Source organism: Mucilaginibacter sp. UR6-11 (assembly GCF_020880695.1).
GTDB lineage: Bacteria > Bacteroidota > Bacteroidia > Sphingobacteriales > Sphingobacteriaceae > Mucilaginibacter.
The window spans coordinates 173,015-230,685 of sequence record NZ_JAJIWO010000004.1 but is presented as its reverse complement, the minus strand read 5'-3'; the positions used below and the strand labels follow the sequence as shown (position 1 = coordinate 230,685).

The window sequence follows — 57,671 nt, the reverse complement described above, 5'->3', positions numbered from 1 at the left end:
ATGTTACAGGCACAAGAAGCCTGTGCTAACTAAACCTATGAAAGTTGAAAATGTTTCCGGCCCGAACCGTGATTTCTAAGTATTTTAAAGATCACAGGATTTTAAATCCCATAATCTTTAAAATTAGTTCTTATTCGCTTTCTTAATACTGTCAGCCTTAGCTTTTGCCCGGTCTTTAAAGAAACCTTTCAGGAAAAAGTTATGTTGCGCAGCTTCCAGGTCATCATTTAATTTAATAGAGCTTTCATGTAAATTTTGAATGGTATTTTGTAACTGTGCCGCAGCTTTAGGGTCGTTCAATAATACGCCAACAGCATTATCGGTACGGTCGAATTTATCACTGGCTTTTTTTAGGTTATTGGTAGCCTCGGTAGTATTTGCTACTGATTGTTTAAGCTGTTTAGCTGCTGCTTTTATGTCGGCAAAAGTTGTGGTATCGGTCAACAGTTTGTCGGCAAGGCCTCCTCTGGTGTTCATTTTGGTGCTAAAGCGTTCCAGCTGCGCGGCCAAACGTGCTGATGTTGCGCTGGTTTTTTCAAAATTGCTCATCGCGTTCCTGAACTGTATACCTACGGCGCTGTCGGCCATTAACGTACCCACGGTACCTTTGCCCTGTAATATTTTACGGCTAAGCATTTTAAAATCGCCGGTTATTGATAACAGGTTTTGGTTGTTTTGTTGCAATACCTTTAACATATCATCAGTTGACGTTAGTTTTTCGGTTTGCAAAACGTCACCGTCCTGCACGATAGGGGCCTGGGGGCTGCCGCCGTCAATTACAATAATCTTGTTGCCTATCAACCCGTCTGAGCCGATGTGAACGCCGGCATTACGGTGCACGTATTGTTGTGTTGCCTCGTCAATACTCATGCGCACGTCAACCTGGCCCGGGCCAATAAAATGTATTTTGCTGATGCTACCCACTTTAACGCCCGAGAACCAAACGCTGTTACCGGTTTTTAAGCCCGACACGTCATCAAACACCGCGCTGATATGTATGCTTTTTGAGAAACTTTTTGACTGGTTCCCCAATGTAAAAACGCCAACAATAAATACAATTAAGCCGACAGCTAAAAATAAGCCTACCGTTATTGCGCGTTTGTTTTCTGCTTTATCCATTATATGTAATACTGTGTGAATCTACTTTATAAAATTGTAATCAAAAAATGGTTTTACCCTTTCATCTATGGTATCAAAAACTTCGTCAAAAGTGCCCTGGCGCTGAAACTGGCCGTCAAGCAGCATAGCTATCCGGTCGCCGGTTTGTTTGGCGCAGGTTAAATCATGCGTAATAATGATGGATGACGTTTTATATTTCTGCTGAACTTCATTTATCAGCTCGTTAATTTCAATACAGGTAATAGGGTCAAGGCCCGCTGTTGGTTCATCGTACAGCATGATCTCGGGGTTTAGTATCAGTGTACGCGCGATACCTATACGCTTGCGCTGACCGCCCGAAAGTTCGGAAGGCATCTGGTTAATAGTTTGGCTTAACCCTACGGCATCAAGTACACTTTCAACCGCGTCGTCAATTTCTTTACGGGTGATGCCCTTACGGTTACGAACCAACGGAAATTCAAGGTTTTTACGCACGGTCATGCTATCATACAAGGCGCTGTTCTGGAAAGAGAACCCCATCCGGATGCGCAACTGCTGTAATTCATGGTCGGATATCTTATTGATATACTGGCCCAGAACTTCAATACTGCCACTATCAGCCTGTAGCAGGCCCGCGATGATCTTTATCAATACAGACTTACCAGTGCCCGAGCGGCCGAGCACAACCAGGTTCTCGCCCTGGAAAAGCTCCAGATCAATACCGCGTAATACATGATAATCATCAAAAGATTTTTCTAATCCTTTAATGGTTATAACCGCGTTATTGTAATCAATAGGTGCCTTCGGCTTATGCATAATTTATTTTTAACGGAACCAGCTGGTTATCTGTACTATAACAATTTCTTCAATAAATATTAAAAACATGGCTGTTACCACCGCGCCGTTAGCAGCTTTGCCTACGCCCTCGGTACCTTTGGTTGAATTATAACCCTGGTAACTGCCAACAATACCAATCGTAAATCCAAAAACTATTGATTTTATAAGCGATGCCGTAAAATCAATAAAGGTTAACGGATCAAATACCTGTTGCATGTAGGTGCTGTAGCTGGTGCCTTCGTTTGTTGCCACGTTTACATAGCCACCTAATATGGCTATAAAACCGGTGTAGGTGGCCAAAATAGGTATGGTAAGCGTAGTGGCCAAAACCCGGGTACATACCAAAAATTTAAAGGGTTTGGTGCCCGATACTTCCATAGCGTCTATCTGTTCGGTAACGCGCATTGACCCCAGTTCGGCGCCGATGCTTGAACCAACTTTACCGGCCGCTATCAGTGCGGTTACCAGTGGCGCCAGTGCACGCATTATGGCTATAGATACCAGCGACGGCAGCCAGGACGTTGCACCAAACTGACCCAACGACGGGCGCGACTGCTTGGTGAAGATTAAACCAACTATAAAACCGGTTAATGAGATCAGCGTAAATGAGCGTACGCCCACCTCATAACATTGCCTTACAATTTCTTTAAATTCAAAAGGTGGTACAAACGCCTCCTTAAAAAAACGGAGAATAAATTTATGTATATCGTAAAGACTTATAAAAAAAGTGGTAATCCTGCCTTTGGGTTTTGGGGCCTTTTTTTTAAATTGAATAGGTGTGCTTATTTCAGTATCCATTAATGCTGGCAAAGGTATTACTTATACAAGATATTTTCTTGACTATTTTCTACAAAAAGTTAATAAACTTGTTGTTAGCTGTTTAATTAATCAAATGATTAACGCCGCAAATGTACATTTGTTTGTGTTACCGTAAAGTCAAAAAATTATGAGGATACAATAAATCATTGGCCTGTTTATTGTATTGCAAAATTAAAGACCACCGCTATGAACATTTATCAACAAAAATGGCTGGATATATTGCACAATGCTAACCTGCCGGGCTGGGAAATTAAACCTTTAGATAATGATATTTATGTTGAAATGCCTCATGTTACCGATCTGAAACTGATACGGGATATCCTGCCCGAAACGTTGGCCGCGTTATCATTGGATATCGAGGTACCTAAATCGCGCCTTAAGTTTCATTTCCATAACGGGTATGAAAACTTCGAGTATATCTTAAATCCCAATGACGGCGATTTGAATAGGGAGTAACCGGGTTAACAATCCCCGCCAATTTCGCAGCTATCGCCTTCAATAACATCCAATTTAGGCTGTTTATTAGCGGGTGCCCATTCGCTGTAGGCTTTTTCCAGGGTTTGTAAAAAGGTGGGCACCGCCTGCGCGCCCGATACTGCATATTTATTATCCATCACAAAAAACGGAACGCCGCGCACGCCCAGTTGCTGTGCCTGTACAATATCCTGCTGCACATTAATAGCGTATTTATTACCGGCTAAGGTGTGATGAACTTCAGCTTTGTCTAAACCGATCTCTTCGCCCAGGTCGGCCAAAGTATCATGGTCGGCAATGTTTTTGCCCCGGGTAAAATAGGCGTTAAATAAGGCTTCTTCAGCTTCGTCGCCCAATCCGTTTTGTTTGGCCAGATGCGCAAAGCGGTGCGCGTCAAAACTATTAGCTACTATGGCGCTGTCAAAATCATAAGTTAAGCCAACTTCAGCAGCCATTTGGGTTACCTGGTTGTTAAGTTGTTTGGCATGATCAATAGTTATGCCTTTAATATCAGCCAGGTATTGGTTAATATTTATGGCCGGATCAGTAACCAGGTCAGGATTAAGCTGAAAGCTTTTCCATTCAATCTCCACGTCATCCTTATGCTCAAATTGCTGTAAAGCCTGTTCAAACCTGCGCTTGCCAATGTAGCAAAACGGGCACATTACGTCACTCCAAATCTGTATTTTCATCGGTACCTGATTTTTTTTATGGTGATGAAGCAATCCTGGTCATTTTATTGACCATGCTCAATTCATGCAGCAAATCTACAACAAGGCTATTACAGCAACGTAAGCATAAAGTAAAATAAAAGTTATTTGGTGGTGTCGCGTTCAACCAGTTGCATCCCGCATTTAGAGCAGATCCCGGGTTTATCTGCCCCAATATCGGGGTGCATAACGCAATAGTATTTGTATTGCTTTTTATTAGCGGTTTGCTCTTTGGCGGTGTTACTGCAGGCCTCCAAACTCAAACCAATAAACGCCAATGCTATTAATGCCGATCTCATCTTACTTATTTTTGATAAATGCCGTAAATCCCAATAACGAAACAACCAATATGGTTAATGCCGCTAACATACTCACTATATCGCGGATATCCTTACCCGCCCAGGTCATCCAGAAAAACTTATGCAGGAAAATAAAGCTCAGCCCCTCGGCACGGTCAATGCCCGTTATTTTTGCCGCCAGTTTTGCCGATGTGGTTTCAATATACCAGCTGGTGCCGTCAGGGTAACTTATTTTTTGCACCGGCAGGCGCTTATTGATAAAACCGTATTCGTTATCAAACTGGCCTATGCGGGTAATTGTTGGTGACCCCGTTGTTTTAACACCATAATAATTGCTCAGGAAAGCGGCATATTGCTGATCTCCGTTAACCAACTCACTGCCGGTAACTGCATCAAAGTACAAAACCTGTTTTTTGTTGTTGGTAACCTGGTAATAAGTGCGACCGTTAAAACTTGCCAGCCCTACGCGTTTGATTTGTTGATCAGCCAACGGTAATTGCAAATTGGATAGGGCCAGATCGTTGCGATTGATGAGCTGCGCATATTGCTGTTTTTCGGCCCCGTTGCTGCGTAACCCGGCGATAATATGAAAGCCACCGCTGATTATAAACATCAACAGGATAAAAGAAATAATTAACCCCAGCTGGCGATGATAACGGTGCACAAAGCGTCTGTCCCCGGTTTGCTTATCCTTAAGCTTTTGGGCGACGGTCTTGAAATTGTTCCAGAACAAACCATAAACCGTCAACCCGCTCAACAGCGCCAAAAACACAGTGCTTACTAAAACTAAAAGAACAATCAGGCGAAATGTATCGCCGCCAATAGCCGCCAAAAAATCCCAGGTATGGAACTGTTCAAATATCCATAGCAAAACCTTACGGGTGTTGTTATTGAACGTACCCATACGGCTTTGCGCGGTTTCGACGTAGACATCCATGCCATCGGCACGGTTAAAAGCTACTTTCCAAACCGGCAACAGGTGATTAATGGGTTGGTAGCGCCCGTCGAACTTTTTTTGTAAAGTGATGTTTTTTATGGCAGATACCGAATCCTGTGTAAAATACCGGGCCAAATAAATAGCATATTGCTTATCGCCATCAGGCAATGGCCGGCCGGTAGCCGCCGAATAATAGTTATAAGTGCTGTCGGCGGCTATAACCTGGTAGTAAGCCGTCTTATTAAAGCTCACCAGGCCAAAGTTTCGGAGCTGATTAATATGGTTTTGATCCAGTACCTGCTGAATGGACAAAGCAGGCCTTAACTCGCTTTGCACCGGCTGTTGGTAAACCTCGACCGGGATATAGGGCCTGAACCAGTTGGACATAAACGGATGTGATAAGCCGCTGATGGTCCAGAATATAACCGGCACCAGTGCTGTAAGGCCTAATATCCGGTGACATTTATAAAACCCGCGTTTCGCGGCCAGCCGGGTTTGTTCTGTGGATTTTTTCATGGTCAGTTTTTTGCGAATGAATAGCTGATACCCAATGTTATGGTACGTGGCGGCGCGGCATTGTAGGTATCGCCGTATTGATTGCTGGTTACGGTGGTTGCGTAAAGCTTATCGGTAAGGTTCAATACATTAAACCAAATGCCGGCGCCTTTGATCAGGCTGCTTTTAAAATCATAGCCCAGGCGCAGGTTGTAAATATCATAACCCTGATAGGTTTTGGTATTTGCCGGATTGGTATAATATTGTGCAATATGCTGCCATTCCCCGGCAATCCTAAATCCCGGCAGGTAAACAGGTTTATAAGTAAGCTCGGCGTTTGCTATCCAGGCCGGCGCGTTGTTCATCCGTTTGCCGTTATAGCCTATGCTATAGCTGGTATTGGTGCTATAGTTAGTCGCCACTTCGTTATAGTCAATATAAGTATGTTTGGCGTTAGTGCCATTAAACCTGAAATTCAATTCATTAACAGGCGCATAAGTAATTGCATACTCTATCCCCCGGTGGCGCGTGGCGCCCGCGTTTTGATTTTGGGTGGTATTATCCGGCAATAGCTGGTTGATGATCTCATTATGTCCTTCCAGGTCATATAGGCTAACCTCGATATACATTTTCTTGTCAAATGCCGATACCCAGCCGCCTGCTTCGTAGTTGTTAAATGTCGCCTGCTTTAACGGGGTTAATTGTCTCGCGCTATACAGGTCGCCGGTTTCGGGCGGCTGAAAGCCCACGCTGTAATTAGCGTAAAATCCCTTGTTGGCGCCCAGGTCATAAGTTAAACCTAGCTTTGGGGCAACAATATTAAAATCATTGCTTTGCTGTTGTTTGTATTTGCTGCCGCTGGTTAGGGCGTTGGTAAAGTTATAATGTACACGGTCAAAGCGTAAGCCCATTACCACGCGCAACGGCTCAACTGGGTTAATTTCATATTGGGTATAGGCGGCGGTATTAAATAACCTTATTCGATAATTGTCAATATAAGTGCCCGTGTTGGTAAAAGATGTATAGTAATTATTGGCTACATCCTTAGTGATATTTAAAAACTGTGCGTAATATGAACTCGGACTGTCATCCAGATAACCCCCCGCTATTAAACGCGAATGCAGGAAATCAAAATTACTGCGGTGCTGCACCAAAAACCCATAGCTTTGAAACTTTTGATCATTAACCTGCCCGTTTGAGCTTTGATATGCGCCTAAGTTATTCCTGAGGTCGGCAATATAATAGCTGGGTAGTTGAGCTGTAGAGTTATCCCTGAAAAAGGCGGTAAAAAATGTAGCGTTTGTTTCGTTCCAGATATGTTCCAGTTTTGCGCCGGCCCTTAAAGCTTCAACTTTACGGTAGGTAAAACGCTGGTTGCTGCCATAGCTTTTGTTGTAAAAATGTGCACTGTCTAAACTGCCGGGTGTTTGGGTATTCAGGTAGTTATAAGCTGCTGTCGCGGTTAGTTTGGTGCGATCATCAACCGCGTACGTTGTTTTAAAATTAACCGAATATTTATCAAAATCCGAGTAATCCTGCCAGCTGTTTTTTTGATGGGCGATATAGCCGCCGGCATACAAGCCAAACCTGCCCGATGTAAAACCACCGTCAGCATCAATCCGGCGGTAATTGTAATTGTCGCCTTGCAGGGCAATATTGGCTGCATAACCCGCCGGAGGGCCCTGGGTGATAAAATTAACCGCGCCGCCTATGGCGTTACTGCCATATAATGACGATGCCGGGCCTTTAATTACTTCGATATCCTTTATCCCGCTCATGTTAATCTCATACAACGAGTTGTGGTTAAATATCCCGGTAGGGCGTATCGGCAATCCGTCTTCCATATACAGATACAGTGCGTTGTAAGTAATAGGCTGACGGATGGCCATGGTGTGCTGCTCATTGCCCAAATTAACCATGTATACCCCGGCTACTTTATTTAACAGCTGGTATAGCGCTGTAGCTTTGGTGTCCTTAATTTGTGTTGAATTGATCTTGCTGATGGCGATAGGGGCGTCCTGCCTGGCTTCGCCTTCGCGGCTGGCAGAGACCACCACGGGCTGCAGATCAACAGCCGATGGTTCTAACCTGACATCCAGTTTGGTTGCGCCATTAATAGTGATTAGCCGGGCGCTGTAACCCACCATGGCAATACGGATGGTTTGAAGATCCTCAGTGATCTTGAATTGACCCGCAGCATTGGTATGGGCCAGGGTAATGTTGTTATTGCTGATGGTTACGCCGGGTAATGGTTCATGGGTGATGGCATCGGTTACGGTACCGGTTATATTTTGGCTAAAAGCCGCGGTTGTAAACAGGCTCAGCACAAAAAATAAATAATATTTCTTCATGTTAGTGTGTAAGGGAAGTTGCCTTCCGGTTAAGAAAGATGATGGATGTAAAACAGTATTATGCGTATAGCGCCATCAGCATACCCGTCGGGCAGGATGAACGTTATCAATAAACTGTAAACAGAAGGGGAGGCTTAACCTAATTGCGGCGGGCGGAAAACAGCGCCGCTAAACATTACACCCAACAGACGGTGATAGGGTGTTGATATCACATGCAATAACTTTGTATGGAATTTTATGTTGGTAGATGAAAGGAAAAATACTTCCTGAAAAAGATTTTTTTGTGATTGGCGGGTTTCATTCTTCTCGTCGTCCTGCGCGGCTTTGATCTTTTTCATGAAATAGCAGCGCCCGTTGCAATGTAGCCAGGGTTTGTCGCGGTTCTCGCAAAGTTTGGCGGCGATATAGTTTCTGTTCAGCTCAAATCCCGCGTAAACAAAATACCGCGAGAAATTGGTCGAAACCAATGCAACTAATAATACGATAGCCGTAAACCTGTTGAGCATGCCGCTGCAAAGGTAAGTGCGGCACAGGGTAAAAGCAAGAACGAATTGCTTTTATAAAAAGGGTGTCACGCCGGGTTCGGCGGAAGCAGTATTTATGCTTCTTTCAGCTCCCTGCAGTGTGACACCCGGGAATGTGTTATCTATCAGTCCGTTTAAGTGTAGCGTGCAGGGTTTTACCTGCCACATCGGCCGAAACCACTACCGAGTCGCCACAGTATTTACCAGTGTGGAAAACGGTGTACTTACCGGCTTTAACTTTAAAGGCAAACTCATTGCCAGACATTACACCATCGGCAATGGGCAGTTCGCCATCAGGAGTTTGCACAACACCGGTCAGTTTTTCATTGCTGACTTTAAAATTGTAGGTAAGCGCAAGCTCGTCATCTTCAGAGATTTTTACGGTTCCGGCCCATTTGCCGTTTAACCCGGTTATTGCTGCAAGGCAGACAACAAAACTACATAATACTAACAGTGCGGTTGTTAAGATTACTTTTTTCATGATCGTGGTAGTTTTATTTAAAGGTACAGCGACCGTGTAAATAGAAAATTACCTGACGATTAAATGAACAACAAATTAAGTTTAAGTTATCTGTTAATATTAAATGGAGGTTTTGTTAATGCTAAATCAACTATTTATCAACAACCCGCTTTAATTTAGACCGTAATTTATCGCCTGCTAAATTGGCTACGACTATTACTGAATCGCCATAAAATTTGCCGGTGCTTAATACAGCGTCGCCATTAACGTCAACTTTAAAACTGAAATCTTTGTCGCTGGTTATTTTACCATCATAAATGGTTAGCTGATCCTGCGGGGTTAGTACAGTACCGGTTAGTTTCTCGCCGTCAACTTTAAAAGTATAGGTAAGCGGTATTTCGTTACCATCGGCCATTAATATAGCACCTTTCCATTTGCCGGTTAAATCAGTTATAGCTGCAAAGCAAATCAACGCCGCGCAAAGCATTAAGGTTGTAGTCAGGATTATTCTTTTCATGATTTTTGTTTATGTTCCTCTAAATTTAGAATTTTTATTTCAATAAATCCAATCACTTTATTATCACGGGGTTTTATAGTAATAAATGGGGGCAAAAACGCCTTCGCTGGTGGTATAAAAGCCTTTCCCATCGGGCGTAAAGCCTATGGCTTCGCCCTGTTTCTCCTGCTGATAGTTTAATTCGTCCGGCTGCCTGGCCATAGTTTTCCAAATGGGCTCGCTGGCATTACGTTTCCAGTAATAAACCTTTTCGTAACTTTTTAGTAATATCTGGCGGCCATCTTTTGATATATCACCGGCGGTTATCCACTTAAACGGCTTGTAGCCCTTAAAAAACAACTTGCCCCGGCGGGTTAGTACAACCGTATCATTGGCTTTAAACGCCAGTGGCGTGGTATAAATGCCAACTGTATCGTGTCTTTTTGAAACTATATACAGCAATTTTTGCAGCGGATCTACCATCAATGCCTCTGCATCTTTGGGGCCGTCGGGATATTTTAAGTGTAGCGGTGTGGCAGTGGCGTTTGCCCTGGCTCCTTTAAACCATGCGGCCTGTTCGGCTATGCGGTAGATAGTTATGTATTTGCGGGTGGCGTAATTGTCGCCAATGTCTCCCAGGTAAACATAGCTTTTCTTAAGATCAGGGCCGGGGCCCACCGCAATGTCCTCGCAATCAAAAACTCCCTGCGGAGCGGCGCCCGATCCGTTGTAATAGATGGTTGTATTCAATTTGCCATCGGTGGTTATCGCGAAAAAACGGCTGGTGTCGCCGCTGTCATTATGCACATAGTAAAAATTATTGTTAAGGCCCGAGGCTGATATGCCGGATATTTCGTCCAGCTGCCTGTCCTGCAAATTTCCGGACAGGACGATCTCATGGCTGATATATTTATGACGGGCATATGCGCCTAAAAACAGCAGGAAGATAACCGGGACAAGTACATTTATTTTTTTAGCTCTGCTCATTAGGGTGCTGAGAAGTTTTTGTAAAGTTACCATAGCGTAACGTATTTAAGCTTAAATTATTGGCCTTTATTTTCGTCGCGATTTTTTTTGATCTTTTTTACCGGTTACAAAACCACCAATTATAACGATATATCCCTAAAATGATTATTGATGAATGATTTTTGCTTTTTAAACGGCATCGGTGCTAAACAGGCGATCCGTTTTGGAGGTAACGCCATGATAACCTGAATTTTAATGCAAGATAAGAAAATACTTTATGGTAATAATAAAGGCCCCTTGCGGAGCCTCTTATTTAAATAGTTATGCAGTCATTTCCGCATCAGGTTTTGAAACATCTGTAAGGGCCACCTTACCTCTTTCGCGCCTTAAAATGCGGTTAAACAGTGAAATTTCTTTATCAAACAAAAAGCGGAAGAATAATTTGGTCCATGATTTATGATAGTATAAAGTATCATAATACTCGGGCGCAGTTTTCTTGATCTCGGGCAATTTGTTCCAGGGTATTGACGGGAAGTCATGATGCTCGTTATGGAAACCCACGTTAAAGGCAACTACATTTAAGCCACCATAGTAGCTATAAGTTTCCTGTTCAACACTGTGGGTTAAATAATGCTCCTGTACCCAACGGGCGCCAAGCGGGTGCAGCCCGACGGAGAATGAAAAGCTTAGCAGCAAGAATGCTAAAGAATGCCATCCCAAAAAATAATAAATGGCGCCGGTAAAAACTACCTGTACCAATATATTCATTACTATCCAGATATCAAATGTCTGGATCTCTCTTAATCTTGATAAACGGAAAATCTGGAAAACCGGGTAAAACAACAACCACAATGCTTTACCCAAAAACGAGTTATTGATAAGCTTTGCTTCCCATCTGTTGGGTAAATCGGCATCCAGCTCATGCACACCCTGAAACGAGTGGTGTTTGATATGATACCGTTCAAAAGAAATAGAGCTTGGGAAAATTTGCGGCATATTAGCCAGTATACCCGCCCAGCGGTTAGCCGACCGATTTTTAAAAAGTAACTGATGCGCACATTCGTGGATCATTACAAACAATGCATGGTCTGCAAAGGCACCCAATAAATAAGCCGCGCCAAATACCAGCCACCATGATTGGTCGCGCAGGAACCAGGCTAATATCAGCTGAAATGCTACCAGGCCAATTATCGCAAATATGGTATTAGGATTTTTTCCGATCAGGTTGCGTAAACCCGGGAATTGCTTTAAAATTTGTTTGGTACGAATGCGGTGCGGTTCTGCAATCTCCGAATAAACAAAATCAGTTTTTTTTATCATAAACTTTATAAGAATCTTTAATTTAAGTTAACGGGGATACTTTATCATATAACTCAATTCTTCAAAAATAATTATAAAAATTTAAATATCGGTTATGAAACAGTTATTGTTGTTTATAAACAAGCACTTTAAATGAGTTTGGCATCGGCTTGCGCGTGCCGGGCTCAAATGAGGACACACTTAAATAAATTTTATGTGTTTTTGTATCCAGCGCCAGGGTTTTAGCGCGGTTTTGGGTGGTTAAAGTTTGTATAACGCTATATTTATCAGCGGTTTCCTGCCTGATGATTGTTGTTGTTCCGTCTCCGTTTGAGCAAAATATCAGTCTGGTTTCAGGGTCATACGCTACTGCATCAACACCGCCGCCTATGGGCAGTGTTGCCATTATTTTACCGGTGTGAATATCTAATACGCTCATGATGTTATTTCCACGCGCTACAGAAAACGTGCGTTTATTTTTTTGATCCAGGGCGATACCGGTAGGCGCGCCTTTTGGTGCCAGCGGATAGTTTTTTATAGCCTTTAAAGTTTTGGTATCGATCACGTTCATACTGTTCTTATCTTCCAGATTATTATAGATCTTACCCTTACCGTCGCTAACCGCAAACTCAGGGGCGCCGCCCAGGTCAACCGTACCCACCTGCCTGAGTGTATTAGGATTAATTACGGACGAATTATTGCTTTCGCCGTTGAAAGTGTAGATACGGTCCGAGTAAGGATCATATATGATAGCATCCGGGCCTTTGGCATCAAGCGCAACTGATCCAACCTTTTTCAAGGTTTTCAAATCAAATGCAACTGCCTCATCTGCGCGTCCGTCACTTATAAAACCCAGGTTGGCTTTATTGTCTATAGCTATACCATGGATGCCTTTCAGGTTTTCAATTGTGCCAATCTGTTTTTCGGTTCCCAGGTCAACAACGTTAACCATTGTGCCGTGCGATACATATAAACGGTTATTTACCTGGTCAATAGACAGGTAATCATAACCACTGTCACCAGTTAAAGCAATTGTTTTATCTAATACATAGGTTTGTGCAAAAGTTAAGCCGCCCATTAGCAATGCGGCGGTAGTCAGCAGGAACTTTTTCATGACGAGTTTTTGATTTAAATATCGGCTGCAATTCTGTTTAAAACTTGTATTTAAATGTTTTGATGATTCTCCAGCTGGGGGTTTACGCCGCCGTTACGGTAAACGATGCGCAACATGCTGGGCAACACAATAAGTAACAACGGCAAAGCCACCAAAAACCCGCCAATAACGGCTATGGCTAACGGCTGGTGCAGTTGCGCGCCGGCGCCAATGCCCAGGGCCAGCGGCATTAAAGCTATTATAGCGCCCAGGGCCGTCATTAACTTGGGGCGGAGGCGGGTAGAGATAGAGTAGATGATAGCTTCGTCGACGCTTTTTTCAAGCGCGCTTTCTTTAAATTGTAAAAAGGTGAAAATAGCGTTTTCGCCAATAATACCCACTATCATGATGAGGCCGGTATAGCTGCCGACATTTAATGGCGTATTGGTAATAAACAGCGCTAAAAAGCTGCCCGAAATACCTAAAACGGCTATAATTAATATCAAAAACGCTATCCTGAACTGTTTGAACAAGAAAAGTATGACCACAAAAACCAATAAGCTTGATGTGATCAAGATGATCAGCAATTCTTTAAATGATTGTTGCTGCTCGGCATAGGCGCCGCCATATTCAACATGATATCCGGGCGGTAAATTAACCTTTTCGGCGATGTTTTTTTGAATGGACGGGATCACTGTCCCCAGGTCGCTATTCTCTAACCGGGCGGTAACTACACCCATCGACTGCAGGTCCTGCCGGCTGATCTCGGCATCGCCAGCCTGCACTGATACCGTAGCAAGCTGGCTGATAGGAATCAGTTTGCCGTTGCCTAAAAATACATTCAGGTTTTTTATGGCTGCTATATTTAAACTGCGGTTTCCCGGGTACACCATACGGATGGGGGCCAGCTGTTGTGTTTCATATAAACTGCCTACCACGTTGCCGTCAAGCGCGGTTTGCGCCTGAAACTGCAGGCTGGCAGGGGTGATGCGGTATTGTGCCAGCTTTGTATAATTTGGCAGGATGCTTACAGAAGGGCCCGCTATAACAATACCGTCAAAAACATCGGCGGTACCTTTAACGGCGGTAACCTGCGCCGCAATTTTTTTAGACAGGTCCTGCAAAATATGCTGGTCATCACCAAAAACTTTTATTTCAATAGGTTGGGTAGAGCTCATCAGATCGCCCAGCATATCGGTAATCACCTGTCCAAAATCTACCCGGAGCGCGGGCTGTGTTTTTTCTATTTCGCTGCGGATATCACTGGTAACTTCTTCAGTGGTTTTTTTATGATCTTTTTTAAGCTGGATCAGGTAATCGCCGGTATTTGGCTCCGTGATAAAGAACCCCATTTGCGTCCCTGTTCTGCGCGAATATGCTGCTACATCAGGCTGTCGGGTTATGATTTTTTCAACTTCACGCAGCATCCTGTCGGTTTCGTCTAACGAGGTCCCCGGCGGCGAACTATAATCCATTACGATACTGCCCTCGTCCATATCAGGTAAAAAACCCGTTTGCAGCCGGCCAGGGATGAATATGATAACAGCTACCAGCACCAGGATAACAATAATGCTCATTACCGGGCGCAGGATAAAGAAAGATACCCATGGCTGTCTTTTTACCTCGTGCGTTTCTTCTTTTTTAGTTGCTGTATGGGGCTTATTCCCGGTTAAAAGCAAGTAGATAACGGGCAAACCAATCCAGGTCACAAAGAAAGAGCAAACCAGTGTAATGATCATGGTATTGGTCATTACTTTAAAATAAGCGCCGGCCACCCCGGTCATCAGTAAAAACGGAACAAAAATTACTATGGTGCTGATAGACGAACCCAACATTGCCGGGAACAGATAGTCAATAGCTTTCTTTAACAATTTACGGGTGGGCTCTTCGGGGTGTTCCTCGTGTGTGCGGTGTATTTGCTCAACCACCACGATGGCATCATCAATAATTAGCCCTATGGCAGCGGCTATGGCGCCCAGCGTCATGATATTAAAGCTATAGCCAATTATATACAGTACAATTAAGGTGAGCCCCAGTGTAACGGGGATGGTAATTAAAATAGTGGCGCTGGCCTTAATTGACCTTAAGAAAATAATGGCAACTATTATAGCCAGCAATAAACCTATCCAAACACTATCGGTAACACTTTTAACAGACTCGTTTACAAAATCTGCCTGTACATAATAAGGTTTTATAGTTACATCCTTAGGTAATATTTTTTGCAGGGCAGCAACCTTCCGGGCCATTTCTGTGGACAGCGAAATCAGGTTGGCGTTGGGCTGTTTAATTACCGCAACCAATACCCCGTCATGGCCGTTTGCGTTGATCTTGGTATACTCAATCCCCTCGCTTATTTGCACGGATGCAATATCTTTAAGTTGGATAACCCGTTTGCTGTCATTGCTGATCACCATGTTCTCTAACTGGTCCTTGCCGGTTACGGTGGCGTCGGTAACTGTTAGATACAGCATTTTATAGTCAGATAAATAGCCTTCTGATTTGATAAAATTGGTTTGGCTTAATGCCGTGCTTATCATATCCGGCGTTAGCGACAGGGATGTCATTTTTTCGAGGTTAAGCACCAGCCAGTACTCTTTGGTTTTACCTCCAATTATCCGGATCTCTGACACACCGGCAACCTGCGATAAAAAAGGTTTTACGGTAAATGTTGCCAGTTGCTTTAATTCAATGGGCGAACGGTTATGGCTCTCTAACGTATACCCGCTTACCGGTAAAATAGAGGGGTTCATTTTTTCAACCGATATATTAACATCGGGTGGCAGGGTGTTTTGTATTTTACTTATTTGTGCCTCTATCTGTTGCTTGCTCAGATCAATATCGGCGCTCCAATCCATATAGGCAGATATTTCTGCGCTGCCACGGCTGGTGGTACTCCTTACCATTTGCAGGTTGGGTATTTGTTTGATGGCGTTCTCTAACGGCTTGGTTATCGTGATCATCATTTTGTTTACGGGTTGTAAACCCGCGTCGGCGATGATCTTTATTTTTGGAAAGGTAATTTCTGGGAAAAGCGAAGTTTGCAACCTGGTATAGGCAAAAACGCCGCCCATTAAAATAAGCGACAGCACCAGTAACAGTGGTTTCCTGTAAAAAACAAAAAAGTTCTCTGCCTTGCCTACTCTTGTTTCTGTTATTTTAGGTGTCATTTTATCACTTTAACTTTAGCCGTATCTGCTAAACCGTAATTGCCGGTAACAACTATCTTATCCTGCGGAGAGAACTTTGGCGACAGCACTTCTATCTGGTCGCCGCTTTCCATTCCTTTCTTTATAGGTGTTTTAACTGCGGTTGTCGGGTTAATCAATTTCATCACCCAAAATTCCGTCTGGGTTTCGTTAGCCAGTACCGCACCTTTTGGCAGCGATTGTGTATTTTGTTTTAATGATTTAACTATACGCGCCTTGGCTACCAAATTTTCAGGGATTGAGCTATCTGCATTAACCCGGATAACCACGCCCTGGGTTTGCGATGCGGTATCAACCGCGGGCATAAATGAGGCTATGTTGCCATTGATCAGCCGCCCGTCAGGCAGGGTGAGTTGTACCGTTTGGTTGGTTTTTACAGATTGGCGCATCTCATAAGGCAACTGCATGATAAATACAAAGCTCGACCGGTCGCTTATTACTGCCAGCTGCTCGCCATCTTGCACATAGTCGCCGGTTTGGTGGTTTAGCTGGGTTATATAACCGTGGTCTGCCGCTTTAATATGGTTGATGCCCGAGAATTTAAACGACGTATCTAAAATATTGATAGTATTGCCAATGCTCTGGGCCTCTTTGGTTTTAATAGAGAATATTACCGCACCTTTATTTATATATTGGCCTATCTGCGCCCTTACAGTTTGGAGATACCCGTTGGCGTTGGCCTTAATTACACTTCTTTTTTGAAAGGTTGAGGTGGCGTTTAAAGTAGTATAGTCAACCAGGGTGCTGTCATTTACGGTGGTTACACTTACCGGAGTTTGCACTTCGGGGGTGGCAGTTTCATCCGCGGGGGTGGTACTACCTTTGCACGATGCCAGTAAGATAACCAAGCTCAATACCGACGCTACTGACAGCAATTTGACAGTGTTCCACTTTGAATGAGCGGAACAAAGCGGAACACCCCGGAACAAAGCGGAACACCCGGTTATACTTATAAGCGCTAGGAGGATTTTTTTCATACTATTTGTTCCAGTAATTTAACTGATTGATCAATTGCAGCCTGCTTATGGTAGTTTGTGTAAGCAGGTTCTTTGCTGTAAGGTAATTGTTTACCGCCAGTATCAGGTCGGCAATTTTGAGGTCGCCGGTTTGTAAAAGCTGGGTATCAACTTTGATCAGGCTCTCGGTGAATTTTATCTGCTCGTTCACTTTTTCAAGTATCTTATCGCTTTCAAGGATCTGCTGATTTAACTGCGCAATTTGCTGCCGGTACTGAACCTCAAAAAACGTTTTATAGTTTTGCCTTGAGTTTTCTTCAAACTCCAGCCGGCGGTGTTGTAATTTACGCTGGCCGCCGTCATAAATAGGCACTATGATATTGAAACCCACGCTGGTGCCGAAATTTTTATATTCCTGCCCGGTAAAATCAGTATTAAAGCCGGCATCGCCAAAAACGTTTACTTTGGGCTTATAGGCATAATCAATTAAACGGCTGCTGTTGGTCAGCCTTAAGCTATCCAGCCTGAATTTTTGATAATAAATGCTGTTGGCTATCGGCGGTGCATAAGTTTTTTCAATCATCGGCTCGCTTAGCCGGGCCATACTGGTATCTGCTATGCCTGCTAAATAGTTAAGGGTGGCATAATCATTTTTAAATTGTAAGGATGCCTGTAACAGTTGCAGCTGTTGTTGTTTCAGCGTTACCAAAAAAGCCAGGTAATCTGTTTGGCGGTATACATTGGCGCGTGTCAGCTTTTTAAGCAGCACTTCTTCCTGATTTAATAAATCGATAGTTTCCTGGTTGAATTTTAGCTGTTGCGAGCTTCCGTAAGCGGTAATGTATTGTGCTATAATAGATTTGCGCAGATCCTGCTCAGAAATACGTGCCGCCGCTATTAATGAATCGCGCTGCAACTGTATAGCTGCATACTGGCTGTTTAAATTGCCACGGCCAATTATAGTTTTACTTACGCCTAATAAAGCGTTAAACGTTTGAACATTGGTAATTGCGCCTGCGTAGCCGTAGCCGTTTGTAACCGGTGCGAATAAACCTGCGCTTGACGCGTTTACCTGGAAATTATTACCCGCCCTTAATCTTAAGCTGTCCAGCTTGCTCATGCCAACCTGGTTGCGCATGTCTTTTAAAAGCGGACTGTTTTTTTGCGCAACTTCAAGATAATGATCCAGCGAATAGGTTTGGGCCAGCGAGGCGGTATTAATACTAATTACAAAAAAAACACTTAGAAATAATTTCATCCGGTGGCAGCGCTATGGGTATTAATCAGCTAAAATACTTTATAATTCTGTATTAAATTTGTACACGGTCAACAAGTTTGGTACAGATTTGTTATGGATATTTACCAATACAATTAACTAAAATAAGTATTATGTGGTGGATATACGCCTTACTATCAGCACTTTTCGCGGCCCTTACGGCCATATTTGCAAAAATTGGCATTAAAGGGGTTGATACCGACCTGGCCACTGCTATCCGTACGGTAGTTATTATCATAATTGCCTGGGCAATTGTATTTGTTAAAGGCAGTAACAGCACCATTGCAAGCCTGACCCGCCAAAACTGGACATTTTTGATCCTTTCGGGATGTGCTACAGGCTTATCATGGATCTGTTATTTTAAGGCCCTGCAGTTGGGCAAAGTATCGCAGGTTGCGCCTGTTGATAAGCTAAGCGTTGCACTGGCAATAATTCTAGCGGCAGTTTTTTTAGGCGAGACACTTACCCTGAAAACCGGGATAGCGGCGGCGCTGATCATCAGCGGAACATTGGTGTTGATATTTTAATATCAAGAGTAATGTTACAGCCAGTTCAGATTTTAATCGATATTGGCCTGAATTTTTTCTCAATATTAAACCGTCGGTTTTCTGACGAGGTATAGAAACACTGCAACCAACTTTAGACACGGCTATGAAAGGGGGGCAGCTTAATACCTGGTTAACGTGCTGTTGGGCGGCTATCCGTACCACTGCTAATTAAACTGCCGCAGGCAGGCTCAGGAAGAATGTGGTACCCTTACCGGCTTCGGTTTCAAACCAAACTTTTCCGCCTGCATTTTCGATAGAGTTTTTTACAAAGGCAAGCCCAAGCCCGGTGCCCGAACTTTTGGTGGTAAAGTTAGGCTCGAATATCTTTTCGCGCATGTTTTGAGGAATGCCATTGCCGTTGTCTTTAACCGTGAGCAATATATTTTTCCCGGTTATCTGATGATCGATCTCTAATTGTCCAAATCTATCGGGCGGGGTAGCTTCAATGGCATTTTTTAACAGGTTGTTAAAGCAGCGCAGCAACTGGTCCTTATCTGCATTAACATAAAACGGGATTTTTGGCGCATTATAAGTAATGGCGAAATTATCCATCTGTTTAAAAATGACGACCGCCTGGCTTATCACTTCAAACACATTAAAACGCTCCATGCGGGTATCAGGCATTTTTGCAAATGCCGAGAACTCGGACGCTATTTGCGATAAGCTCTCAATCTGTTCCACAAATGATTTGCTGAAACGTTCAAACTTCTGGTCGAATTTGGGGTCTTTTTCACGCCATGATTTTTCCAGCAACTGCAAGCCAAGTTTTAGCGGAGTAAGCGGATTCTTGATTTCATGTGCTACTTGCTTGGCCATTTCGCGCCATGCACTTTCTCTTTCTGACTGCGCAAGTCGTACGGCGCTGGCCTCCAAGGCGGCGATCATGTTATTATATTCTTTTACCAGAGCGCCAATTTCATCGTCTCTGTCCCACTTTATAGGCTTATTTTTTTTGCCGTAGATAGTTTTACTCAGGCTTTGCTGTATGAAACTTAACGGATTGGTAATCTGGCGGGCAATAATTACAGCAAATAAGCCTATGGAAATAAATATCAGCGCGTAAATATTGATCATAATATTAAGCAGTGATCCTATGCGCTCCTTGTAATCAGCTTCGTTTGAGAAATAGGGGAGCTGCAAAAATGCAATGGTTTCTCCTTTTGTATTTCTTATGGGCGCATAAACGGTTTTGTAGCTCAGCCCGCCTATCATTTCATCGTTTACGTATTCAGACCGCTGCCCGTTATGCAACGTGATAAAAGCTCTGGCATTCATGCGTTTGGCAATTAAGCCATACTCATAAATGCGTGGTTGGGTAGTGATGAGTAACCGGCCATGACTGTCAAACAGCACCAGGTCTGAGGAGTAGGAGGCAGCCAGTGCATCAAATTTTATCTGGCTTTGTTCATTGATATTAACCATGTATTTATCAAACAGGCCGTTCTCAAAGGCATCGGTGATTTTTGTCAGCTTATCACGTATCATTTTATCCTGCTGCATTTGGTACTGCGAGCTTATGGATATATAAGTTATTATACCCACCAATACCAGCGTAACCACCACGGCAAACACCATCGAAAACTGAATGCGGGTTTTATACAGTATCTTATCAAGCGTAATTTTCAGGCCCCACTTAATTTTGTTATTGGTAATGGTTAATATTTTAATACGCAGCCACGCCCAGCTGCCCGCTATGACGAAAACACTAAAGGCTAGCAGTATTACAAAGAAGAAAGTGATAGATGTAATGTTGTAAAATACCGTGTTCTCTTCTTTGCTGATGACGATAAGGTTACGCTCAGTGGGCTTGTAGATGAGATGGCTGTAGGACGTAAATGGCTGGTACCACAGCGGATTTTCTACAGCCAGCGATTTAAAGACAAAAGTTTTGGGCTTGTAAATGATATTTTTATTGCGCACCAGTTTATAAACATAGTCGCCGCTTTGTGCCAGCAGCTTATTGTCTGAATAAAAAGCGTACGAGTAATTTTTAAAATTATCCTCGTCTTTTGATTGCCCGTCAATTAAAAGCTCGGGGAAATAGTTAGACGTTTGCAGCGCTTTTGATTTTAATTCGATAACGATGGACCCAAGCGTTTTGTCTTTATCAATAACAGGCAGTATAGCAAAGTAATTCTGAAAGCCGAAGGATTCGTTTTCGCGATAGAAATAGTTTGATACTTTAAGCGAGCTATAAAGAACCATGTCTTTAAAAACATCCAGCTGGTAATTTTTATCGGCAGACACGGATTGTCCCGCAGCATTAAACTCATGGATCTTGAAATCATATTTTGACAGGTATCCATCAAAATAAAGCTTTTGAAACCGGTTTTGCAGATAATCGGTATTGTGTATAGTATCATTAAAATAACGAATGATAAACGGATCCTTAACTATCTGTTTTTCTATCTTCTTAAACAGGTAATCGGCCGTGGCATCCGTGGGGTTCTCCAGCTTTTTTACAAGCTCCTTACGGAACTGTTTTTCCTTTATCGACTCAAAATGGTTGAGGTTGGTTGATGAGATGACCGAGCAGACTAAAAGTACGCCGGCAAACATAAAGGTGGTGGTCTTGCCGTTTTTATAGTAATAAGCATAGCCCCTTATCATTACCAAAAACGACCAAAGTATATAGAATACTATCAGCTCATGCCGCAAAATGCTGTAATAACAGGTAGCCAGCAAAACACCTGCTATTAAAATTAAAAGCTGGTGGCGTGCTGGTATATGCAGCCGGTTGCAAACTGTTAAAAAAACCTCGGCAAGTAAATAAAATATAAAAAAGCTGAAGCACAGCATCAATATACCGCACAAACTATATACCGATAAGCTCAGTACATTATTTACATCAAAATTTATCTCGGATTTGACAACGAGACCATAAAATACGTTTAATAAAACAGTTGATACCACAATAAGTATAAGTGTGCATCCTGTTACCAGTGGATACGCCCCGGTTTTGCCCGGAAGATATTTTAATAGTTTAAAACGCTGCCTGTAAATAAAGGCGGTTAGCCAGCTACACATTAATATATTTATACAGAGATCACCTAACGATGGGAAAACCTTGCCCGAACTGTATAAATGCGGATTAAAAATATCAAGCTTGTAAGTAAAGTTGGGCCAGTTATATTGCAGATTGATAAACCTGATACCCACAATAAACAGCGTCAGGAAAACAAAGGACAGCAGCAAACGCCCTGTGTTGGCGAGGTAGTTGCAAATATTTTGAACCAACGTGCATATCACAATAAATGTTAATACCCATATAACCAGCTCGAAGTAGAAGAAACGGTAATTAACCTCGTTATCCAATACCTTAACAGAGAACAGGTAGGTGTCGGTAATGCTGTGTATGGCATAGGTGTTTTTATCGGTAAAATCTGCAATATCGATGTTGTTGTCTTTAAGCAGATCTTTTGAAAAGCCATTTCGCAGATATTGGTTCTGTACTACAAAATTTACTTTTACGGGGATAAAGAATATCACCGAAAAGTTGCCGTCGTTTTTTTTAATGGCTTCGTAATACCCGTTAGGCTCTTTAATAAAGGAGTATCCTTCTTTTATTAAAGAAGGATTTTCGGGAATAAAAGTGATGTCGCTCCAATATTTCAGGATGCCGTCTTTTACGGTTACTACTTTTATATTACGCCCGGTAGTAAATTCCTGTAAACACTTTAAACCGTTTTCATAATTATTGGCCAGGCCTTTAAAGCGGTTAATGCCGCCTGGAGCGCCAAGCGCCTTAATAATATAATCTTCTTTTTTTTGAAGATTATCCTCCAGCATCCTGGCTGTCTGACTTAAATTAACAGCAGAAGTATACGTAGAACGGACGATGATTGCCGTTAATAATAAACTGGCGCCAAGCAGCGCCAGCATTAAACGTATTTTTCCGGAGTAACTCAAATGCTTTAAATAGACTTATGTAAACTTACAATAAAAAAAAGCCGCTTTGGTTTGCGGCTATAAAATTATTGTTGAAAAGCGGCGCTTGCGGTTGGCATTGCCCGGTCTACTTTTTTAACCAGGCCCTGTAATACATTGCCCGGGCCTACCTCTGTAAATGAGGTTGCGCCGTCTTCCAGCATGTGCATTACGGTTTGGGTCCACCTAACCGGGCCGGTAAGCTGTGCAATTAAGTTATGTTTTATTTGTTGCGGATCTGTATACGGTTTGGCATCAATATTTTGATAGATGCGGCAAACGGGCTCGTTAATAACTGTGTTTACAATGGCATGCTCCAGCTCAACCCTTGCTGCTTCCATTAACGGCGAATGAAACGCACCACCGACATTTAACTTTAGGGCTCTTTTGGCCCCTGCCGCTGTCATGAGCTCGCAGGCTTTATCAATACCGGATATGGTGCCTGATATAACCAGCTGGCCCGGGCAGTTATAGTTAGCCGGAACCACTACATCGCTTATGCGATGACAAATATCTTCAACCGTAAAATCATCCAGCCCTAAAATAGCTGCCATGGTTGATGGTTGTATCTCGCAGGCTTTTTGCATAGCATTTGCACGTGCGGCAACCAAACGTAAACCATCTTCGAACGATAAAGCGCCCGCGGCTGTTAATGCAGAAAACTCTCCTAATGAGTGGCCCGCAGCCATATCGGGTGCAAAATCAGTTAATACTTTGGCCAGTATAACCGAGTGTAAAAATATTGCCGGCTGGGTAACGTTAGTTTGTTTCAGGTCCTCATCGGTTCCGTTAAACATGATATCTGTAATGCGGAAACCTAAAATGTCATTAGCGTGCTCAAATAGTTTGCGTGCTTTGCCTGATTGTTCGTAAAGGTCCTTACCCATACCTGCAAACTGTGCGCCTTGTCCTGGAAAAATATATGCTTTCATAAGAAAGATTAGTGATTGAAGATTAGAGATTAGTTTATGTTGTTAATTATTGGTGCGATTAGTTGATAACCAAAGATCAAAGATTTCGTTTGCGATTCATCCCAATCTTTAATCTTCAATCACCAATCTTTCCCAACCCTAGCTTAATTTCGACGATATCAGGTGCAGAAACTCCGCCCTGGTTTTTTCCTGGTAAAATCCGCCCGAAAAAGCCGAAGTCGTAGTAACTGAGTTTTGTTTTTGTACCCCACGCATACACATACAAAGGTGGCGGCACTCCATCACAACGCCTACGCCCACGGGCTGCAGGGCCTCTTGGATACAGTCGCGTATTTCATTGGTTAGCCGTTCCTGCACCTGCAAGCGGCGCGCATAAGCGTCAACCACACGTGGTATTTTACTTAGCCCTACAACATGCCCGTTAGGGATATAGGCGATATGAGCCTTGCCAAAAAACGGCAGCATATGGTGCTCGCACATAGAGTATACCTCTATGTCCTTAACTATAACCATCTGGCTGTACTCTTCTCTAAATAAAGCCGAGTTTAAAATCTCTTTAGGATCAAGATCATATCCATGGGTTAAATACAGCATGGCTTTGGCAATACGCTCAGGCGTTTTTAATAAACCCTCGCGTTCAGGATTCTCGCCTAATTGCTTTAATACTTGTTTGTAGTGGCCCGATAAGCTTTCAATCAGCTCAGGGTTATAACGGTCAATTTTTTCGTAGCCGTTAATGTCGTCATCCCTGTCGGGGATATTGTTGTCGTTAATCATTGTGCAGGTTTAATCACCAAAATACTCTGCCGAGTTATTTTCTGTTTCATGTAATCTTACCGAATGTAAAAATACACCCTCGTAAGCTTCAATCGGGCCTTTTAACTGGTTAAATATTTCAATACAAAGTAATTCGGTCGATGCCATTTTGCCTTTCATAAAATCAACATCCAAATTGATGTTTTTATGGTCAAGCTTTTCAATCACGTAATCGTTAATAATTACTTTGAGCTCTTTCAGGTCTATTAAGTAGCCGGTTGCATGCGTAATTTCGCCTTTAACAGTCACATATAAATTGTAGTTGTGCCCATGCCAGTTTGGGTTGGCACATTTGCCAAATACTTCCGCGTTTTTCTCTGCGCTCCATTCATCGCGGTACATTTTGTGTGCTGCATTAAAATGTTCTCTGCGCGTAATATGTATCATCATAATATTTAGTGGGTGCAAATATACAAAACAATTATAAGGGCGTTTGTTTATCTTAGGGGAATAAATAACGGTTATGCGGATATTAATTGTGGCTGCCACACAGCCGGAAGTCGACCCTTTAATGCAAACCCTGGGTATGCAAAAGTCGGACGAAGAAGAAAACCTGTTTGTTACCCGTCATCCATCGGTAGCCAACTGCTCAGTACTGGTTACCGGCGCAGGCATGGTGCCTACCGCCTTTGCTTTGGGCAGGCATTTGCCGCACAATGTTTATAACCTGGTTGTTAACCTGGGTGTCGCCGGCAGTTTTGACCGAAATATTAAACTGGGCGAGGTATTGGAAATAACTAAAGATACCTTTGCCGAGCTTGGCGCCGAGGATGATACCCGCTTTATTAATATTGAACAGTTGGGTTTAGGAGCAAGCATATTTAATCCTACCAGCAGCCTCGGTCATTTTACCGGCAAAATTAATCTGCCTAAGGCCACCGCTATTACCGTAAATACGGTGCATGGTAATGACAATACCATAGCCGGTGTAGTTAGCCGGGTAAACCCGCAACTGGAAAGCATGGAAGGCGCCGCGTTTTTTTTTGCCTGCCGCCAGTTGAAGGTCCCTTGCGTACAAATCAGGGCAGTGTCAAATTATGTTGAAAAACGTAACCGCGATAACTGGCAGATAGGGCTTGCTGTTAAAAATCTGAATACATTTGCGCTGGATTTGATCAGAGAGTTGTAAGTTGTGTGTTATCGGTTGTATGACACGCAGAACTAACAACTCATAACTTACAACGCAATGAAACTAACTCTTGGCTTTTCGCCCTGCCCTAATGATACTTTTATTTTTGACGCGCTGATCCACCATAAAATTGATACCGAAGGGTTAGATTTTGAGGTGTTTTATGATGATGTGGAAACGCTTAATCAAAAGGCCTTTCGCGGCGAGCTGGATATCACCAAACTAAGTTATCATGCTTTTGCTTACGTAGCAAACCAGTATGTTTTACTGGATGCCGGCAGCGCCCTGGGTTACGGCGTTGGCCCCATGCTGATCTGTAAAGGGGATCCTGAAAAATTACATGCACAACTCACAACGGACAACCCACAACTTAAAATTGGTATCCCCGGCAAATACACTACCGCTAATTTTTTGTTGGGACTAGCGTTTCCCAAAGCTGTAAATAAAGTAGAGTTGGTTTTTTCTGACATAGAAAACGCTGTTTTAGAGGGAAGGGTAGATGCCGGCCTCATTATCCACGAAAACCGTTTTACCTACCAGGACAGAGGTTTAAAAAAAATAATAGACCTGGGCGATTACTGGGAAAAACAAACCGGCTGCGCTATCCCGTTGGGCGGCATTGTAGCCAACCGCAACCTGGCTTTAGATGTTCAGCATAAAATAAACCGGGTGTTGCGTAAATCTGTTGAGTTTGCTTTTGCCAACCCAAAATCAGGTTTGGATTTTATCCGCAGCCATGCGCAGGAAATGAGCGAAGAAGTTATGTACAAACACATTGAGCTTTATGTAAATAAATACTCGGTTGATTTAGGGGAAGAGGGCAGGAAGGCTATTAAATTATTGTTTGATACGGCGTTGGAAAAAGGAATAATCCCGGAGATTAAACAGGATATTTTTCTGACGCCTTAACGCGCAATTTATTGATGATCAGTTATCAGAAAACAATATTAGCTTGCCCAAGTTAATTCATAAAAACATTTACCATGAAAAACCTGTTTTATCTTGCCGCTATTATTTTAGTAAGCTACACCATCACAGCCTGTAATAACGGAAAAAGGCCGGCCGACACGATAATGACCGATAGCGTAACAGCTATCCATAACAATGATGTCAACATTGCTTTCACCGATACGGGTAAAAGCGATACCACCTTGCTATTTGTACATGGTTGGGCAATCAATAAAAGCTATTGGGCAAACCAGGTAGCCTATTTTGGGAAGCGATACCGGGTGGTGACCATTGATTTACCGGGTTTCGGTCAATCAGGCAAAAACCGCGACAAATGGGGGATCGCTCAATTTAGCAGTGATATTGATTCGGTAATTAAACAGCTTGATCTTCAAAAAGTAATATTGGTGGGCCATTCCATGTCCGGCGATATTGTATTACAGGCAGCTATTGATAACCCCAACAAAGTTATCGGCGTAGTGGGGGTAGATAATTTTAAAAGCGTTGGCGCCCCTAAAAATCCGGACGATAAATTACAAATGGCAATGGCTATTGCCGAGATGCGTAAAGACTTTATAGGCGTAACCACCAAATGGTTTAATGAGCAATTGTTTTCTGCGGCCACATCGCCGGAGATAAAAAGAAGGGTGCTTAATGACGTGGCCCACACTGATAGCACCATAGCTGTAAACGTTATGGAGCAAGGTGACGGTTTTGACGAACTGGACAAGCTGGCACAGGCCAATAAAACACTTTATTTAATTAACAGCGACGTAACCCCAACCGATACCAGCTATATTACCGCGCAAAAGTTGCGCGGTAGGGTATTCTATACCAGGGGCACGGGCCATTTCGCTATGGTAGAAGCTCCTGCCGAATTTAACCGGGATTTGGATATGGTGATTGATGATATCAAAAAGAACAAACCTGTTCAGCAATAACAGCAGGATCAGCTATCTAATAATACCTCAAATTAATCAATACAGCTCTTACACCAGGTTTTTCCGTTATAATTGCATACCTGTTAATATTACCTGTTGTGGCAGAAAAAATAAGAATACCCAGAACACCAGGGCAGTTACGCATTGCCAACGCCGTTTTTTTCTTCCTGTCGGGATTTGGTTATGCTTCGTGGGCATCGCGCATACCTACCATAAAGCACCAGTTACATTTAAACGATGCCCAGTTGGGTGGTGTTTTATTTGCTATGCCTATTGGTTTACTGCTTACTTTACCGGTAACGGGCAGCTTACTTGGTAAATATAGCAGCAGGCGCATCATGTTTTTTGGCAGCCTGTTTTTTGCTATGGTACTGGCATTGATAGGTTTGGCGGCTAATGTATGGCAACTGGTGCTGGTATTGTTCTGCTTTGGCGTATCACGCAATTTGTTTAATATCTCAACCAATGCACAGGCGGTGGCGGTGCAGGCTTTGTATGACCGTTCTATCATGGCCAATTTTCACGGGATATGGAGTATGGCGGGCTTCGCGGGGGCTGCTGCTGGTTACTTTATGGTGTATTATAACATTGGTGCAAGCTATCATTTGCTGGGCGTGAGTGTGCTATTGGTAGTGTTTTCGTTTTGGTTCATCAAGGATACTATTTACCAGCAGCCTGTTCCCCAGCCTCAAAAGAAACTGTTTACCCTGCCCGATAAATCGTTGCTGACGTTTTCGCTGATCTGCTTTGCCAGCATGGCTTGTGAGAATACGCTTTACGATTGGAGCGGCATCTACTTTGATAAGGTTGTACAGGTGCCTAAAGCCACCGCTACCGAAGGTTTTGTGGTTTACATGATAGCCATGACGCTTGGCCGTTTTATCGGCGACGCAGGTGTAAATCGTTTTGGTATAAAGAATCTGCTGCGGTTTAGCGGCATTTTTATTTTCTGCGGATTATTGTTAGCCGTACTGCTTCCTTACCCGGCAACAGCAATAACAGGCTTTATATTGGTTGGCCTCGGGGTATCATGCATTGTGCCTATGGTATTCCAGATGGCAGGCAAATCAACCACCATGAGCAGCGGTACGGCGCTGGCATCTATATCATCCATTGGCTACCTGGGATTTTTAATGGTACCTCCGTTTGTTGGTTTTATAGCCGAGGCGTGGGGCTTACGGTGGTCGTTTGGTTTGATAGCTTTATTGGGGGCATTGGTCATCGTACTGGTAAATAATATAAGGGAAGAGGTTACAGCGTATTAACAAACAATTTCGGTTTAAATATGTTCAGTTTATACAAGAAACGTCCGTATGAAAGCCGCCCAAAAACATTATAAATTTATAAATAGTAAAACGGGCTATGTAATTTATCATTACACTATAAAAAATAGCCTCAATGAAGCTGATATTAAAGCCGAACTTGAAAAAGTTAAAGCAGAGGTTGCAACAAAGAACAGTATTTTTTTGAATACCATTTATTGGGAAGAAGAGAAAGAGTAAAAGTCTTATTTGGTATATTATAAATAACAGCTAGTTTTACACTGATACACAACTCCCAAATATGGCAATTATTGAACCGGTTAAGAAAAATTTAGAACATCCGCAGCAAATAAAAAGATATTCATTTTCCTTGCGGCTGTGGCATTGGTTAAACGCGATAGTTATCACCGGATCTTTACTTACCGTGCTGATAAACTCGACTTTGCTTGACCGCAAGACTAACGCGCCTTTTATAAAAGAAACATTGCAAAAATCAGGCGCGGTTGTTACTGACGACCAGGCTAATTCGGTATCACATGACCTGGGCGACCAGGTTTGGGCTATCCATACCTATTTCGGCTACGCGCTGGCTGCCTTACTGTTGTTTAGAATAATATTAGAGTTTTTTCAGGTAGCTGATCAAAAACTTATGGGCATTATTAAACACGCTTATCATCAATACAATACTACTAAGAAAAACCGCGAGCTGGCAAGGCACGAAATGGTGGTTAAAACCCTCTACGCCATATTTTATTTATTGCTGGTGATAATGGCCACTACCGGCCTGTTCCTGGCGTTTGAAGATTTTTTCGCACCTTATAAATCTATACGCCACTCGGTTAAAGAGGTACACGGTTTTACAATGTACCTGATCATAGGCTTTATCGTGATCCATATCCTGGGGGTGCTTTTAGCTGAGCGTAAAGACAGTAAAGGTATCATATCAGATATGATTAACGGCGGCGGCGAGTAATTACTTTGTAATCAGGTACACCGTATCCAACACCGTTTTTCGTGTCGTGCTGTTTATAAATTTCGGCAGTATGCGTTCTTGTGGATAGTTTTGAAAAGACTTGATAACGCGGTAGGGGATATGATTGGCTATCAGGTAATTCAAAGTAAATTGCGTGGCATATAAAGCGTTTTTTTTCGTTGCATCCAGTTGGCTAAATTCCGCTGCCGGCAGATAATCAACCGGCCTCTTACATTCAAACTGAAATACATTGCTCTCCATCCGGGCCGAATAGATATGGTATTGATCATATCGCGGCTGATTTATATACCCGGCTGCCACCACTTGTCCACTGTAAGCAGCAATTGTTGGGTATAGCACTATTGCCAGGTAAAAATTAGCAAAGAGGGCGGCCGAGCAGCTGACAAAAAATGTTTTGCGGGGCAGGTCCTTTACCTGTTTGTTTATCAACGCTATCAGCGAAAAGAACAGCCCGCAATCAAGCGCGAAAAAAGCTATGCCGGCAGGTTTTAAAAAGAAATTGATCACAAAAATAACCAGCGTAAGCAAGGCGATATAAACCCACTGATTGATCAGCCTGAATTTATTGCCAAAAACCGATAGCTGCCGGTAGCAATACGGCGCCGTAATTATAGCAAACAACGGAAATATGGTGTTAGCATAAAACGGCAGCTGGAACCGCGATAAAGAAAATAGCAGCAGCAACAATAATCCGCCGCTCAAGGTATAATACTCGGGCAATGGGGTTTTATAATAGATTTGGCGCAGGCGTTTATAAACCGCGTAATAAAACATCAGGCACCATGGTGCAAATGCCCATAACAGAGTATGCAGGTAAAAGAAAACATCGCCGCTTTTATTGCGGCTGATAGGACCGTTATTGACAAAGCGCCCAAACTGGCTGTCCCATAAAAACCACTTAATACCTGATACATTATGCCGCTCAAAAACCAGTTTTTCCGGGTGCAGATCAAACTGCAGGTACAGTGCGTAAAATTCGGGCAGGGTAAACAATAATGTCAGCAGGTACAAACCAATAAACCTGGGGCTAAATAAACCGGCTATTTTCCGGGTGAAAATAAGCTGACCCAACAAGCTTCCGTAAATAGCTACTATAACAAATATACCTTTAGTCATAATAGCGCAGGCGGTTAGCAGTGCAGCCAATAGCAGGTCCTTAAGTGTAAACCGCTGTTCTAAATTGGTTATATGATAAATGCTGCCGATCACCAATCCCATTAAATAGGGTTCGGCGCGAACGTCGGTATTTGACATGATCACATACTGCGCGGTCATCAATATTAATACCGCTACAGCTGCGGCTTCCCAATCATAATATTTACGGGCAAACAGGTAGGTGTAACGTGCGCTTATTAAAAAGAATAACAGGGCCGGCAAGCGGTAGGCCCAGACACTTATGCCAAACAGTTTAAAACTAAGCATCGCCATCCAAAATGGGAAGTGCGGTTTATCCAGCCAGTCCTGGTTATAGGTAAAAAGCTGTAAAATGTCGTGCTTATAAATAAGGTTTTTTGCTATTGACGCGTATAGCCCGGGATCGTCAGTAAAGAATTTTACGTTTATACCCGCTATATTAACCGCAAACGCTAAAACAAACAATAGTAAAAAAATAGGCTTGTCTTTATTCTTCATCTGTTAAATAAAGTGTAATAATAGGTTTTTTGGCTGTTTCATCCCACATATAAGCATAAAAAAACCCCTGCCTTTTGGGCAAGGGCCAACTCACAACAATTGTTTAACCTCGGGCTATGAAACCCTCAGTCAATTCCGAACTGCAATGCGAATCAGTTGTTATAACACCTTATCATTAACTTGGTTTTAAAAGGGTACAAAAAATTTGATTTTAACAGGGTTGCAGCAACCAAATTTCGCTCTATCTTTATATTGTAAATCAATACCAATTAAAACATGAAAAAAGTATTTCAATTAAAGGCAATTGCAGTATTTGCGGTTGCACTTTTAATCTCGACAGTTGCCTGTGCCCAAATGAATGGCAAAACAATAGCCAGCCCGCGCGATAGTGTAAGCGGCAAGGTGCATGGAGCAACCATCAGTATTAATTACGGCGCACCATCTGTACGCGGACGCAAAATTTTTGGCGGACTGCTGCCATTTGGCAAAACATGGAGAGCAGGTGCAAATGAGGCTACAACCTTTACCACCAATAAAGATGTAAAAATTGGCGGCAAAACTTTGCCTGCCGGTAAGTACAGCCTGTTTGCAACCCCGGGCGAAAAAGAGTGGAAAATAATTTTCAACTCTCAGCTGGGCGAATGGGGTATAAAACGTAACGGCGAAGCAAATGATGACCCTGCTAAGGATGTAGTAGTAGTGACTGTTACACCTAAAATGGTACCTATGACCGAGCGTTTAAAATACGTAATAACTGCCAAAGGTTTCGACCTGGTTTGGGAAACTACGTCGGTTTCGGTTGAAGTGAAATAAGCAGCTTGCTTTAATGGTATAAATAGCGATGGGTTTAAAACCATCGCTATTTTTTTTAAAGTAAAACTATATTTGCAATATACATGCTCTTTAAACCTAATAAAATACAAAAACGATTACTGGCTATCGCGATGCTGGCTGTAGTGCTGTTTTTGATATCGGTATTTGAGGATCATCCGGCTGCGGTCGAGCGGTACTACTCGCAGGGGTTATATGTTTTTATTTGCCGGGTATTACATCCCGTGTTTAACCTGTTGCCTTTTAGCGTCGGTGATGTCCTGTATATTTTGGTTGTTGCCTACCTCATATACCTGCTGGTAAAATTGATCGCATTTGTCTTAAAAAAGCAATTTACAAAAGCTTTGAGCCTGGTGCTTGGCATTGTAATAGGTATACAAACCGGCATGACGTTTTTTTACCTTTTTTGGGGATTGAATTATTTCAGACCGTCTGCTGGTCAGCGGCTTAACTTACGTGATACCAATTATACCACCGCTCATCTGCAGGACGTTACCTGCCAGATCATTGACAGCGCCAACGCCACCCGCGCGCGCATTACCCGGGACGATACCCTGCAAAATAATGCTGCTATTTATCAAACAGCTTTAAAAGCAGTGAGTAAAATATCGGCCGACTCAGTTAATTTTCGTGCCTGTCATCCTTATATAAAGTCGTCACTGTTAACACCGCTGATGAACTACCTGGGCACATCCGGCTATTATAATCCATTTACCTCCGAGGCGCAAATGAACTATCAGATGCCTTTTTTTGAGCGCCCGTTTGTGGCCTGTCATGAACTCTCGCACCAACTGGGATACGGGCCGGAAGATGAGGCTAATTTCGCCGGTTTTTTGGTGGGGATAGGATCGGCCGACCGCTTATTGCGCTACTCTGCCTATCAGGAGGCGCTGGATGAGTGTATGCATGCGTTGCGTCGCCGGGACACCATGGCCAACAACGAATTAAAAACACATATATCAACTGTGGTACGTAATGATTTTAAAGCACAGCGGGCCTATTGGCTGGCCTACAGGGGCAAAATTGGCATAATAAGCAGCATTTTTTATGATGATTATTTAAAAGCTAACAATCAGCCACATGGCATGGATACCTATAACCAAATGGTTTTATTGCTGATGGCGTGGTACCCTAAGTAATGTTATACTTTCATAAAAATTTACTATTTTACAGGTATTAACCCCTATAACCCGAATGAAGAAGTCTTTGCTGACGCTGATTATTTATTTATGCTGCACCCAGGTGTATGGGCAGCACATTACTTTACTTAATCTGATTAATTTAACCAGCCTTAATAACACGCAGGCAGGCAATACGCTTACGTCAGGCAAAACCTGGGGTTTGCAATATGGCGAAGATCTGAATGGTTTTGTGGTTGAGCATTATCAAACATCGGCCCCAAGAAACAGGATAGAAACTATCATTATAGGCACGGGGATTAAAACTGCCAGCGGCGCTATATTGCATACGGTAAGTTACGTTAGCCCCAACCCACAGGATGTTATTAATTTAACCAGCCAGGCAAAGGGAGCTGGTTTGATACAAAATTTCAAAGGGGCCGACAAGCAGGACAATATCTATATTTATGAAAGCTTTCTTTACCACATGGTTGTGCGCCTGGCTATTGATAACAGCAAGGGTGTTATTGATGTAACCCAGAAACAGGTATTTGTTGAGTAACTAAAAGGCGTACCAGTAATAATTAGTGATATGCTTTTCCAACTGGTTTATTAACCTTTTTTTAAGCCGGCCCTTATAACATACTATTTTACGTTGCGGCGTATAGCTAACCTCGCCCAAAACTTCGCCCTGCTTTATTACTTTAAAATTACCCTGCGTACCGGGTAAAACGGTTAAATTTTGTTCTTCATTAGCATCATTTACTAATACGTGAAACTGGCGCTGTGGCATAAATACTGATGACTGTGACATATCACCTCCCGGTTTAAAGACATTAAGCATTTAATTAGTTGGGCAATCGGTATATATTGGTATAACAATTTATTTAGGCAATTAGTATAAAAATACTAAAAATTATGCGCCAATAGCAAGTTTCAAACATAGCCGCTAAAAATTAAGTTATAGCTAAGCTTTTGTTAAATTATGGTTATAAGTACTGTGTTATAATTTGCTGGAGCAGGCTGGCCTGCACCACACCGCTTTGCCGCCATTTGGTTTCGCCTTTTTTAAATATCATCAGGGTTGGCACGCCCTGTATCTTATAGGCGTTTGCTGCCGCCGGGTTTTTGTCGATGTCTATTTTAATAATAGTCACCTTGTCGCCCATGGTGCTTTTTAGCTGTTGTAAAATTGGCGCCATCATTTTACAGGGGCCGCACCATTCGGCCGAAAAATCAACCAAAACAGGTTTTTCTGATGCGATGATGTCCTGAAAATTTGCCATGATACTTATATGCTTTAACAGGATAACAGTTAAAACTAATTTGTGTTTGCAAATTTTACGTACCCTTATTTTTACAATGCCTGCCGTGAAAAACAGTTAAATTTGTTGTACATCCACACCTATAACTATGATAACCACCCTAGATAAAATAACCGCGCTGATATTGATAGACCTGCAAAAGGGTATAGTTTCATATCCAGCCGCTCATCCTATTGAGGGTGTTTTGGCAAACTGCGCTAAACTGGTGGCTGCTTTCCGCAAAGCGGGACAGCCTATTATAATTGTTAACGTTGATACGGCAGGCGCTGCCTGGACAAAATCGCGCAAAGAACCAAGTCCCGCACGGCCCGCGCCAACTGCCGGCTGGACCGAAATAGTTGCGGAAATTAAAACCGAACCAACTGACGTTTTTATTACCAAACATACCTGGGGCGCTTTTTTTGAAACTGCATTGGATGAAGAGTTGAAAAAAAGAAATGTCACCGGCATAGTAATAGGCGGAGTGTCAACCAGCCGTGGGGTGGAAGGCACCGCGCGGCAGGCCAGCGAAAGGGGCTATAACCTGACTTTTGTTACTGATGCTATGACCGACCTCATAGCCGATGCTCATGCCAATAGTGTTAAATATATTTTCCCGGCGATAGGGGAGATAGGTAACACAGAAGATGTGGTAGCGCTATTGCAATGAGCGTACTACAGCCGATGATTGCCCCCAGTTTTAGTTAGTAAAGTTAAACACAGCCTGACGCATGGTGCTTAAAGTTGCAGCGATTGAATAGGCTGGTAGTTGACTCGTTAAAAACACTAATTGGTGATTATATGCTAAAATTTAATTTAAGCTGGCTGAGGCCGGTTAGGGCGTTTCATTAATGGCGGGGTTCCTGATTACATAAAATCCCTTTTTGCATTTGGCACAAAAGTATTTTCCTATCGGCAGAAAAAAAAGGAAAGTTTTAAATAACCAGTTTCTATGTAATCTGTAATGATGCCGCGAGCCGCATTTAGGGCAATGATAAAAATGTTCAGAGCTTGAGTTTACGTTTTTCACTTCAAATAAATTGGTCGAAACGTTATACGAAGATAAATATCAAAAGGTTTGCAAAATAATAATAATTAATAATTAACTGATTAATTAATAATTATTAGATAAAGTTCCTGATTTTTTCAAGAAGGTCGTTCATTTCAAACGGCTTAGACAGGAAATCATCGGCTCCGGCAGCTATTGCAGATTCCCTGATGTCTCTGCTGGCCGAGATCATGATAACCGGGATATTCTTGATCGTATCTGTCTGTTTTAATTTTCTGCAAATATCCCTGCCGTCTTCACCCGACATCCAGATGTCAAGCAGTAAAAGATCCGGCAATTCATCCTTCATATCAAGTACCGTCGCGCCGTCAACTGTTGTTGTAACCCGGTAGCCTTCAAACTCAAGCAGCATCTCTATGGCATCAACAATGCCGGGGTCATCATCAGCGATCATTATTTTTTTGGGGGTGGGCGTCATTAGCTATAGATGTGGAGTATAAAAATTTATAAAATTAGTTTTCTGTTTGTTGATTATTAACAGGTAGTGAAAAGCAAAAATCGGACCCTTTCCCTTCCACGCTGTTAACCCATATTTTGCCGCCTTCGCGCTTAATTATCTCCGATGAAATGTATAATCCAAGGCCAAGTCCGGGGAAAGTATGCTGTTTGTTGCCGCTTACCCGGTAAAACTGCTCAAACACCCGGTCGGCTTTGTCCCTGGGTATACCTATACCGAAATCCTGAACACATATAATCACCTCGCCATTAGTTAGTTTGGTTTGGATAATGATTTTATCAGAATGCGGCGAATACTTAATGGCATTAGTTATTAAGTTTGTGATTACCTGGCTGATACGATCTTTGTCTGAAAATATTTTGCCCGTTTCTGTAAACTCAGTAATCAATTTATGTTTTTGCGTGGTGTGTTGCAGGTCCTCAACCGTTTCATGTATAGCCTGGTTAAAATCAAACCACGTTTTATTAAACAGCAGTTTACCGGAGTTTATTTTAGTAACATCCAGTAGGTCGCCTATCAGGTTGGTTAAGCGGTTTACCTGTGCATCCATGCGTATTACCATTTCGGCCTTTTTGGCCTCACCTTCTTTAGTCAGCATAGCGCCAAGTACCTGGGCATACGCTTTAATACTGGTTACAGGTGTCTTCAGTTCGTGACTGGCGATGCCCAAAAAATCGTCTTTTTGACGCTGCAGCTGTTTCTGCTCATCAATATCTGTATTGGTGCCAAACCACTTGATGATCTTTCCGTCACTTATAAAAGGCAGCGCCCGGGCCAGGTGCCATTTATATTCGCCATTTTTATCGCGAAGCCTGAATTCGCATTGGTAAACGGCTCCGGTTTGCAGCGAGTGCGTCCAGGCCGTTATACATTCGTCCCTGTCTTCGGGATGGACACGCAGTATCCATTCGGGGCCTATTATTTCTTTCCGGTCCGTTCCAAAAAAATCAAGCGTGCGCTGGTTTACATAATCAAGTTCACCGGTTAGGGTTGATGTCCACAGTTGTACAGGCATAAACCCGGTAACGAATTCATACTGCTCAATCTGGTCCTTAAGTTCTTCGTTTTTTATTTGTAATTGCTGCTCGGCTAAAGTTTTCTCTGTAATGTCTGTACATGCGCCGATATAACCGGCAAAGCTCCCGTCGCTTCGGTATTGCGGATTTCCGGTAGCTATGCACCAGCGAATATCGCCGGCTTTGTTTAAAATCCTGAAATTAACTTCATAAGCCCGCCTTGCCTGCAAATCGGCCAGGAATTTTGTAGCGGCATTTTGTTTATCTTCTTCAACTATGGCATTTAGCCAACCGTTGCCCAGCGTTTCTTCGTAGGTCATGCCGGTCCATGTCATCCATGTCTTATTGGCGTAGGTTATATTACCCTCCGGGTCTGACATCCATAACGCGATAGGAGCGGCTGTGGTAATATTATGCAGGAGATGTTCATTCTCTTTCAATGCTCTTTTATCTGCTATCTCGCGCCTTAAATCGCGGGCAATACTGGCCCGTCCTACCGGCTTGCCGGTTATTGTATCATATACCAGCATAGTAGTTGCCGACACCGGGATGGCTTCGCCCGTTTCAAAGTTCCGGTAGTTTATTTCGCCGGTCCACCTGCCGTCCTTTTCTAATGCTTGGGCAATTGTGGTCTTTAATTTATCTATTTCAGAAGGCAGGAGATATTCGCTGTTATGCCTTTCAAAGGTATCATTGTTCAGGCCCATCATTTTGCGGCCGGCGGTGTTTACATAGGTAACGTTTCCGTTCGGGTCAGAAAGGCTCACAAAATCAGAACTGTTATCAATCAGCGATAATAATTTGTTCTGTTCATTACGGGCTTCTTTCTCGGGCCGCAGATCGCGCGCTACCGATGCCATCGCTATCGGCTTGCCGGTGGCCGGGTCATCAATCCTGAACGCATTTAAATAAACCGGGATAGGTTCGCCGGTTTTAAAATGTTTATAGTGACGTTCGCCCTCCCAACGGCCTGTTTCCAGTATAGATTTCGTGCCGGTTTCGCTCTTCTCATTGGTGTCATCCGGTATAAAATATTCAGACGCGGGCCTGAAAGCCTCGCCGTAACTATCAATACCCAGCATTTTATAGCCGGCTTTGTTAAGATAGGTAACCTGTGCTGTAAGCGTAGTTATGCCGATAACTTCGGCAGTATTGTCAATTAACGTAACCAGTTTTTGCTGTTCCTCAACATCAGCTATTTCGCGGGTGATATCCTGAACGGTCCCGGCGAAGCGGGTACATACATTTTCATCATTAAACGATGCGTCGCCGATGGTGCGCACCCAACGGATATGATTATTTTCATCGCTAACCGTTCGGAATTTAATGTCGTAGGATTTTCGTAAATCGGGGTTGACGGATTCTGCCATCTTAGTTGTCACAAACAGTAAGTCGTCCGGATGTACGTATTTTAAAGCATCCGTGTAGGTGATGGATTCGTCTATTTTAAAACCAAAAAGTTCGCGGCAGCGCTCATCGTATATTACCGATTGCGTAATCGGGTATAAATCCCAGGTGCCCAGTTCGGCGGCGTTTAAAGCAAACCGCGTTCGTTCTTCCGATGCCAGCAGCTGTTTTCTTATTAATACCAGTTCGGTTACATCGGCAGCAGTATTTAATACTCCCCATACCTTGCCACTGTCATCTTTTAAAGGTTTAAAAGAAAAGTTAAAGTAGTGTAGCTGTAACTTACCATCGGCAACAAGGTCAACACGATCTTCGGTGGCTTCATAAGCAATGCCCGTATGGTAAACGTCATGCAATATTTTAAAAATGCTTTGCTCTTTTAGCTCGGGCAACACCTCAAAGTAAGGTTTGTTTATGACATCATTGCCCTTACCCCATATGTCAATAATGGTTTGATTGGCCACTTTAATAATCAGATCAGTACCTACATATAAGCCAACGGGGGTTAGTGATTCTTCAATAAGCGTCCTGAAAATGTTTTCGCTCTGCGTAAAGTTCAAATCAAATTTGTTATTCATCTCTGGTAAAAGGGCGCATAATTATAAAATATGATAACACCAAAAAGGGCCATAAGTTTACAGAAATGGCCTTTTTGATGATAATAGTGGTGGGCAAATAAAGTACAGAAACTTAAATATTTTTGATTTATAGTTCTAGGATATTTATTTAATTAATAAAATAATTACATTTGAAATTATAGCCGTTCAATCTTATTACAGCCGTTCAATTACCTCAAATAATAGCTATGCCAACCAGTATATTTTTCTATAATTTTTTTGCTACAAATTATTTATTTCAAACAATTTAAATAGTGTTGATATTATATTACCTGATTTTTAATATTAACAGCACCGGTAAAAATAAGAGGCTGTTAAGAAATATTTATTGAAGATGAGTACATCACCCAGGAAAAAGAAAATACCATTGCATCACCCGACATTACCTAAGACACCAACAGGTATTGCCGGCCTTGACCAGATAACCGGCGGCGGATTACCGAAGGGCCGCCCATCATTAATTTGCGGCGAAGCAGGTTCTGGTAAAACCTTAATGTCGATTGAGTTTTTAGTGCGCGGAGCCACAGCGTTTAATGAGCCCGGCGTGTTTATGGCATTTGAAGAAAAAGCTTCTGAACTGACCATGAACGTAGCCTCATTAGGATTTGATTTAGATAAGCTGCAAGCCGAAAAGAAAATAAGGCTTGATTATGTACATATAGACCGTAGCGAAATTGAAGAAACCGGCGAATATAACCTGGAGGGATTATTTATTCGTTTAGGTTATGCTATTGACAGTATTAAAGCCAAAAGGGTAGTGTTGGATACCCTGGAAAACCTGTTTTCGGGACTTACCAACCAGACTATCCTTCGGGCCGAATTGCGCCGCCTGTTTCAATGGCTCAAGGACCGCGGCGTTACCGCCATCATTACCGGCGAAAAGGGCGATGGTAACTCACTAACCCGCCAGGGGCTGGAAGAGTATGTGTCAGACTGTGTGATATTATTGGATCACCGGGTTATCAACCAGATCTCAACCCGCAGGTTAAGGATAATTAAATATCGCGGCTCGGTACACGGTACCAACGAATATCCGTTCCTGATTGATGAAGAAGGCATATCTGTATTGCCTATAACTTCATTAAAGCTGGAGAAAGAGGTATCATCCGAACGGATATCTTCAGGCATACCGGCAATGGACGCCATGCTGGGCGGCCAGGGTTTTTTCAGGGGCAGCAGCGTCCTGGTATCGGGTACGGCGGGTACGGGTAAAACCAGCATTGCGGCTTATTTTGCCAATGAAACCTGCAAGCGTAAAGAACGGTGTATTTATTTCGCGTTTGAAGAATCGCCGAAACAGATCATCCGTAATATGCAGTCTATCAATGTTAATCTTCAAACACATATAAATAAAGGGCTCTTACAGTTCTATGCCTCGCGCCCAACGTTGCACGGTCTTGAAATGCACCTGGTAAGCATCTACAACGTAATAAAAAAATTTAAGCCAGGCGTAGTTATACTTGATCCTATTACCAACTTAATTACGGTTGGGTCTGTAAGCGAGGTAAAAGCGATGCTGATACGCCTGATAGATTTCTTGCAGGAAGAGCAGGTAACGGTAATGTTTACCGCTTTATCGCTAAACAATATTGTTAATGAACAAACTGACGAAGGCGTATCCTCATTGGTGGATGCCTGGATACTGGTGAGGGACATAGAGAATAACGGCGAGCGTAACAGGGGCATGTACATCATGAAATCGCGCGGAATGAAGCACTCAAACCAGGTACGCGAGTTTATTATTACCGATAAAGGGCTTGACCTGGTTGAGGTTTATCTGGGGCCTGATGGTGTACTTACCGGGTCCGCCCGCGAGGCACATAAATTGCAGGAGGAAACCGGCGTAGTGTTGCGTGATTTTGCAGTAAGCAGTAAGGACCGCGAACTAATACGTAAACGTAAAGTTTTGGAAGCAAAAATATCTAACCTGCAAATGGAGTTTGAATCGGCCGAAGAAGAACTGAATAAAATGTACCAGCAGGAAGAATTGGTTAAACAGGTTACGCAAAAAAACCGCGATGAAATTACCCAACGCAGGCGTGACCAACAATTTGACGAGAAAGGGGGCAAAAAATGAGCAAGCAGGAAAAAACAAAGGCTTACGAGCTGAGATTATATGTTGCCGGTAAAACAGCTAAATCTACAATGGCGTTAAATAACCTAAAAAAATATTGTGAAGAACACCTTAAGGGGCAATATAAAATAGAGGTAATAGACCTGTTGGTGCAACCCCAACTGGCAGCCGGCGACCAGATATTTGCCATACCCACCCTGGTGCGTAAAGTGCCTGAGCCTATCAGAAAAATAATCGGAGACCTTTCAAACGAAGAAAAAGTGTTGGTAGGTTTAAATATTTTGCCTGCCTAAGCATACTATAGATGACAGAGCAACCAATAGTGCCCGAATTTAATGAAGATGAAACTTACCGGTTACGCTTGTTTGTAACAGGCGCTTCGCCAAACTCAACCCGTGCAATATTAAATTTAAAAGAGATCTGTGAGCAGTATTTGAAAGATAATTATGAAATGGAGATTATTGATATCCATCAGCAGCCTTTAATAGCGCAGGAAGAGCAAATTATTGCGTTGCCACTGTTAATAAAAAAAGGGCCCGGTGCAGAGCGGCGGCTAATAGGAGACATGTCAAACCGTGAAAAAGTATTAAAGGGGTTGGGGATAAGTTAATTTTAATAATGGAACGCGACAAACTTACATATGATGAGTTACTTAGCGAAGCCAATGAACTTCGCTTAAAGCTGGAAGAAGCTACCGATACGCTGGAAGCTATCCGCACCGGCCAGGTAGACGCCTTGATTATTCAGGGCAATGACGGGCACCAGCTTTATACCCTTAAAACAGCCGATCAAACCTATCGCATGTTCATTGAAAAAATGAACGAAGGTGCGGTGACCCTGAATCAACATGGCCTGATTTTATACAGCAACTCGCGCTTTGCCGAAATGGTAGACATGCCGCTGGAAAAAGTGATAGGATTATCTTTTGATACTTTTATTGCCTACGAGGAACGCGGTAAATTTAAAGAGATAATAAAAAGCGCGTGGGATGCCGAGTGTAAGGAAGAGATCGAATTGCTTAGTCCGAACCGTAAACTGATCAGTTGCCTGCTGTCCTGTAACACGCTTGAGCTGGATGAGGGCCTGGCGCTTAGCCTTATACTTACCGACCTCACCATACAAAAAGAGACTGAAAAGCAATTAAAGCTTAGAAACGAACAACTGGCGGAAGCGCAAAGCGCCACCGAAAAACTAAATGACGAACTGGAAGATACCGTACGCAACCGTACAGCTGATTTGTTAATAAGCCGCGAGCATTTTAAACTGCTGGCAAATAATATCCCGCAGATGACCTGGACGCACCTGCCTGACGGTACAGTTAACTTTTATAACCAGCGCTGGCGCGATTATACCGGTTTAACTTTTACCGAAGAGGGCTATAGCCGTGAGCAGGTGATCCATCCGGATGATTACCCGCTAACGATGGAGCGTTTTCATGCCACTTTAAAAAGCGGTGATGTATTTGAAGTGGAGAACCGCTATAAAGGTGCCGACGGCACTTACAGGTGGCATTTAAACCGGGCCATACCTTTACGGGATGAAACGGGGAAAATTCTTTTTTGGGTAGGGACGGCCACGGATATTGAGGATCAGAAACGTGAAATGGAGAAAAAGGATGAGTTTATAGGTATTGCCAGTCACGAGCTTAAAACACCCTTAACTAGCCTGAAAGGCTATCTTCAGCTTGTCAGCCATAAAAAAGAGAGCTTGCCTGAAACAGTGAGGCAATACATTGATAAGGCCATAAGCTCATTAAACAAGCTGCAACGGCTGGTGAATGATCTGCTTGATGTTAGCAAGATCCAGGCCGGCCGGTTGGAGTATGGATTACGCCCGGTTGATCTGACCCAACTTTTAAAGTTATGTACAGAAAATGCCCGGCACGTGTACCCTAATTATAATTTTGAAAATAATGCAGTTGATGGTCTCATAGTTAACGGGAATGAAGAGCGGCTGGATCAGGTGGTAATGAACCTGATTAACAATGCGGTAAAATATTCTCCGTCAAATAACAACGTTACCATTACGGCTGTCAGGTATGATGGTCAGGTAAGGGTTTCTGTTACAGATCGGGGTATCGGTTTATCAGCCGAACAAAGGGGACGGATCTTTGAAAGATTTTACCGGGTGGAGGACAAGAAGTTTATGTCAAGCGGATTAGGCATGGGGCTATATATCTCGCAGGAGATCATCAATAATCATCATGGTAAAATAAGTGTGGAAAGCGAACTGGGCAAAGGGTCAACGTTTTATTTTGATTTGCCGCTGGTTAATTGATGCAGGGTCGCTGTGGGTTCATCTCATATAAACAAACGCAGAAAGGCGAACCAACTGGTTCGCCTTTCTGCGTTATGATCGGGAAGATCTTCTATTTAAAGATCGGTGCAAATTTGGTTTCATAAGCTTTTCTTTCTCCCTCAAGCTTATTGTATAATTCTGTTTGATGCGCATTTTTAGCTTCATCAGCCATCGCATAGATCAGTTGGATGCCCATTTGCACATCACGCGGATTAAATGCGCCCGAGTTAGCCTGTAACTGGCGGTAACAATAGTCTAACTGATCTGTTATATAGCTGTTAATGCTGGTTACATATTTGGTTCCCAGGTTAATATCCTGCAATTTATAGGCTGTTTGCGCCATATAGAATTTGCTGCCGCTAATCCGCATGTCAACCTTTAAGTCGGGCATTACCTCATCATATTTATGCAACGCCTTTAACGCAAGGTCATTGTGGCCCTCTGCTATCAGGCTTTGTATCAGGTCAAGGAAAGTGCTGATTAAAACAGGGTAGAACATGGTTGTCGACTCATGATCTAAATATTTGGCTGTTTTAAGTTGCCCGTATTTAAACTTGTTCATCATGTTATTATACATGACGAGGCTGTTTACCTTACCGCTTTGATCTTTTACCGCTGTATCAACTTTAAGCGGCATCAGGTGGTAAACAAACCCTTCTTTATACAAGTAAGGCTGCATGCCAATAAGGTTTTCATTACCAACTGTGGTGGCAAAACAGATGGGCCTTTTCCAATTGTTATGGGCCAATATATCCAGCATCGCCAGGTTATCCTTCATAACATAGTTTGAAGTGTATTTCCACTTCATTGTATCAGCTATCATAGCCTGTTTATCAGCCGGAACCACATTGTTCTTAATCACATCATCGCGATTAATGGTGATCTTAAAGTTTTTGGTTGGCAGGTAATTGGCGGTTTCACCGCTGGGGTAGGTGGTCATCACGCGCTGGTCATCAGACGATATAAAGTCAAACACCTCCTTAACCTCTGTATAGCCCGGTATTTTAGCGTCTCTGAAATACAATACATCACGCACACCATCTTTATACTTATCAAAAGGCATGGTTATCGGCAGGGCATCAGCCTCATTCATTTTGCGCTGCATCTGGTGGATGTACCAGTCGCCCGTAAATAAGCTCAGGTTAACCACCCGCACGTCGGGCCGTATATTTTCAACTTCCTGGGCGTACCATACGCAATAGGTATCATTGTCGCCATAGGTAAATAAAATGGCGTTAGGAGGGCATGATGTCAGGTAATTCCAGGCCATGTCATGCGCCATCATTTTGGTTGAGCGGTCATGTGCTTTCCATTCTTCGGCAGCCAGTACAGTTGGCACGGCAAGCAGGCAAATTAAAGTAGATGCGTAGGCCGCGGTTTTTGCGTTTATTGCTTTTCTCAGCAATTCGGCAAGCGCTATTACGCCTAAACCTATCCAGATAGCGAAGGCATAAAATGAACCTACGTATGAGTAATCTCTTTCGCGCGGCTGCACGGATGGCTGGTTAACATAAATTACAATGGCCATGCCTGTAAAGAACCAAAGTAAGGCTACTATCAAAGCATCGCGCTTTTTACGCTGGAAATGATACCATAAACCTAATATGCCTAATATTAACGGCAATGCAAACAACGGCGTATAAGTCCGGCTTTGAGTTACCGCTTTGGGTAGCTGTTTAGCGCCGTCCAGTATACCGGTGGTCCAGTCGCCATCAACATAGCCTTTAAAACCACCCATTTGCTGTTGTCCGTCCGCGTCATTAACGCGTCCGGCAAAGTTCCACATAAAGTACCTGAAATACATCTGGTATGTCTGCCAGCTAAAGAAGAATTTTAAATTGTCGGCAAAGTTGGGTACATCAGTTTCGCCCATTTGTAACCATTGCCTGTAAAAGCTTGGATCTTGTCCTTCGGTACTATAAATACGCGGGAAAACCGTAGTATGGTCATAAACATAAACTTGTTTTTTACCCGATATCTCATACCTGGTAGCACCTTTGCGGTACATATTGGGGCCATCTGTCTGGTCAATGACTTTGGCATCAAAATAAGGGCCGGTCAATAACGGGGTTTCGCCATATTGTATCCGGTTTAAATAACCGTTTAAAGTAAAAGCATTGTCCGGGTGTGAGTTATCCAGGTTGGTATTTGCGGTAGCGCGGATAGGTATGTATACAAATGAGCTGTAGCCAAAATATACAAATGCCACGCATAAAAATGCCAGGTTTAAAACAGGCTTGCTGCTACGTATGCTGTATACTATACCGCCAACCAGCACGCCTATCAGCAACAGGAAAAAGAAGATAGAGCCGGAGCCAAAGCCCAGGCCAAGGGTGTTTACAAAAAACAAATCAAAATAAGCAGATAGCTGGATGGTCCATTGCCTGATCCCGAATTGTACCAAACCCAGTATAATTATGCTTACCAAAAATGCCAGTAAAGCACTTTTAACGGTTATAGTTTTAGTTCTGCGGAAATAATAAACCAATGATAATGCCGGTATGGTTAACAGGTTAAGCAGGTGGATACCTATTGATAAACCAATTATATAAGCTATAAAGATCAGCCATTTATCGGCACCCGGCTCGTCTGCATGGGCGTCCCATTTTAAAATGGCCCAGAAAACAACCGCGGTACATAAAGCAGATAATGCAAACACAATAGTTTCAACCGCCGAGAACCAGAATGTATCTGTATAGGTAAAGGCTAAGGCGCCAACTAAACCTGCGCCCATAATTAAGACGGTACGGGTAGTATCCTCGCCTTCCTTAGTAGCCGGAACCAGTTTTTTAGCCAACGCGGTGATGGTCCAGAACAAAAACATGATGGTTGCACCACTGGCGATTGCCGACCCCATATTGGTAAAATAAGGTACTTTGGCATTGTTACCGAAAGACAATAGCGAAAAGAATTTACCCAGCATGGCAAACAACGGATAACCCGGCTGATGCGCTACCTGTAAACGGAAAGCACATGAAATAAATTCGCCGCAATCCCAGAAACTTACAGAAGGTTCTAAAGTTAAAATATAGGTTATTGAGGCTATGACAAAGCAAAGCCAGCCTAACAGGTTATTAATCTTTTTGTATTGCATGGATATTAAGTATAGTTTATTCGATCAGTAAATATCAATATTTTAGCTGTTATTTTTAAATACCGATGGTGCATTAACATCTTTTAACATAAATGATCAGCCAAAACATCATTTGCCGCAAAGATGATAAAATTACTTTAACAGTTATAACCTATAAATGCTTTGTTAAAACTTTAACCCTGTAATGCTGATGGCCGCAAAATAAACGCATAAAAAAACGGATAGCTTAAAAAAGATATCCGTTCTTCAATATAGCGAGTGTACGGGTGTTATATTTTAATGATCCTGGTTTCCTTTTTTGGGGACTCCTCTTTAGTTGGCGCCAGCATAGGTAACAATTTGATAATACCTATTAGAGCCCCGCCAATTAAAGTCATTGCCTTGAAACTGAAATGAACAAAAGGTTTCATTACTTCCCAGTTATGTTTCCAGGTATCGGTATGGGTGTTGGTTGGTTGTTTGCGATTATATTTTACAGGATGATTTGCCATAGATTTATTATTTACGTTGATATAAGCTATAATCGGGCCAAATATTGCCTGGATAAAATTTATAGGGTTAAATGGGTTCCTGATATTTTAAAACTGCGGCATCCCGGTTAAATAATCACATTTTTTACGGCTCTGAATCAGCTTCTTACAGCTAAGATCCATAAACCTTTAAACCTGTTGGCATAGCTATTGTCTTAATATCGTACAACAGGACAAGTTGTTTACTAAAATTTACGACCATGAAAACATTAAAATTAGCAATAGCAGCAGTAATATTAGCCTGTACATTCCAGGCAGCAAAAGCGCAGGTTAGCTTTGGTATCAGCATAGGCACACCGCCACCACGCAGAGTAATAGTTGAACCCTACCCATACTGTCGTGAAGAAGTAGTTGAAAGATACCCGGTCCGCCGCGAGGTATTTGTTGAGCGGGCGCCCGTGCGTACCGTATACTATCAACGCGGTTATTACAGAAGGCCGGTATACGTTCGTAACACCTACTACCGTCATGAACGTTTTGAAAGATGGCATCACTAAAAATAAAGCCCCGCTAATTGCGGGGCTTTATTTTTTAATAGGAGTTATTTTTTATTAAGAAAAGCCTGTAAAGCCTGCTGTGTAAATGCTGATAGCACCAGCTCGCCACTCATTGCAGCACGTTCGTTAAGTAATTCGTCCCAATCTTCCGTTCCCTCCCACAGTATTTGCTTTAACCCTGCCAGCGCGTCGGGATGATAGGCCGCCAGTTTTTCTGCAAGCGCATTTAAAGCATCATCCAGATCAGTAATAGTAGCATAAACCTCGTTAAAGAGTCCTTTTTCTTTGGCCCAATGCGCCGTTTGGAAATCAGTTGCGCGTATAGTTAACTGTGAGAAAGCAGGCAAACCGATTTTACGAATCACTGCCGGCGATATCACAAACGGACCGATACCGATGGCCAGTTCGCTCAGTTTGACGGAGGCGGCTTCGGTGGCCAGGCAATAATCAGCAGCGGCGGCAAGCCCAACGCCCCCGCCTACAGCTTTACCCTGCACCCTTGCAATAACAATTTTTGGCGATTTGCGTATGGCATTAATTACCTCCGCAAATCCTGAGAAAAATATAGCACCGGCTTCTTTATCTTTTATCTGCAGTAATTCATCAAAGCTGGCACCGGCGCAAAAGGTTCGATCGCCCTCACTTTTTAAAATGATCACGCGCGTTTGCCCGTTTTCGCCGGCCTGGTTGATCTTTGCAGTTAAGCTTTGCAATAAAGCGGCAGGTAACGCATTTTGTGCCGGATGGTAAAAGCTGATGGTGGCTACACCGCTATCACTATAAACAAGGGTTATATCTCCGGTCTGAGTGTCGGGCATGGTACTGGTATTTTAGATTTAAACAATATCAGAAGTATTTAACGCACCTGCAATTTTTTAGGCCAGAATTTAATAATTTAGCTAATAATCAATCACCACGATGACTTTAGATACCGCCCGGAAAATTGCGCTTTCCCTCCCAGGTACGGATGAATATCCGCATTTTGACAAGCAGGCCTTCAGGGCAAACAACCGCATATTTGCAACTTTGTGGGAACCTGAGCAATTAATGATGGTGAAGCTATCGCCCATTGACCAATCTGTGTTTTCTGCATTTAACCCGGATGTGATTTACCCGGTACCTAATAAATGGGGACTGCAGGGATGTACCTTTTTTGAATTAAAGGCGGTGAGGGAAGATATGCTGACTGATGCTTTAACAATTGCCTGGCAGGCGGCGACAGCAAAAAAGAGCACCAAAAAAACAAATCCCGGATAACTAACTATGCGCGCACCTAACCAACTAAAAACTACCTGATGTTAAAAAAGCTAGTGTATTATCACGATCGTCACGACGATAACAGTCATCGCTATTAATAATTTCAAAGCCTGTTAAATTTTAACAGGCTTTGTTTTTTACTGACCCTGAATTTTACGTATTAATTACCTTTCCTTTTTTAAATTGCAGGCTTATATTAAAATTAATGCACAAAACCGGTTTCCTTAATGTTTTTCTGATAATTGCAGCAATAAGTTTATTGTTTGACTGGTATGTTTTTAACGGCCTGCGTAGTTTTACCAGCGACTGGCAATCGCGGCGGGCGCGTGATATTGTGCCGTTGGGATTTCTGGTTATTTCGGTTGGCGTGACCGTCATTTTTTTACTGGGCTTTGGCGCCTTTACCACAGCGAAAGGGATGACACCTTTCCACGAATGGATGCTGAGCCTGTTCCTCACCTTTTTTATAACCAAACTGGTGTTTGTTTTGGTTCTTTTTTTAGGCGATTTGGGCCGCGGTGTAGCTGCCGTGGTTAATATTGCCGGTAAACATAAAGACCCTGTCAGCCACAGCTATTTTCCTTCCCGGCGCAAATTTATCAGTGAGTTGGCTATACTGCTGGCGGCGTTTCCGTTCTTGGGATTTTTTTATGCAATGTTCAGGGGTAAGTATGATTACAAGATACATCGTGAAACCATTTATTATGATGACCTGCCCGAAGCCTTCGACGGCTTTACCATCACTCAATTATCCGATATCCACTCGGGGAGCTTTGATAATGTTGCGGCAATGCAGCGCGGTATCGAACTGGCTAAGGCTCAGAAAAGCGATCTGTTTGTTTTTACCGGCGACCTGGTGAATAATGCCGCCTGGGAAATTGAACCGTATATCCCAAACTTTAGCCAGTTAAGAGCTCCTTACGGTCAGTTTTCCATCCTGGGTAATCATGATTATGGCGACTATATCCAGTGGAACAGTGAGGCCGAAAAAGCTGCTAACCTGGATAAATTAAAACAACATCATAAAGACCTGGGGTACCGTTTGTTGCTTGACGAACATTTGGAGCTGGAAAAAGATGGTCAAAAAATATCCCTTATTGGTGTGCAAAATTGGGGAAGGGGTTTTATTAAAGTAGGCAACCTGGATAAAGCGCTTAACGGCGTTGATCCCCGGGCCTTCAAAATATTGTTATCACATGATCCTACGCATTGGGAAGAACAGGTGCGTTATAATCCTGCTAATATCCATTTAACGCTTGCGGGCCATACGCATGGCGCGCAGTTTGGCGTTGAGGTAGCCGGCGTAAGATGGAGCCCCGTTCAATACCGTTATTTAGACTGGGCCGGTTTGATTAACGAGAAGGACCGCTATCTGTATGTAAATCGTGGCTTTGGTTTCCTGGCTTTCTCCGGCAGGTTGGGTATATGGCCTGAGATCACCGTTATAACACTAAAGAAAAAAGGTGTACATCCAATAAGCTAATTCAGGCGGCAAATCCTGTTATAACGCAATATAATGGTCAAAAAAAATCCCCGCAAATTGCGGGGATTTTTTTAGTAATGTCTAACCATACGTTGGTGACGATAATGATGAACATAAACCGGTTTATGATAAGAGCGTCTGTAAACCCTGCGCGCAGGTGCGTGTTGCACAATTACTTCGCGATGAACAGGATGGCGTACAACTACCACTTCTCTGCGTGGCGGCGGTGTTCCAACTCTTACACCAACTCTTACTTGTGCATTCGCTGCCTGGAAAGTGCAGGCTAATATTACTGCTGCTATTGCTAATTTTAATGTTTTCATAGTGTTATACATGAACATTTTTATGTTGTTGTTCATGTATTTAAGACAATAGCTATGCCAGCAGGTTTAACAGGGTAGGGGCAGTTTATTATCTGTCGCCAGATTAAGTCTGTAATCTAATGTAGTACAGTTAGTTAGGCTTTGTAACGAATATGATAGACTGATAAGCCCCCCGGGGCCTTATCAATCTGTCACAGAAACGTCTGCTTAATAAGTCATTATTGCTACCACCGGATAATGGTCAGAAGGTACCCTGCCGTTAAACGAATTGGTTAATATAGCGTAACGCTTAACGTTAAACTGTTTGGTCACAAAAATATGATCAATCCGGCTGTCTGATTTGGCATTTAAGTTAAAGGCATTGAATGAACCATTAGTCGCCAGTTTTATAGGCGCCAGTGTATAGCAGTCCCGCAGCACACCGGTACTGATTACTTCGGCATAGCTTTCGTTATGTTGGTCCACATTAAAATCGCCGGTAAATATGGTGGCGCTGTTGCCGGCCATCTCTTTAATTTTTCTTAATACCAGGCTGGCGCTTTCTTTGCGGGCAACCACGCCTACGTGATCCATATGCAGATTGAAAAAGTAAAATTTGAATCCGGTTTTGATGTCTTCAAACTGTGCCCAGGTACATATGCGGGGTAGCACGGCATCCCAGCCTTTATTGGGCCTGTCGGTAATGGTTGATAACCAGAAGTTGCCTTGTTTAAGTATTTTAAATTTAGTTGCCTTATAAAATATAGCCGAAAATTCGCCTTTCTTTTTGCCGTCGTCGCGGCCTATGCCTATCCATTTGTAGCCGGGTAAGCTATCAGCCATATTATTAAGCATATTATATTTGCCTTCCTGCGTGCCAAAAATATCAAGATCATTAAATTGTACGATCTTGCATATTACCGGGAAACGCAGCCCCCAGCCATTACCGTTAAGAGAATCTTCTTTGTTATCGTTACGCAGGTTATACGTACCGATGTTTAATTGCTGGCTAAACGACGCGGCGCTAAAAAAAATGCAGGCCAGGGTGATATAAATGGATTTTTTCATATAGTTTAATTGGCCTTAAATATATGAAAACCTGATTTATTAAGTAATTGACAAAAAAAACTTAATGAAGAAATAACATACGATATACGGAGAGCTGGCTGCCTCGCGAAGGAAGGATTAAATGGCAAATGGTATATTAATCCTCGTAAGCCTTTAAGTTATTTCTTAATAACCGCATTTCTTCCTGTATATCTTCAATACGGCGCAACAGGTGCGTTATTGCTTCAATGCCGGCTACGTTAATATCCAGCTCATTATGCAGGCGTATCATCCGCTCAAGCTTTTGTAATTCGCTCTCGGGGATATAGGTGGTATTGTTAACTATAGTGATCTCTACGAGGCCCGCTTCCTGCAGGTCAGTAATAAACGAATGTTCCAGCTGGTGGTAAATACAAAAATCGGTGGCTGTAATTAAATGTTTCGCGGTCATAACGATTTAAATTTATGCTGATGATTTAGCCAGTTCTTCAAAGAGTTGTTTTTGTTTATCGGTAAGATTAGTAGGCAACTGCAGCTCATAAGTAATATACAGATCACCAAATTCACCTTCTTTTTTATAAACGGGCAGCCCTTTGCCTTTTAGTTTAACTTTAGTGCTATTTTGCGTTTCGGGCTTTACTTTAACCTTTACTTTGCCGTTTAGGGTCTCGACCGTGATGTCGCCACCTAGTATGGCCGTATAGAGATCAAGCTTTACCGTATTATACAGATCAGCGCCCTTGCGTTTAAACCGCGGATCATCGGTAACCAAAAATTTAATAAATAAGTCGCCGCCCGGCCCGCCGTTGGCACCCGGCCCGCCATGGCCGGTAATTTTTATGGTTTGGCCGTTTTCAACACCGGCCGGTATGGTAATGCGGATATTTTTGCCGTTAACGGTTAACGTTTGTTTATGGCTCTCTAATATGTCTTTTACATTCAAATGTAATTCTGCATTCAAATCCTGCCCGCGGTATTTAGCCTGCCGCCTTTGCCCGCCGCCGCCACCAAACATCGACTGGAAGAAATCCGAAAAATCATCGCCGCCGCCGCCAAATCCCTCAAAATCAAACGCCTGCCCGCCACCGCCGCCATAGCTGCGTTGCTGCCGGCCCTGTTGCTGGCGTGCCTGTTCGTATTGTTCGCCATGCTGCCAGTTTTCGCCGTATTGATCGTATTTTTTTCTTTTCTCCGGATCGCTTAAAACCTCGTTAGCTTCATTAAGCTGCTGAAATTTTTTGTGGGCCTCGTCGTCGTTAGGGTTAAGGTCGGGGTGATATTTGCGCGCCAGCTTCCGATAAGCAGTTTTGATGTCTTTATCGGTAGCTGTCTTGGTAACGCCTAAAATTTGATAATAGTCAATAAATGCCATATAAGTATTTTAGCAACGCAATATTATGCGTGTTTAATTAACCTTAAAAATAGTGTATTGGTTTTATAAAAAAGTGATGCAGATCATCCCTTCGGCAAAAGTAGTTAGAAATCAGAAGTGCGTGTTTTGCAACGTTTAACATAATTGCGAAGATCAAGCACAATGCCGGCGAAAAAATAAACGATCAGCGGGAACCCGACAGAAAGAAAAGACGTGTAAATAAAAAACAGCCTTATTTTTGAGATAGAAATATTAAAACGCTCGCCAAGGTAAGTGCAAACCCCAAAAGAGTAACGTTCAAAAAAGGTGAGTAATCGCTGTAACATATTAATCAGGCTAACTTAAGTATTTTATTACCAACGCTGCATTGCAGGCATTTCTTATAATTGCAATAATAGTTTTTTAATTCTAATAACGCCTGCGATTCAAAAGCCGAATTTGCTTTTACACCCAGGCTGTCAAAATCGGCAATGATATTATTGTTTTCGCCGGGCAAACTTTCCAGCAGTTTCAGGCTCCGGTCAATATAATACTGCTGCTGGTTGTGCTTGCCATAACTAAACAAAAATAAAGCTAAAGTGTTTAATAAAAGTAAATCGGCCGAAGATTGTCCCATATTTTTTGAAGCGGACTTTGAAGGTTTGTCAAACTGGTAATGATCATCCCAATAGGTATTAACCTTAACGTCGCTAAATAGCTTTTGCAGGCTTTTGATATCCTTGATGTCCAGTACTTTTGAGAACAGGTGACTGGAGTTTACTACCAACGCCGCAAACTGGGCCAGTCTTACAGTGGGGAAATTTAAGGGCCTCATGCGCATAAATTTCCAAAGGTGATTGTCCACCGGCTTCAGGTTAAATTTCCTGCTCAGGAATTCATATTCTGTTTTTAATTTTCGCGGGTATTCATCTGTAAAATCTTCGTTTAAAAATCCGGCTTGCCCAAATATCAGCGCCTCAATTTGCAGGGTGTTATTTTTATGTTTGGCCAGGATGTTTTGCGGCAGCGATTTAGCCAGCAGTTCAAACGGTACCGCGTTTGTTTTAAACCCGAAGTTGGCAGCCAGGAACTGATAGAATGTTTCTTCCCAATCGCCACGGTTTAACCCGAGCGCTGTAATAACGGCCGCTGATTTTTTCTCTAAGCGTTCTATCAGTATCCGCGTAAACCAGGTCCTTAAAGTAAATTCGTCGAGTTTGCCAATACTTGCTTCGCACGGGATGACGGTCTGGTTTCCATAAACTAGGTTATGGTACCGGTTATATAAGTCGTCAGGAATGCGGTCTTTTAACTCGAGGGTTGGCATTTGGCGCCCGTCTGCTAGTATTACCGGTTCATCATCGCGGTAAACTACATGCAGGACCACGTTATAATAAGCCTGGTCTTTGGAGTGGTTGTGTTTACCCCAATCAGAAGAGGACAGGTGCAGCTCCACATTGCCGGCCCATAAGGTATCGCCGATTTTTATACGGGCATTGCCAAAGTCAGGACCCGAGTCGGTATTATGTGTGCCTGTTGCCAGGATTTCAACAGCTTCGCCGGCGGTAGTTTGCAGGTCGGTGCGCTCAAAAAGGCGGAACTTCCAGATGTAATGCAAAAAGTCTTCGGTGAAAAGCATTAACTAATGTAAGCAGATAAATTTTATATTTATCATTCCTATCTTACAAAATGCTTGATGAACCTTTAAAACCTCAAACTACTGCCAGCCGTATTAAATCTATTATCAGTGGCTCATTAGGTAATTTGGTAGAGTGGTATGACTGGTATGTTTATTCGGCCTTTAGCCTGTATTTTGCCGGTATATTTTTCCCGTCTGATAACCCGACCGTGCAATTATTAAACACGACGGGCATTTTTGCTGTTGGTTTTTTAATGCGGCCGATAGGGGGATGGGTAATGGGCACTTATGCCGATAAGCACGGGCGTAAAGCGGCATTAACCGCGTCTGTATTATTAATGAGCCTGGGTTCATTTATTATTGCGATAACCCCCGGCTATAAAGAGATTGGCGTTGCCGCGCCCGTTATATTACAAATAGCGCGCATGATACAGGGCCTGAGTGTCGGCGGCGAATATGGTACCAGCGCCACTTATTTAAGCGAAATGGCCGGCAGAAAGCGTCGCGGGTTTTACTCAAGCTTTCAATACGTAACCCTAATTATGGGGCAGCTTATTGCGCTGGGCGTGCTGGTATTATTGCAACAGGTGTTTTTAACCGAAGCACAGTTACATGCCTGGGGATGGCGCATCCCGTTCTTTATCGGCGCCGTGCTGGCCATATCCGTAATGTATTTAAGAAGAAACATGCAGGAGTCGGTATCCCTGGCAAACCATCCGCAGCCTTTATCAACCCGCGGCACCTTAAAAGAGCTGGCTAAACATCCCAAAGCCGTGTTTACTGTAGTGGGCCTTACGCTGGGTGGTACCGTGGTGTTTTACACGTTTACCACTTATATGCAAAAGTTTTTGGTGATCACCTCCGGCTTCAGTAAAAGTGCAGCGACGCTGATATCTGCCTTTACACTGGTGGCTTTTATGTTATTGCAACCCTTGTTTGGTTTATTATCTGACAAAATCGGGCGCAAACCGATGCTGGTTGCCTTTGGGATTTGCGGCACTATAGCAACCGTGCCCATTTTAATTGCACTGGGCCATACCAAAGATTTCTGGACCGCATTTATGCTGATCATGTGCGCGCTGATTATCGTCAGCGGCTATACCTCCATCAACGCGGTGGTGAAGGCCGAAATGTTTCCGTCGCATGTCAGGGCATTGGGGGTGGGGTTACCGTATGGGCTGGCGGTATCTATATTCGGTGGCACCGCCGAGCCATTGGCTCTGGTGTTTAAAAATAATAATCACCAGGAGTGGTTTTATTGGTACGTGGCATTTTGTGTGCTGATATCGCTGGTGGTCTACATAACTATGAAGGATACAAAAAAGCACTCAAAGATAGAAGCGGAAACTACTATACCAGGCTCGATATAATATTGATACTTAACGCCACGATAGCGGTATTGAAAGCAAAAGAGATTAGTCCGTGCATCCAGGCCAGCCTGCGGATATTACGTGCCGAGATTTCGACGTCAGATACCTGGAACGTCATCCCGATAACAAAAGAGAAGTATACAAAGTCAAGATAATCGGGCTCCGCCTCATCCGGGAACTGCAGGCCGCCTGCTACTTTGGTATTACCATCATCCGTATCGGTGTCATAATACATATGTGCATAACGCATGGTAAACAGGGTATGCACCAGCCACCACGATACGATTACCGAAGCCATTGCCAGTAAAATATGGCCGGTAATATCAGCGCCCGCCTGCCCTTTGGTTGACTTTAGCAGGAACAGGATGGCGCCCAAACTAATTACCGATGCAGACACCACGAACAAAAATATAAGCGTCCGGCTTGAATCCTGCAATTTGGCAATCTTCCTGATCTCTCTGGGGTGGGCGTTTAGGATAATGATCCAGTCCATTATAATTACGGCCAGCGCAAAAGTTACCCAGCTAATTAAGGATACCGCCGGCCAGCTAAAATTTTTACGTGTAATCAAAAATGCGGTCAACGCTGCGCCGAATGATATATATACCCGGTAATGCGCGTCAAACTTAAAGAAAGCGTTGTTTGGAAGTTTTATGATTTTTGGAAGTATTTTTTTCGCCATCGGTATCAGTTATTACGGGGCAATATACTATTCCTCGTCAATAATATGCGCAACGCGGCCCACTTGTCCGTCTTCCAATCGTACTTTTATACCGCGCGAGTGAAAAGATGAACTGGTTAGCAGATCTTTAACTATGCCCCGGGTTAATTTACCCGAGCGCTGATCTTTTTTCAGGATGATGTCCACTTCCAGGCCGGGATAGATGTCGCTTCTGTTTTGTCCGTTCATAGTTCTTTTTTACTTCACCAACTTAGCTACCGCCCAGTCAACCGTGTCAAACTTAAAGCTGCCCACCAGTTTGGTCATGGCACCGGCAATATGCTCATTGCCTAAATTGCCTATGCTGCCCTCGTGGGTATGGTTAACTGTTTTATTGGGGTTGAATTCGCCTTTTTCAATAGCCAGGCCAATTTGCTTATAGGCATCACGGAAGGGAGTGCCATTTAATACCATTTTATTAACTTCTTCAACACTAAACAGGTAGGCATATTTAGGGTCGTCCAATATATCCTGATTAACGGAGATGTTTTGCAGCATAAAGGTTGCCATGTGCAGGCAGTTCTTTAAATCTGTAAAAGCCGGAAACAGCAGCTCTTTCAATAGTTGCAGTTCGCGGTGATAGCCTGATGGCAGGTTGGTGGTCATCATGGCCACATCATTGGGCAGGGCCTGCAAACGGTTGCATTTGCCGCGCATAATTTCCCATACATCCGGGTTCTTTTTATGCGGCATTATGCTGCTGCCGGTGGTTAGTGTATCCGGATAGCTTACAAAGGCAAAGTTTTGGCTCAGGTATAAGGCCT

General features: G+C 43.0%; 57 protein-coding genes (1 of these 57 cut by a window edge). 20 read left to right on the top strand and 37 right to left on the bottom strand.

What is annotated here, in order from left to right:
• Positions 1-123: 123 nt before the first annotated feature.
• Genes LJ658_RS11890 through LJ658_RS11880 form a run of 3 tightly spaced genes read right to left on the bottom strand, consistent with a single transcriptional unit; the run spans position 124 to position 2,733 of the window.
• On the bottom strand, positions 124-1,119 hold the full coding sequence (locus LJ658_RS11890) for an MlaD family protein (protein WP_230546731.1): 996 nt from the start codon (positions 1,117-1,119) through the stop codon (positions 124-126).
• 21 nt (positions 1,120-1,140) lie between these two features.
• Entirely contained in the window at positions 1,141-1,914 is a 774-nt protein-coding gene (locus LJ658_RS11885; RefSeq protein ID WP_230546730.1) for an ABC transporter ATP-binding protein, read from the bottom strand.
• Positions 1,915-1,923: 9 nt separating this feature from the next.
• Positions 1,924-2,733: an ABC transporter permease gene (locus tag LJ658_RS11880; protein ID WP_230546729.1), complete on the bottom strand. Its 810-nt coding sequence runs from the start codon at positions 2,731-2,733 to the stop codon at positions 1,924-1,926.
• 207 nt (positions 2,734-2,940) lie between these two features.
• Here LJ658_RS11880 and LJ658_RS11875 point away from each other — a divergent pair, with 207 nt between their 5' ends.
• On the top strand, positions 2,941-3,210 hold the full coding sequence (locus LJ658_RS11875; protein ID WP_230546728.1) for a hypothetical protein: 270 nt from the start codon (positions 2,941-2,943) through the stop codon (positions 3,208-3,210).
• A 5-nt stretch (positions 3,211-3,215) separates the two neighbouring features.
• Here the strand turns inward: LJ658_RS11875 and LJ658_RS11870 are convergent, their stop codons facing one another.
• The 13 genes from LJ658_RS11870 to LJ658_RS11810 form a co-directional block, all read right to left on the bottom strand.
• Positions 3,216-3,920, bottom strand: a complete 705-nt coding sequence (locus tag LJ658_RS11870; RefSeq protein WP_230546727.1) for a DsbA family oxidoreductase — start codon at positions 3,918-3,920, stop codon at positions 3,216-3,218.
• 122 nt (positions 3,921-4,042) lie between these two features.
• The gene (locus LJ658_RS11865; protein WP_230546726.1) at positions 4,043-4,237 is read right to left on the bottom strand and encodes a heavy metal-binding domain-containing protein; all 195 of its coding nucleotides are present in this window, start codon (positions 4,235-4,237) and stop codon (positions 4,043-4,045) included.
• 1 nt (position 4,238) lies between these two features.
• Entirely contained in the window at positions 4,239-5,690 is a 1,452-nt protein-coding gene (locus LJ658_RS11860) for a PepSY domain-containing protein (RefSeq protein WP_230546725.1), read from the bottom strand.
• A gap of 2 nt (positions 5,691-5,692) precedes the next feature.
• On the bottom strand, positions 5,693-8,020 hold the full coding sequence (locus tag LJ658_RS11855) for a TonB-dependent receptor (RefSeq protein ID WP_230546724.1): 2,328 nt from the start codon (positions 8,018-8,020) through the stop codon (positions 5,693-5,695).
• A 134-nt stretch (positions 8,021-8,154) separates the two neighbouring features.
• Entirely contained in the window at positions 8,155-8,526 is a 372-nt protein-coding gene (locus LJ658_RS11850; protein ID WP_230546723.1) for a hypothetical protein, read from the bottom strand.
• Positions 8,527-8,662: 136 nt separating this feature from the next.
• Positions 8,663-9,025: a hypothetical protein gene (locus LJ658_RS11845; protein WP_230546722.1), complete on the bottom strand. Its 363-nt coding sequence runs from the start codon at positions 9,023-9,025 to the stop codon at positions 8,663-8,665.
• A 130-nt stretch (positions 9,026-9,155) separates the two neighbouring features.
• Positions 9,156-9,521, bottom strand: coding sequence for a hypothetical protein (locus LJ658_RS11840; RefSeq protein ID WP_230546721.1), 366 nt, complete (start codon positions 9,519-9,521; stop codon positions 9,156-9,158).
• Between the two features lie 63 nt (positions 9,522-9,584).
• Positions 9,585-10,487, bottom strand: a complete 903-nt coding sequence (locus LJ658_RS11835; RefSeq protein ID WP_230546720.1) for a hypothetical protein — start codon at positions 10,485-10,487, stop codon at positions 9,585-9,587.
• Positions 10,488-10,787: 300 nt separating this feature from the next.
• Entirely contained in the window at positions 10,788-11,786 is a 999-nt protein-coding gene (locus tag LJ658_RS11830; RefSeq protein WP_230546719.1) for a fatty acid desaturase, read from the bottom strand.
• A gap of 103 nt (positions 11,787-11,889) precedes the next feature.
• Positions 11,890-12,879 carry a YncE family protein gene (locus LJ658_RS11825; protein ID WP_230546718.1) on the bottom strand — a complete coding sequence of 330 codons (990 nt, stop codon included), beginning with the start codon at positions 12,877-12,879 and terminating at the stop codon, positions 11,890-11,892.
• A 50-nt stretch (positions 12,880-12,929) separates the two neighbouring features.
• Complete coding sequence (locus LJ658_RS11820; RefSeq protein WP_230546717.1) at positions 12,930-16,025, bottom strand: efflux RND transporter permease subunit; 3,096 nt, start codon at positions 16,023-16,025, stop codon at positions 12,930-12,932.
• Positions 16,022-17,041, bottom strand: coding sequence for an efflux RND transporter periplasmic adaptor subunit (locus LJ658_RS11815; RefSeq protein WP_230546716.1), 1,020 nt, complete (start codon positions 17,039-17,041; stop codon positions 16,022-16,024). Before LJ658_RS11815 ends, LJ658_RS11820 begins: the two co-directional genes overlap by 4 nt.
• 1 nt (position 17,042) lies before the next feature.
• Positions 17,043-18,278, bottom strand: a complete 1,236-nt coding sequence (locus LJ658_RS11810; RefSeq protein ID WP_230546715.1) for a TolC family protein — start codon at positions 18,276-18,278, stop codon at positions 17,043-17,045.
• Between the two features lie 131 nt (positions 18,279-18,409).
• Here LJ658_RS11810 and LJ658_RS11805 point away from each other — a divergent pair, with 131 nt between their 5' ends.
• Positions 18,410-18,823, top strand: coding sequence for an EamA family transporter (locus LJ658_RS11805; RefSeq protein ID WP_230546714.1), 414 nt, complete (start codon positions 18,410-18,412; stop codon positions 18,821-18,823).
• Positions 18,824-19,012: 189 nt separating this feature from the next.
• On the opposite strand, the gene LJ658_RS11800 is transcribed toward LJ658_RS11805, so the two are convergent.
• The 4 genes from LJ658_RS11800 to LJ658_RS11785 all read right to left on the bottom strand — a co-directional run bounded on the left by LJ658_RS11800 (position 19,013) and on the right by LJ658_RS11785 (position 24,906).
• Positions 19,013-22,753 (bottom strand): HAMP domain-containing sensor histidine kinase, encoded by a 3,741-nt coding sequence (locus tag LJ658_RS11800; protein ID WP_230546713.1) that lies wholly within the window; start codon positions 22,751-22,753, stop codon positions 19,013-19,015.
• Between the two features lie 65 nt (positions 22,754-22,818).
• Positions 22,819-23,703, bottom strand: coding sequence for an ACP S-malonyltransferase (gene fabD / locus LJ658_RS11795; RefSeq protein ID WP_230546712.1), 885 nt, complete (start codon positions 23,701-23,703; stop codon positions 22,819-22,821).
• A gap of 138 nt (positions 23,704-23,841) precedes the next feature.
• Positions 23,842-24,480 (bottom strand): GTP cyclohydrolase I FolE, encoded by a 639-nt coding sequence (folE, locus tag LJ658_RS11790; protein ID WP_230546711.1) that lies wholly within the window; start codon positions 24,478-24,480, stop codon positions 23,842-23,844.
• A 9-nt stretch (positions 24,481-24,489) separates the two neighbouring features.
• Positions 24,490-24,906 (bottom strand): 6-carboxytetrahydropterin synthase, encoded by a 417-nt coding sequence (locus LJ658_RS11785; RefSeq protein WP_230546868.1) that lies wholly within the window; start codon positions 24,904-24,906, stop codon positions 24,490-24,492.
• A 76-nt stretch (positions 24,907-24,982) separates the two neighbouring features.
• On the opposite strand from LJ658_RS11785, the gene mqnB reads away from it, so the two are divergent.
• The 6 genes from mqnB (at position 24,983) to LJ658_RS11755 (ending at position 29,772) form a co-directional block, all read left to right on the top strand.
• Positions 24,983-25,648 carry a futalosine hydrolase gene (mqnB, locus tag LJ658_RS11780; protein WP_230546710.1) on the top strand — a complete coding sequence of 222 codons (666 nt, stop codon included), beginning with the start codon at positions 24,983-24,985 and terminating at the stop codon, positions 25,646-25,648.
• 57 nt (positions 25,649-25,705) lie between these two features.
• Positions 25,706-26,557 (top strand): menaquinone biosynthesis family protein, encoded by an 852-nt coding sequence (locus LJ658_RS11775; protein ID WP_230546709.1) that lies wholly within the window; start codon positions 25,706-25,708, stop codon positions 26,555-26,557.
• Positions 26,558-26,631: 74 nt separating this feature from the next.
• A complete protein-coding gene (locus LJ658_RS11770) occupies positions 26,632-27,537 on the top strand; it encodes an alpha/beta fold hydrolase (protein WP_230546708.1) in 906 nt (301 codons plus the stop codon).
• Positions 27,538-27,635: 98 nt separating this feature from the next.
• A complete protein-coding gene (locus LJ658_RS11765) occupies positions 27,636-28,802 on the top strand; it encodes an MFS transporter (RefSeq protein WP_230546707.1) in 1,167 nt (388 codons plus the stop codon).
• Between the two features lie 48 nt (positions 28,803-28,850).
• Positions 28,851-29,039 (top strand): hypothetical protein, encoded by a 189-nt coding sequence (locus tag LJ658_RS11760; protein WP_230546706.1) that lies wholly within the window; start codon positions 28,851-28,853, stop codon positions 29,037-29,039.
• Between the two features lie 61 nt (positions 29,040-29,100).
• Positions 29,101-29,772 carry a cytochrome b/b6 domain-containing protein gene (locus LJ658_RS11755; protein WP_230546705.1) on the top strand — a complete coding sequence of 224 codons (672 nt, stop codon included), beginning with the start codon at positions 29,101-29,103 and terminating at the stop codon, positions 29,770-29,772.
• Here LJ658_RS11755 and LJ658_RS11750 read toward each other — a convergent pair whose 3' ends face one another.
• A complete protein-coding gene (locus LJ658_RS11750; RefSeq protein ID WP_230546704.1) occupies positions 29,773-31,425 on the bottom strand; it encodes a glycosyltransferase family 39 protein in 1,653 nt (550 codons plus the stop codon).
• Positions 31,426-31,701: 276 nt separating this feature from the next.
• Here LJ658_RS11750 and LJ658_RS11745 point away from each other — a divergent pair, with 276 nt between their 5' ends.
• The 3 genes from LJ658_RS11745 to LJ658_RS11735 all read left to right on the top strand — a co-directional run bounded on the left by LJ658_RS11745 (position 31,702) and on the right by LJ658_RS11735 (position 33,936).
• On the top strand, positions 31,702-32,238 hold the full coding sequence (locus LJ658_RS11745; RefSeq protein ID WP_230546703.1) for a DUF2911 domain-containing protein: 537 nt from the start codon (positions 31,702-31,704) through the stop codon (positions 32,236-32,238).
• Positions 32,239-32,321: 83 nt separating this feature from the next.
• Positions 32,322-33,395, top strand: coding sequence for a DUF3810 domain-containing protein (locus LJ658_RS11740; RefSeq protein WP_230546702.1), 1,074 nt, complete (start codon positions 32,322-32,324; stop codon positions 33,393-33,395).
• A 55-nt stretch (positions 33,396-33,450) separates the two neighbouring features.
• On the top strand, positions 33,451-33,936 hold the full coding sequence (locus LJ658_RS11735) for a hypothetical protein (RefSeq protein ID WP_230546701.1): 486 nt from the start codon (positions 33,451-33,453) through the stop codon (positions 33,934-33,936).
• Here LJ658_RS11735 and LJ658_RS11730 read toward each other — a convergent pair whose 3' ends face one another.
• Positions 33,937-34,188 (bottom strand): hypothetical protein, encoded by a 252-nt coding sequence (locus tag LJ658_RS11730; protein ID WP_230546700.1) that lies wholly within the window; start codon positions 34,186-34,188, stop codon positions 33,937-33,939.
• Positions 34,189-34,363: 175 nt separating this feature from the next.
• Positions 34,364-34,660, bottom strand: coding sequence for a thioredoxin (gene trxA / locus LJ658_RS11725; RefSeq protein ID WP_230546699.1), 297 nt, complete (start codon positions 34,658-34,660; stop codon positions 34,364-34,366).
• A gap of 127 nt (positions 34,661-34,787) precedes the next feature.
• Here trxA and LJ658_RS11720 point away from each other — a divergent pair, with 127 nt between their 5' ends.
• Positions 34,788-35,348 carry an isochorismatase family protein gene (locus LJ658_RS11720; RefSeq protein WP_230546698.1) on the top strand — a complete coding sequence of 187 codons (561 nt, stop codon included), beginning with the start codon at positions 34,788-34,790 and terminating at the stop codon, positions 35,346-35,348.
• A gap of 454 nt (positions 35,349-35,802) precedes the next feature.
• On the opposite strand, the gene LJ658_RS11715 is transcribed toward LJ658_RS11720, so the two are convergent.
• Both LJ658_RS11715 and LJ658_RS11710 read right to left on the bottom strand, forming a co-directional pair.
• Positions 35,803-36,165, bottom strand: coding sequence for a response regulator (locus tag LJ658_RS11715; RefSeq protein ID WP_230546697.1), 363 nt, complete (start codon positions 36,163-36,165; stop codon positions 35,803-35,805).
• A 34-nt stretch (positions 36,166-36,199) separates the two neighbouring features.
• Positions 36,200-39,205, bottom strand: coding sequence for a PAS domain S-box protein (locus tag LJ658_RS11710; RefSeq protein ID WP_230546696.1), 3,006 nt, complete (start codon positions 39,203-39,205; stop codon positions 36,200-36,202).
• 373 nt (positions 39,206-39,578) lie between these two features.
• Here LJ658_RS11710 and kaiC point away from each other — a divergent pair, with 373 nt between their 5' ends.
• From kaiC to LJ658_RS11690, 4 genes are read left to right on the top strand one after another with little or no spacing between them, the layout of a single operon-like run.
• Positions 39,579-41,321 (top strand): circadian clock protein KaiC, encoded by a 1,743-nt coding sequence (kaiC, locus tag LJ658_RS11705; RefSeq protein ID WP_230546695.1) that lies wholly within the window; start codon positions 39,579-39,581, stop codon positions 41,319-41,321.
• Complete coding sequence (locus tag LJ658_RS11700; RefSeq protein ID WP_230546694.1) at positions 41,318-41,611, top strand: circadian clock KaiB family protein; 294 nt, start codon at positions 41,318-41,320, stop codon at positions 41,609-41,611. Before kaiC ends, LJ658_RS11700 begins: the two co-directional genes overlap by 4 nt.
• Before the next feature lie 11 nt (positions 41,612-41,622).
• On the top strand, positions 41,623-41,928 hold the full coding sequence (locus LJ658_RS11695) for a circadian clock KaiB family protein (RefSeq protein WP_230546693.1): 306 nt from the start codon (positions 41,623-41,625) through the stop codon (positions 41,926-41,928).
• An 8-nt stretch (positions 41,929-41,936) separates the two neighbouring features.
• Positions 41,937-43,595: an ATP-binding protein gene (locus LJ658_RS11690; protein ID WP_230546692.1), complete on the top strand. Its 1,659-nt coding sequence runs from the start codon at positions 41,937-41,939 to the stop codon at positions 43,593-43,595.
• A 91-nt stretch (positions 43,596-43,686) separates the two neighbouring features.
• Here LJ658_RS11690 and LJ658_RS11685 read toward each other — a convergent pair whose 3' ends face one another.
• Entirely contained in the window at positions 43,687-46,710 is a 3,024-nt protein-coding gene (locus tag LJ658_RS11685) for a DUF2723 domain-containing protein (protein WP_230546691.1), read from the bottom strand.
• Between the two features lie 269 nt (positions 46,711-46,979).
• Entirely contained in the window at positions 46,980-47,201 is a 222-nt protein-coding gene (locus tag LJ658_RS11680) for a hypothetical protein (RefSeq protein WP_230546690.1), read from the bottom strand.
• A gap of 239 nt (positions 47,202-47,440) precedes the next feature.
• Here LJ658_RS11680 and LJ658_RS11675 point away from each other — a divergent pair, with 239 nt between their 5' ends.
• A complete protein-coding gene (locus LJ658_RS11675; protein WP_230546689.1) occupies positions 47,441-47,737 on the top strand; it encodes a hypothetical protein in 297 nt (98 codons plus the stop codon).
• A 44-nt stretch (positions 47,738-47,781) separates the two neighbouring features.
• Here LJ658_RS11675 and LJ658_RS11670 read toward each other — a convergent pair whose 3' ends face one another.
• On the bottom strand, positions 47,782-48,555 hold the full coding sequence (locus LJ658_RS11670; protein ID WP_230546688.1) for an enoyl-CoA hydratase/isomerase family protein: 774 nt from the start codon (positions 48,553-48,555) through the stop codon (positions 47,782-47,784).
• Between the two features lie 100 nt (positions 48,556-48,655).
• Here LJ658_RS11670 and LJ658_RS11665 point away from each other — a divergent pair, with 100 nt between their 5' ends.
• Together LJ658_RS11665 and LJ658_RS11660 are read left to right on the top strand one after the other, a co-directional pair.
• Positions 48,656-48,994: an MmcQ/YjbR family DNA-binding protein gene (locus LJ658_RS11665; RefSeq protein WP_230546687.1), complete on the top strand. Its 339-nt coding sequence runs from the start codon at positions 48,656-48,658 to the stop codon at positions 48,992-48,994.
• A 205-nt stretch (positions 48,995-49,199) separates the two neighbouring features.
• Complete coding sequence (locus tag LJ658_RS11660) at positions 49,200-50,477, top strand: metallophosphoesterase (RefSeq protein ID WP_230546686.1); 1,278 nt, start codon at positions 49,200-49,202, stop codon at positions 50,475-50,477.
• 71 nt (positions 50,478-50,548) lie between these two features.
• Here LJ658_RS11660 and LJ658_RS11655 read toward each other — a convergent pair whose 3' ends face one another.
• The 6 genes from LJ658_RS11655 to LJ658_RS11630 form a co-directional block, all read right to left on the bottom strand.
• Positions 50,549-50,812, bottom strand: coding sequence for a hypothetical protein (locus LJ658_RS11655; RefSeq protein ID WP_230546685.1), 264 nt, complete (start codon positions 50,810-50,812; stop codon positions 50,549-50,551).
• Between the two features lie 195 nt (positions 50,813-51,007).
• Complete coding sequence (locus tag LJ658_RS11650; RefSeq protein ID WP_230546684.1) at positions 51,008-51,847, bottom strand: endonuclease/exonuclease/phosphatase family protein; 840 nt, start codon at positions 51,845-51,847, stop codon at positions 51,008-51,010.
• A gap of 136 nt (positions 51,848-51,983) precedes the next feature.
• A complete protein-coding gene (locus LJ658_RS11645) occupies positions 51,984-52,277 on the bottom strand; it encodes a chaperone modulator CbpM (protein WP_230546683.1) in 294 nt (97 codons plus the stop codon).
• 12 nt (positions 52,278-52,289) lie between these two features.
• Complete coding sequence (locus LJ658_RS11640) at positions 52,290-53,198, bottom strand: DnaJ C-terminal domain-containing protein (RefSeq protein WP_230546682.1); 909 nt, start codon at positions 53,196-53,198, stop codon at positions 52,290-52,292.
• Positions 53,199-53,302: 104 nt separating this feature from the next.
• Entirely contained in the window at positions 53,303-53,524 is a 222-nt protein-coding gene (locus LJ658_RS11635) for a PspC domain-containing protein (protein WP_230546681.1), read from the bottom strand.
• Positions 53,525-53,529: 5 nt separating this feature from the next.
• On the bottom strand, positions 53,530-54,816 hold the full coding sequence (locus LJ658_RS11630; RefSeq protein WP_230546680.1) for a DUF2851 family protein: 1,287 nt from the start codon (positions 54,814-54,816) through the stop codon (positions 53,530-53,532).
• A 50-nt stretch (positions 54,817-54,866) separates the two neighbouring features.
• Here LJ658_RS11630 and LJ658_RS11625 point away from each other — a divergent pair, with 50 nt between their 5' ends.
• A complete protein-coding gene (locus LJ658_RS11625; protein ID WP_230546679.1) occupies positions 54,867-56,186 on the top strand; it encodes an MFS transporter in 1,320 nt (439 codons plus the stop codon).
• Here the strand turns inward: LJ658_RS11625 and LJ658_RS11620 are convergent.
• The 3 genes in view from LJ658_RS11620 to argH are tightly spaced (at most 27 nt apart) and all read right to left on the bottom strand, a layout consistent with a single transcriptional unit that may run on beyond the window.
• The gene (locus LJ658_RS11620; RefSeq protein ID WP_230546678.1) at positions 56,167-56,868 is read right to left on the bottom strand and encodes a DUF1345 domain-containing protein; all 702 of its coding nucleotides are present in this window, start codon (positions 56,866-56,868) and stop codon (positions 56,167-56,169) included. The two genes, LJ658_RS11625 and LJ658_RS11620, sit on opposite strands and share 20 nt — an antisense overlap.
• A gap of 27 nt (positions 56,869-56,895) precedes the next feature.
• Positions 56,896-57,096 carry a YwbE family protein gene (locus tag LJ658_RS11615; RefSeq protein WP_230546677.1) on the bottom strand — a complete coding sequence of 67 codons (201 nt, stop codon included), beginning with the start codon at positions 57,094-57,096 and terminating at the stop codon, positions 56,896-56,898.
• A 9-nt stretch (positions 57,097-57,105) separates the two neighbouring features.
• Positions 57,106-57,671, bottom strand: partial view of an argininosuccinate lyase gene (argH, locus tag LJ658_RS11610; protein WP_230546676.1) — the end only. 769 nt of this gene lie beyond the right edge of the window; the window shows 566 of its 1,335 coding nt (coding positions 770-1,335); the start codon falls outside the window, past its right edge; the stop codon is at positions 57,106-57,108.

Bases quoted from the DNA above. Each gene is read 5' to 3' on its own strand.
- LJ658_RS11890 (WP_230546731.1), bottom strand. From the start codon at position 1,119: ATGGATAAAGCAGAAAACAAACGCGCAATAACGGTAGGCTTATTTTTA.
- LJ658_RS11885 (WP_230546730.1), bottom strand. From the start codon at position 1,914: ATGCATAAGCCGAAGGCACCTATTGATTACAATAACGCGGTTATAACC.
- LJ658_RS11880 (WP_230546729.1), bottom strand. From the start codon at position 2,733: ATGGATACTGAAATAAGCACACCTATTCAATTTAAAAAAAAGGCCCCA.
- LJ658_RS11875 (WP_230546728.1), top strand. From the start codon at position 2,941: ATGAACATTTATCAACAAAAATGGCTGGATATATTGCACAATGCTAAC.
- LJ658_RS11870 (WP_230546727.1), bottom strand. From the start codon at position 3,920: ATGAAAATACAGATTTGGAGTGACGTAATGTGCCCGTTTTGCTACATT.
- LJ658_RS11865 (WP_230546726.1), bottom strand. From the start codon at position 4,237: ATGAGATCGGCATTAATAGCATTGGCGTTTATTGGTTTGAGTTTGGAG.
- LJ658_RS11860 (WP_230546725.1), bottom strand. From the start codon at position 5,690: ATGAAAAAATCCACAGAACAAACCCGGCTGGCCGCGAAACGCGGGTTT.
- LJ658_RS11855 (WP_230546724.1), bottom strand. From the start codon at position 8,020: ATGAAGAAATATTATTTATTTTTTGTGCTGAGCCTGTTTACAACCGCG.
- LJ658_RS11850 (WP_230546723.1), bottom strand. From the start codon at position 8,526: ATGCTCAACAGGTTTACGGCTATCGTATTATTAGTTGCATTGGTTTCG.
- LJ658_RS11845 (WP_230546722.1), bottom strand. From the start codon at position 9,025: ATGAAAAAAGTAATCTTAACAACCGCACTGTTAGTATTATGTAGTTTT.
- LJ658_RS11840 (WP_230546721.1), bottom strand. From the start codon at position 9,521: ATGAAAAGAATAATCCTGACTACAACCTTAATGCTTTGCGCGGCGTTG.
- LJ658_RS11835 (WP_230546720.1), bottom strand. From the start codon at position 10,487: ATGAGCAGAGCTAAAAAAATAAATGTACTTGTCCCGGTTATCTTCCTG.
- LJ658_RS11830 (WP_230546719.1), bottom strand. From the start codon at position 11,786: ATGATAAAAAAAACTGATTTTGTTTATTCGGAGATTGCAGAACCGCAC.
- LJ658_RS11825 (WP_230546718.1), bottom strand. From the start codon at position 12,879: ATGAAAAAGTTCCTGCTGACTACCGCCGCATTGCTAATGGGCGGCTTA.
- LJ658_RS11820 (WP_230546717.1), bottom strand. From the start codon at position 16,025: ATGACACCTAAAATAACAGAAACAAGAGTAGGCAAGGCAGAGAACTTT.
- LJ658_RS11815 (WP_230546716.1), bottom strand. From the start codon at position 17,041: ATGAAAAAAATCCTCCTAGCGCTTATAAGTATAACCGGGTGTTCCGCT.
- LJ658_RS11810 (WP_230546715.1), bottom strand. From the start codon at position 18,278: ATGAAATTATTTCTAAGTGTTTTTTTTGTAATTAGTATTAATACCGCC.
- LJ658_RS11805 (WP_230546714.1), top strand. From the start codon at position 18,410: ATGTGGTGGATATACGCCTTACTATCAGCACTTTTCGCGGCCCTTACG.
- fabD (WP_230546712.1), bottom strand. From the start codon at position 23,703: ATGAAAGCATATATTTTTCCAGGACAAGGCGCACAGTTTGCAGGTATG.
- folE (WP_230546711.1), bottom strand. From the start codon at position 24,480: ATGATTAACGACAACAATATCCCCGACAGGGATGACGACATTAACGGC.
- LJ658_RS11785 (WP_230546868.1), bottom strand. From the start codon at position 24,906: ATGATACATATTACGCGCAGAGAACATTTTAATGCAGCACACAAAATG.
- mqnB (WP_230546710.1), top strand. From the start codon at position 24,983: ATGCGGATATTAATTGTGGCTGCCACACAGCCGGAAGTCGACCCTTTA.
- LJ658_RS11775 (WP_230546709.1), top strand. From the start codon at position 25,706: ATGAAACTAACTCTTGGCTTTTCGCCCTGCCCTAATGATACTTTTATT.
- LJ658_RS11770 (WP_230546708.1), top strand. From the start codon at position 26,632: ATGAAAAACCTGTTTTATCTTGCCGCTATTATTTTAGTAAGCTACACC.
- LJ658_RS11760 (WP_230546706.1), top strand. From the start codon at position 28,851: ATGAAAGCCGCCCAAAAACATTATAAATTTATAAATAGTAAAACGGGC.
- LJ658_RS11755 (WP_230546705.1), top strand. From the start codon at position 29,101: ATGGCAATTATTGAACCGGTTAAGAAAAATTTAGAACATCCGCAGCAA.
- LJ658_RS11750 (WP_230546704.1), bottom strand. From the start codon at position 31,425: ATGAAGAATAAAGACAAGCCTATTTTTTTACTATTGTTTGTTTTAGCG.
- LJ658_RS11745 (WP_230546703.1), top strand. From the start codon at position 31,702: ATGAAAAAAGTATTTCAATTAAAGGCAATTGCAGTATTTGCGGTTGCA.
- LJ658_RS11740 (WP_230546702.1), top strand. From the start codon at position 32,322: ATGCTCTTTAAACCTAATAAAATACAAAAACGATTACTGGCTATCGCG.
- LJ658_RS11735 (WP_230546701.1), top strand. From the start codon at position 33,451: ATGAAGAAGTCTTTGCTGACGCTGATTATTTATTTATGCTGCACCCAG.
- LJ658_RS11730 (WP_230546700.1), bottom strand. From the start codon at position 34,188: ATGTCACAGTCATCAGTATTTATGCCACAGCGCCAGTTTCACGTATTA.
- trxA (WP_230546699.1), bottom strand. From the start codon at position 34,660: ATGGCAAATTTTCAGGACATCATCGCATCAGAAAAACCTGTTTTGGTT.
- LJ658_RS11720 (WP_230546698.1), top strand. From the start codon at position 34,788: ATGATAACCACCCTAGATAAAATAACCGCGCTGATATTGATAGACCTG.
- LJ658_RS11715 (WP_230546697.1), bottom strand. From the start codon at position 36,165: ATGACGCCCACCCCCAAAAAAATAATGATCGCTGATGATGACCCCGGC.
- LJ658_RS11710 (WP_230546696.1), bottom strand. From the start codon at position 39,205: ATGAATAACAAATTTGATTTGAACTTTACGCAGAGCGAAAACATTTTC.
- kaiC (WP_230546695.1), top strand. From the start codon at position 39,579: ATGAGTACATCACCCAGGAAAAAGAAAATACCATTGCATCACCCGACA.
- LJ658_RS11700 (WP_230546694.1), top strand. From the start codon at position 41,318: ATGAGCAAGCAGGAAAAAACAAAGGCTTACGAGCTGAGATTATATGTT.
- LJ658_RS11695 (WP_230546693.1), top strand. From the start codon at position 41,623: ATGACAGAGCAACCAATAGTGCCCGAATTTAATGAAGATGAAACTTAC.
- LJ658_RS11690 (WP_230546692.1), top strand. From the start codon at position 41,937: ATGGAACGCGACAAACTTACATATGATGAGTTACTTAGCGAAGCCAAT.
- LJ658_RS11685 (WP_230546691.1), bottom strand. From the start codon at position 46,710: ATGCAATACAAAAAGATTAATAACCTGTTAGGCTGGCTTTGCTTTGTC.
- LJ658_RS11680 (WP_230546690.1), bottom strand. From the start codon at position 47,201: ATGGCAAATCATCCTGTAAAATATAATCGCAAACAACCAACCAACACC.
- LJ658_RS11675 (WP_230546689.1), top strand. From the start codon at position 47,441: ATGAAAACATTAAAATTAGCAATAGCAGCAGTAATATTAGCCTGTACA.
- LJ658_RS11670 (WP_230546688.1), bottom strand. From the start codon at position 48,555: ATGCCCGACACTCAGACCGGAGATATAACCCTTGTTTATAGTGATAGC.
- LJ658_RS11665 (WP_230546687.1), top strand. From the start codon at position 48,656: ATGACTTTAGATACCGCCCGGAAAATTGCGCTTTCCCTCCCAGGTACG.
- LJ658_RS11660 (WP_230546686.1), top strand. From the start codon at position 49,200: ATGCACAAAACCGGTTTCCTTAATGTTTTTCTGATAATTGCAGCAATA.
- LJ658_RS11655 (WP_230546685.1), bottom strand. From the start codon at position 50,812: ATGTATAACACTATGAAAACATTAAAATTAGCAATAGCAGCAGTAATA.
- LJ658_RS11650 (WP_230546684.1), bottom strand. From the start codon at position 51,847: ATGAAAAAATCCATTTATATCACCCTGGCCTGCATTTTTTTTAGCGCC.
- LJ658_RS11645 (WP_230546683.1), bottom strand. From the start codon at position 52,277: ATGACCGCGAAACATTTAATTACAGCCACCGATTTTTGTATTTACCAC.
- LJ658_RS11640 (WP_230546682.1), bottom strand. From the start codon at position 53,198: ATGGCATTTATTGACTATTATCAAATTTTAGGCGTTACCAAGACAGCT.
- LJ658_RS11635 (WP_230546681.1), bottom strand. From the start codon at position 53,524: ATGTTACAGCGATTACTCACCTTTTTTGAACGTTACTCTTTTGGGGTT.
- LJ658_RS11630 (WP_230546680.1), bottom strand. From the start codon at position 54,816: ATGCTTTTCACCGAAGACTTTTTGCATTACATCTGGAAGTTCCGCCTT.
- LJ658_RS11625 (WP_230546679.1), top strand. From the start codon at position 54,867: ATGCTTGATGAACCTTTAAAACCTCAAACTACTGCCAGCCGTATTAAA.
- LJ658_RS11620 (WP_230546678.1), bottom strand. From the start codon at position 56,868: ATGGCGAAAAAAATACTTCCAAAAATCATAAAACTTCCAAACAACGCT.
- LJ658_RS11615 (WP_230546677.1), bottom strand. From the start codon at position 57,096: ATGAACGGACAAAACAGAAGCGACATCTATCCCGGCCTGGAAGTGGAC.